The 41,947-nt window shown below is 45.1% G+C and carries 52 protein-coding genes and 1 tRNA gene (1 of these 53 only partly in view); 16 read left to right on the top strand and 37 right to left on the bottom strand.

Annotated features, from left to right (window positions below):
* Window positions 1-23: 23 nt before the first annotated feature.
* Entirely contained in the window at window positions 24-1,118 is a 1,095-nt protein-coding gene (gene ychF / locus B6A14_RS02620; RefSeq protein WP_087908872.1) for a redox-regulated ATPase YchF, read from the bottom strand.
* Window positions 1,119-1,158: 40 nt separating this feature from the next.
* Between ychF and B6A14_RS02615 the strand changes: the two genes are divergently transcribed.
* The 4 genes from B6A14_RS02615 to B6A14_RS02600 are packed head-to-tail and all read left to right on the top strand — an operon-like array spanning window position 1,159 to window position 5,706.
* Window positions 1,159-2,433 (top strand): UbiH/UbiF family hydroxylase, encoded by a 1,275-nt coding sequence (locus B6A14_RS02615; RefSeq protein ID WP_087908871.1) that lies wholly within the window; start codon window positions 1,159-1,161, stop codon window positions 2,431-2,433.
* Window positions 2,426-3,142, top strand: coding sequence for a DsbC family protein (locus B6A14_RS02610; protein WP_087908914.1), 717 nt, complete (start codon window positions 2,426-2,428; stop codon window positions 3,140-3,142). Before B6A14_RS02615 ends, B6A14_RS02610 begins: the two co-directional genes overlap by 8 nt.
* Window positions 3,143-3,147: 5 nt before the next feature.
* Complete coding sequence (locus B6A14_RS02605) at window positions 3,148-4,929, top strand: M61 family metallopeptidase (protein ID WP_087908870.1); 1,782 nt, start codon at window positions 3,148-3,150, stop codon at window positions 4,927-4,929.
* A 21-nt stretch (window positions 4,930-4,950) separates the two neighbouring features.
* Complete coding sequence (locus B6A14_RS02600; RefSeq protein WP_087908869.1) at window positions 4,951-5,706, top strand: uracil-DNA glycosylase; 756 nt, start codon at window positions 4,951-4,953, stop codon at window positions 5,704-5,706.
* Here the strand turns inward: B6A14_RS02600 and B6A14_RS02595 are convergent.
* Window positions 5,695-5,973 carry a GlsB/YeaQ/YmgE family stress response membrane protein gene (locus tag B6A14_RS02595; protein WP_236635622.1) on the bottom strand — a complete coding sequence of 93 codons (279 nt, stop codon included), beginning with the start codon at window positions 5,971-5,973 and terminating at the stop codon, window positions 5,695-5,697. The two genes, B6A14_RS02600 and B6A14_RS02595, sit on opposite strands and share 12 nt — an antisense overlap.
* 19 nt (window positions 5,974-5,992) lie before the next feature.
* Between B6A14_RS02595 and hemA the strand changes: the two genes are divergently transcribed.
* The 5 genes from hemA (at window position 5,993) to rmuC (ending at window position 10,942) form a co-directional block, all read left to right on the top strand.
* Complete coding sequence (gene hemA / locus B6A14_RS02590; protein WP_087908868.1) at window positions 5,993-7,309, top strand: glutamyl-tRNA reductase; 1,317 nt, start codon at window positions 5,993-5,995, stop codon at window positions 7,307-7,309.
* Window positions 7,310-8,389 carry a peptide chain release factor 1 gene (gene prfA / locus B6A14_RS02585; RefSeq protein WP_087908867.1) on the top strand — a complete coding sequence of 360 codons (1,080 nt, stop codon included), beginning with the start codon at window positions 7,310-7,312 and terminating at the stop codon, window positions 8,387-8,389. It abuts the gene before it with no gap.
* Between the two features lie 6 nt (window positions 8,390-8,395).
* Window positions 8,396-9,247: a peptide chain release factor N(5)-glutamine methyltransferase gene (gene prmC / locus B6A14_RS02580; RefSeq protein WP_087908866.1), complete on the top strand. Its 852-nt coding sequence runs from the start codon at window positions 8,396-8,398 to the stop codon at window positions 9,245-9,247.
* A gap of 97 nt (window positions 9,248-9,344) precedes the next feature.
* Window positions 9,345-9,653 (top strand): Grx4 family monothiol glutaredoxin, encoded by a 309-nt coding sequence (gene grxD, locus B6A14_RS02575; RefSeq protein ID WP_087908865.1) that lies wholly within the window; start codon window positions 9,345-9,347, stop codon window positions 9,651-9,653.
* A gap of 14 nt (window positions 9,654-9,667) precedes the next feature.
* A complete protein-coding gene (gene rmuC, locus B6A14_RS02570; protein WP_087908864.1) occupies window positions 9,668-10,942 on the top strand; it encodes a DNA recombination protein RmuC in 1,275 nt (424 codons plus the stop codon).
* A 79-nt stretch (window positions 10,943-11,021) separates the two neighbouring features.
* Here the strand turns inward: rmuC and B6A14_RS02565 are convergent, their stop codons facing one another.
* Complete coding sequence (locus tag B6A14_RS02565; RefSeq protein WP_087908863.1) at window positions 11,022-11,606, bottom strand: phasin family protein; 585 nt, start codon at window positions 11,604-11,606, stop codon at window positions 11,022-11,024.
* 174 nt (window positions 11,607-11,780) lie between these two features.
* On the opposite strand from B6A14_RS02565, the gene B6A14_RS02560 reads away from it, so the two are divergent.
* Window positions 11,781-13,130, top strand: coding sequence for an MFS transporter (locus B6A14_RS02560; protein ID WP_087908862.1), 1,350 nt, complete (start codon window positions 11,781-11,783; stop codon window positions 13,128-13,130).
* A 56-nt stretch (window positions 13,131-13,186) separates the two neighbouring features.
* Here the strand turns inward: B6A14_RS02560 and B6A14_RS02555 are convergent.
* From B6A14_RS02555 to petA, 6 genes are all read right to left on the bottom strand, one after another.
* Window positions 13,187-13,262 (bottom strand) — tRNA-Thr (locus B6A14_RS02555).
* Window positions 13,263-13,279: 17 nt separating this feature from the next.
* Window positions 13,280-13,687 (bottom strand): ClpXP protease specificity-enhancing factor, encoded by a 408-nt coding sequence (locus B6A14_RS02550; RefSeq protein ID WP_087908861.1) that lies wholly within the window; start codon window positions 13,685-13,687, stop codon window positions 13,280-13,282.
* 28 nt (window positions 13,688-13,715) lie between these two features.
* On the bottom strand, window positions 13,716-14,327 hold the full coding sequence (locus B6A14_RS02545; protein ID WP_028819209.1) for a glutathione S-transferase N-terminal domain-containing protein: 612 nt from the start codon (window positions 14,325-14,327) through the stop codon (window positions 13,716-13,718).
* A 97-nt stretch (window positions 14,328-14,424) separates the two neighbouring features.
* A complete protein-coding gene (locus B6A14_RS02540; RefSeq protein ID WP_087908860.1) occupies window positions 14,425-15,198 on the bottom strand; it encodes a cytochrome c1 in 774 nt (257 codons plus the stop codon).
* Between the two features lie 29 nt (window positions 15,199-15,227).
* The gene (locus B6A14_RS02535; RefSeq protein WP_087908859.1) at window positions 15,228-16,628 is read right to left on the bottom strand and encodes a cytochrome b; all 1,401 of its coding nucleotides are present in this window, start codon (window positions 16,626-16,628) and stop codon (window positions 15,228-15,230) included.
* 10 nt (window positions 16,629-16,638) lie between these two features.
* Window positions 16,639-17,241, bottom strand: a complete 603-nt coding sequence (gene petA, locus B6A14_RS02530; RefSeq protein ID WP_087908858.1) for a ubiquinol-cytochrome c reductase iron-sulfur subunit — start codon at window positions 17,239-17,241, stop codon at window positions 16,639-16,641.
* Between the two features lie 136 nt (window positions 17,242-17,377).
* On the opposite strand from petA, the gene mscL reads away from it, so the two are divergent.
* Window positions 17,378-17,797 (top strand): large conductance mechanosensitive channel protein MscL, encoded by a 420-nt coding sequence (gene mscL, locus B6A14_RS02525; RefSeq protein ID WP_087908857.1) that lies wholly within the window; start codon window positions 17,378-17,380, stop codon window positions 17,795-17,797.
* 21 nt (window positions 17,798-17,818) lie between these two features.
* A complete protein-coding gene (locus B6A14_RS02520) occupies window positions 17,819-18,997 on the top strand; it encodes a trypsin-like peptidase domain-containing protein (protein WP_087908856.1) in 1,179 nt (392 codons plus the stop codon).
* A gap of 18 nt (window positions 18,998-19,015) precedes the next feature.
* Here the strand turns inward: B6A14_RS02520 and B6A14_RS02515 are convergent, their stop codons facing one another.
* From B6A14_RS02515 to B6A14_RS02495, 5 genes are all read right to left on the bottom strand, one after another.
* Window positions 19,016-19,750, bottom strand: a complete 735-nt coding sequence (locus B6A14_RS02515) for an amino acid ABC transporter ATP-binding protein (RefSeq protein WP_087908855.1) — start codon at window positions 19,748-19,750, stop codon at window positions 19,016-19,018.
* A 35-nt stretch (window positions 19,751-19,785) separates the two neighbouring features.
* Entirely contained in the window at window positions 19,786-20,454 is a 669-nt protein-coding gene (locus B6A14_RS02510) for an amino acid ABC transporter permease (protein WP_087908854.1), read from the bottom strand.
* Window positions 20,455-20,465: 11 nt separating this feature from the next.
* Entirely contained in the window at window positions 20,466-21,257 is a 792-nt protein-coding gene (locus tag B6A14_RS02505; protein ID WP_087908853.1) for an amino acid ABC transporter permease, read from the bottom strand.
* 22 nt (window positions 21,258-21,279) lie between these two features.
* Window positions 21,280-22,191: an amino acid ABC transporter substrate-binding protein gene (locus B6A14_RS02500; RefSeq protein ID WP_087908912.1), complete on the bottom strand. Its 912-nt coding sequence runs from the start codon at window positions 22,189-22,191 to the stop codon at window positions 21,280-21,282.
* Window positions 22,192-22,384: 193 nt separating this feature from the next.
* Entirely contained in the window at window positions 22,385-23,677 is a 1,293-nt protein-coding gene (locus B6A14_RS02495) for a porin (protein ID WP_087908852.1), read from the bottom strand.
* A gap of 208 nt (window positions 23,678-23,885) precedes the next feature.
* Between B6A14_RS02495 and B6A14_RS02490 the strand changes: the two genes are divergently transcribed.
* Entirely contained in the window at window positions 23,886-25,346 is a 1,461-nt protein-coding gene (locus B6A14_RS02490; RefSeq protein ID WP_087908851.1) for a tetratricopeptide repeat protein, read from the top strand.
* Here the strand turns inward: B6A14_RS02490 and tatC are convergent.
* From tatC to hisI, 6 genes are read right to left on the bottom strand one after another with little or no spacing between them, the layout of a single operon-like run.
* Complete coding sequence (gene tatC, locus B6A14_RS02485; RefSeq protein ID WP_087908850.1) at window positions 25,322-26,116, bottom strand: twin-arginine translocase subunit TatC; 795 nt, start codon at window positions 26,114-26,116, stop codon at window positions 25,322-25,324. The two genes, B6A14_RS02490 and tatC, sit on opposite strands and share 25 nt — an antisense overlap.
* A gap of 27 nt (window positions 26,117-26,143) precedes the next feature.
* The gene (gene tatB / locus B6A14_RS02480; RefSeq protein WP_087908849.1) at window positions 26,144-26,620 is read right to left on the bottom strand and encodes a Sec-independent protein translocase protein TatB; all 477 of its coding nucleotides are present in this window, start codon (window positions 26,618-26,620) and stop codon (window positions 26,144-26,146) included.
* 49 nt (window positions 26,621-26,669) lie between these two features.
* Entirely contained in the window at window positions 26,670-26,891 is a 222-nt protein-coding gene (gene tatA, locus B6A14_RS02475; RefSeq protein WP_087908848.1) for a Sec-independent protein translocase subunit TatA, read from the bottom strand.
* Window positions 26,892-26,907: 16 nt separating this feature from the next.
* Window positions 26,908-27,264, bottom strand: a complete 357-nt coding sequence (locus B6A14_RS02470) for a histidine triad nucleotide-binding protein (RefSeq protein WP_087908847.1) — start codon at window positions 27,262-27,264, stop codon at window positions 26,908-26,910.
* 6 nt (window positions 27,265-27,270) lie between these two features.
* On the bottom strand, window positions 27,271-27,672 hold the full coding sequence (locus B6A14_RS02465) for a phosphoribosyl-ATP diphosphatase (RefSeq protein WP_087908846.1): 402 nt from the start codon (window positions 27,670-27,672) through the stop codon (window positions 27,271-27,273).
* 40 nt (window positions 27,673-27,712) lie between these two features.
* A complete protein-coding gene (gene hisI, locus B6A14_RS02460) occupies window positions 27,713-28,108 on the bottom strand; it encodes a phosphoribosyl-AMP cyclohydrolase (RefSeq protein ID WP_087908911.1) in 396 nt (131 codons plus the stop codon).
* A 133-nt stretch (window positions 28,109-28,241) separates the two neighbouring features.
* Between hisI and B6A14_RS02455 the strand changes: the two genes are divergently transcribed.
* Window positions 28,242-28,424, top strand: a complete 183-nt coding sequence (locus tag B6A14_RS02455; RefSeq protein WP_087908845.1) for a type II toxin-antitoxin system HicA family toxin — start codon at window positions 28,242-28,244, stop codon at window positions 28,422-28,424.
* Between the two features lie 10 nt (window positions 28,425-28,434).
* Window positions 28,435-28,827, top strand: coding sequence for a type II toxin-antitoxin system HicB family antitoxin (locus B6A14_RS02450; protein WP_087908844.1), 393 nt, complete (start codon window positions 28,435-28,437; stop codon window positions 28,825-28,827).
* 9 nt (window positions 28,828-28,836) lie between these two features.
* Here the strand turns inward: B6A14_RS02450 and hisF are convergent, their stop codons facing one another.
* The 4 genes from hisF to hisB are packed head-to-tail and all read right to left on the bottom strand — an operon-like array spanning window position 28,837 to window position 31,674.
* The gene (hisF, locus tag B6A14_RS02445; protein WP_087908843.1) at window positions 28,837-29,595 is read right to left on the bottom strand and encodes an imidazole glycerol phosphate synthase subunit HisF; all 759 of its coding nucleotides are present in this window, start codon (window positions 29,593-29,595) and stop codon (window positions 28,837-28,839) included.
* Window positions 29,595-30,356 (bottom strand): 1-(5-phosphoribosyl)-5-[(5-phosphoribosylamino)methylideneamino]imidazole-4-carboxamide isomerase, encoded by a 762-nt coding sequence (hisA, locus tag B6A14_RS02440; protein WP_087908842.1) that lies wholly within the window; start codon window positions 30,354-30,356, stop codon window positions 29,595-29,597. Before hisA ends, hisF begins: the two co-directional genes overlap by 1 nt.
* Before the next feature lie 18 nt (window positions 30,357-30,374).
* Entirely contained in the window at window positions 30,375-31,037 is a 663-nt protein-coding gene (hisH, locus tag B6A14_RS02435; RefSeq protein ID WP_087908841.1) for an imidazole glycerol phosphate synthase subunit HisH, read from the bottom strand.
* A gap of 49 nt (window positions 31,038-31,086) precedes the next feature.
* Window positions 31,087-31,674 carry an imidazoleglycerol-phosphate dehydratase HisB gene (hisB, locus tag B6A14_RS02430; RefSeq protein ID WP_087908840.1) on the bottom strand — a complete coding sequence of 196 codons (588 nt, stop codon included), beginning with the start codon at window positions 31,672-31,674 and terminating at the stop codon, window positions 31,087-31,089.
* A gap of 116 nt (window positions 31,675-31,790) precedes the next feature.
* Between hisB and hisC the strand changes: the two genes are divergently transcribed.
* Window positions 31,791-32,858, top strand: a complete 1,068-nt coding sequence (gene hisC / locus B6A14_RS02425) for a histidinol-phosphate transaminase (protein ID WP_087908839.1) — start codon at window positions 31,791-31,793, stop codon at window positions 32,856-32,858.
* Between the two features lie 23 nt (window positions 32,859-32,881).
* On the opposite strand, the gene hisD is transcribed toward hisC, so the two are convergent.
* The 13 genes from hisD to B6A14_RS02360 all read right to left on the bottom strand — a co-directional run.
* The gene (gene hisD, locus B6A14_RS02420; protein ID WP_087908838.1) at window positions 32,882-34,204 is read right to left on the bottom strand and encodes a histidinol dehydrogenase; all 1,323 of its coding nucleotides are present in this window, start codon (window positions 34,202-34,204) and stop codon (window positions 32,882-32,884) included.
* 21 nt (window positions 34,205-34,225) lie between these two features.
* Window positions 34,226-34,852: an ATP phosphoribosyltransferase gene (hisG, locus tag B6A14_RS02415; RefSeq protein ID WP_087908837.1), complete on the bottom strand. Its 627-nt coding sequence runs from the start codon at window positions 34,850-34,852 to the stop codon at window positions 34,226-34,228.
* Between the two features lie 20 nt (window positions 34,853-34,872).
* The gene (gene murA / locus B6A14_RS02410; RefSeq protein ID WP_087908836.1) at window positions 34,873-36,147 is read right to left on the bottom strand and encodes a UDP-N-acetylglucosamine 1-carboxyvinyltransferase; all 1,275 of its coding nucleotides are present in this window, start codon (window positions 36,145-36,147) and stop codon (window positions 34,873-34,875) included.
* 43 nt (window positions 36,148-36,190) lie between these two features.
* Entirely contained in the window at window positions 36,191-36,439 is a 249-nt protein-coding gene (locus B6A14_RS02405; protein ID WP_087908835.1) for a BolA family protein, read from the bottom strand.
* A gap of 35 nt (window positions 36,440-36,474) precedes the next feature.
* Window positions 36,475-37,263 carry an ABC transporter permease gene (locus tag B6A14_RS02400; protein WP_087908834.1) on the bottom strand — a complete coding sequence of 263 codons (789 nt, stop codon included), beginning with the start codon at window positions 37,261-37,263 and terminating at the stop codon, window positions 36,475-36,477.
* A complete protein-coding gene (locus B6A14_RS02395; RefSeq protein ID WP_087908833.1) occupies window positions 37,260-38,012 on the bottom strand; it encodes an ABC transporter ATP-binding protein in 753 nt (250 codons plus the stop codon). The genes B6A14_RS02400 and B6A14_RS02395 overlap by 4 nt, the downstream gene beginning before the upstream one ends.
* Before the next feature lie 4 nt (window positions 38,013-38,016).
* Complete coding sequence (locus B6A14_RS02390; RefSeq protein ID WP_087908832.1) at window positions 38,017-38,274, bottom strand: STAS domain-containing protein; 258 nt, start codon at window positions 38,272-38,274, stop codon at window positions 38,017-38,019.
* 27 nt (window positions 38,275-38,301) lie between these two features.
* On the bottom strand, window positions 38,302-38,943 hold the full coding sequence (locus B6A14_RS02385) for an MlaC/ttg2D family ABC transporter substrate-binding protein (RefSeq protein ID WP_087908831.1): 642 nt from the start codon (window positions 38,941-38,943) through the stop codon (window positions 38,302-38,304).
* Between the two features lie 62 nt (window positions 38,944-39,005).
* Window positions 39,006-39,764 carry an MlaA family lipoprotein gene (locus tag B6A14_RS02380; protein ID WP_087908830.1) on the bottom strand — a complete coding sequence of 253 codons (759 nt, stop codon included), beginning with the start codon at window positions 39,762-39,764 and terminating at the stop codon, window positions 39,006-39,008.
* Complete coding sequence (mlaD, locus tag B6A14_RS02375; protein ID WP_087908829.1) at window positions 39,764-40,246, bottom strand: outer membrane lipid asymmetry maintenance protein MlaD; 483 nt, start codon at window positions 40,244-40,246, stop codon at window positions 39,764-39,766. The genes B6A14_RS02380 and mlaD overlap by 1 nt, the downstream gene beginning before the upstream one ends.
* A gap of 21 nt (window positions 40,247-40,267) precedes the next feature.
* Complete coding sequence (mlaE, locus tag B6A14_RS02370) at window positions 40,268-40,975, bottom strand: lipid asymmetry maintenance ABC transporter permease subunit MlaE (protein WP_236635635.1); 708 nt, start codon at window positions 40,973-40,975, stop codon at window positions 40,268-40,270.
* 90 nt (window positions 40,976-41,065) lie between these two features.
* Window positions 41,066-41,917, bottom strand: coding sequence for an ABC transporter ATP-binding protein (locus tag B6A14_RS02365; RefSeq protein ID WP_087908827.1), 852 nt, complete (start codon window positions 41,915-41,917; stop codon window positions 41,066-41,068).
* A 10-nt stretch (window positions 41,918-41,927) separates the two neighbouring features.
* On the bottom strand, window positions 41,928-41,947 hold the final stretch of the coding sequence (locus B6A14_RS02360; protein ID WP_087908826.1) for a glutamate synthase subunit beta. It continues 1,444 nt past the right edge of the window; 20 of the gene's 1,464 nt are visible here — the last part of the coding sequence; its start codon lies off the right edge, out of view; it ends in the stop codon at window positions 41,928-41,930.

Genomic DNA, 41,947 nt, shown 5'->3' with positions numbered 1-41,947 from the left:
TTACTCAAAAGATGCATTAGTCCTTACACGTTGAATAAGAAGTTCAACACGTCTCCATCCTTAACAACGTATTCCTTGCCTTCAGCCCGCATCTTGCCAGCTTCCTTAGCGCCTGCCTCACCCTTAAATTGAATGAAGTCATCATAAGCAATGGTTTGTGCACGAATGAAGCCGCGCTCAAAATCCGTATGAATAACACCTGCAGCCTGTGGTGCAGTATCGCCCTGATGAATAGTCCAGGCACGCACTTCCTTAACGCCAGCAGTAAAGTAAGTTTGTAAACCAAGGAGAGAATACCCCGCACGAATAACGCGATCTAAGCCAGGCTCTTCCATGCCCAAGTCGGCCAAGAATTCTGTTTTATCAGCATCGTCAAGATCGGCAATCTCGGCTTCAATGGCTGCGCAAACGGCAACTACTGGAGCCTTTTCTTTTGCGGCATGCTGCTTTACTGCCTCAAGATGAGGATTGTTTGTAAAACCGTCCTCTTTGACGTTTGCCACATACATTGCGGGTTTAGCAGTAATTAAACACAGGGGTTTAATTAAGAGCAATTCTTCTTCGCTTAAATTGAGGCTGCGCACAGGAAGGGCAGAATCAAGGTGCGATTGCACTTTAGTGAGAACCGCTACCAAAGCGGCTGCCTCTTTATCGTTGCCGGATTTAGCAGCCTTCGTGGAACGATTGAGGGTTTTTTCAACAGTGGCTAAATCAGATAACGCCAACTCGGTATCGATCACACCAATATCGGCAATCGGGTCAATCTTGCCTGCAACGTGAATCACGTTTGGATCCTCAAAGCAGCGGACCACATGAGTAATTGCATCCGTTTCTCGGATATTGGCTAAGAATTGATTCCCCAAACCCTCACCTTTGGAGGCACCAGCAACCAAACCAGCAATATCGACAAACTCGACGGCAGCAGGCAGGATGCGCTCAGGCTTCACAATCTCAGCCAGGGCAGCTAGACGGGGGTCAGGAACCTCGACCACACCTACATTGGGCTCAATCGTGCAGAAAGGATAGTTTTCCGCCGCGATCCCAGCCTTGGTAAGCGCGTTAAAGAGGGTAGATTTGCCGACGTTAGGCAGGCCGACGATGCCACATTTCAAAGACATAGGCATATTGTAAAGGGGCTGGATTCGATATCATCGAGTTATGTCAGAAGTTCACCAAAATCACCTGTCCAAAAGCGCTGTGCAATCTGCCAAAATCCGCTCCGTCGACGTTGTCATTGTCGGGGGAGGTATTGCTGGCAAGGCTTGTGCGCTTGGTCTAGCGCAACTTGGTCTACAGACTATTGAGATCGCACCAGATTTAGGGCAGGCAGTAGCTGCGCCCCAAGGATCCCAGTGGGGCCAAAGAATCTATGCATTTTCCCCGAGCACCCAAAAACTTTTGGCTCATTTGCAAATTTGGGATGCCCTAGATCACAGTCGCATGCAGCCAGTACGCGATATGCGTATTTATGGCGACCGTGGTGAAAAAAATGATCAACTCCATCTCTCTGCGTTTGAAGCAGGCACACCTCAACTAGCCTGGATTGGCGAATCCAATCTCATTGAGCACACTCTTGATCAAGCATCTCGCTTTCAAAATAAATTGGAGCGTATTAATGATGTCATTGAAAAGATTGAGGTCGATGCAGATGGGGGCAAGCTACATTTAAAAAATGGTGGAGCGATTCGTGCACAACTGATTGTTGCTGCTGATGGTGCCAACTCTCCTATTCGATCTGAACTTGGCATTACCACCAGCGAAGAGAGTTACTCACAAAGCGCAGTCGTTGCTAACTGGACTTGCACTTATCCCCATCTTGAAACAGCTTTTCAATGGTTCTTGCCTGGTGGCGATATTGTGGCAATTCTACCCTTGCCAGGCAAGCAAGTATCAATGGTATGGTCAACCTCATCCGAGCATGCTGCTGATTTATTAAAGCTCAATCAAGCCGAATGGCAAGAGCAATTTTCAGCTATTGCAAATGGCGCAATTGGGAAACAATTGGGCGAACTCATACTCAACTCAACCCCCGCAGCCTTTCCATTAAGAAAAATTCGGGCCAAACGATTTATTGGTCCAGAAACAGCGCCCAAGGTTGTCCTCATTGGCGATGCAGCCCATGTAATGCACCCCTTGGCTGGGCAAGGCTTGAACCTCGGCCTACGTGATGTTGCTGTCTTACTCAACATCATTGGTAAGCGTGAGTCGTTCCGCAAACCCAGTGATGCTGTATTGCTACGGCGTTACGAGCGTCAACGCCAAGGCGATACCAGTGCGCTTTTATGGGTCACAGATAAGCTCAAGAAATTATTTTCCGCAAGTAGCAATACAGAGCGACAACTACGTAACTGGGGGCTTGGCCTAGTGAACAAAAGCCACTTTATTAAACAGCGCCTCATTGAACGCGCTTTAGGAGATATTGATTTTGATTAAATTGTTATCGGCATTAGCTTTTATTTTCTCCACTTTTTTCTTTTCTAGTTTTGCTCATGCGCAAGCTGAACAGCAAATCAAAACAGAGATACAAAAAAAACTGGGGGCAAATGTTAAAGTGAGAGGTGTATCAGCAGCACCAGTCCCAGGCCTATACGAAGTATTGGTTGGCAACGAGGTTTTTTATACAGATGCCTCTGGAAAATATTTAATTCAGGGTGAGATCATTGAATTAGCGAGCGGCAAAAATATTACTGAGCAAAGGCAAGCTGATTTAAATCGCATTAAGTGGACAGACTTAAACCAAGCTAATGCTATCAAAACGGTACGTGGTAATGGCAGTCGTCAGCTAGCGGTATTTTCAGACCCTAATTGCGGCTACTGTAAGCGTTTGGAAAAATCTTTGCAGCAATTGGATAACGTCACTGTTTATACCTATCTTGTCCCTATTTTGGGGGCAGACTCAGTCCAAAAATCAAAACTAATCTCGTGTGCCTCAGATCCCTATAAGGCCTATATGGATTGGATGATTAATGGAATTGCGCCCAGCGGAAAAAGTGATTGCAGCACGCCTCTTGATAAAAATGTCACGTTTGCTAAAACCTACGGCATCACAGGAACGCCTACTCTTTTCTTTATAGATGGCAGTCGCTTCCCTGGCGCAGTTCAGATCAGCGATATTGAAAAGAAATTTAGCTCCCTGAAATAAACATCATGAATACAGTAGATCTTCCAGCAATTCAGTACACCGTATGGCCGGCCGACCTCCATGGCCATCGCTATCAAGTGAAATTGCACATTGCCAATCCAAACCCTGAGGGGCAGGTATTGCAGATGCCAGCATGGATACCGGGAAGCTATTTGATTCGAGACTTTAGCAAGCAGATTGAATCAATTGAGGCTTATTCAGTTAGCCCAAAGAAAAAGCTGCCTCTGGAGAGAATCAATAACGATCAGTGGCGCTTACCAAAGACAACTGGTGCAATTGAAGTAATCACAACGGTATATGCCTATGATTCCTCTGTGCGCGCAGCCTACCTTGATACTGAACGTGGGTTCTTTAATGCAAGTAGCCTATGTTTTGAAGTCATAGGTCAGCATGAGTTGCCTTGTTCGCTTGCCCTTGCAGCGCCTGAGGCCAGTTTTGCCGATCACTGGTCAGTGCAAACTGGTTTGAGAGCAGTCAAAACGGATGAGCGTGGTTTTGGTTTCTATCTTGCTCAAAATTATGACGATCTGCTCGATCATCCGGTTGCTATGGGCGAGTTTCAGATCGTTCATTGGAAGTCAAATAATGTCCGTCACAGTATGGCAATTCAGGGATGCATCAATCCCGTTGATACAAAACGTCTTGCGCATGATTTAGAGGCGATTTGCACCTCTACGATCAACCTCTTTGAACCAAAGACGAAGCAAGCCCCTTTTAGGGACTATCTCTTTTTAGTCAATGCCGTACTCAATGGCTATGGTGGTCTTGAACATCGCAACAGCACAGCATTGCTCTGCCGTCGCGAGCAAATTCCACAACAAGATGCCCCGTTAGATGAGGCTGCGTATCGAGAGTTCTTAGGCTTATGTAGTCATGAGTATTTTCATGCATGGTTAGTCAAACGCATTCAGCCTAAGGCTTTTCAGCCCTATGACTTAAGTAAGCGCAACCATACTCGTTTGCTTTGGCTATTCGAGGGATTTACTAGCTACTACGACGATCTTCAACTGTTTCGTAGCAAACGCATCGACCTCAAAACTTACTTAGATCTAGTCTCTACTAATTGGAATGGCATCCTCCGTGGACCAGGAAAAAACAAGCAAAGCTTGGCAGATAGCTCATTTGATGCCTGGACCAAGTACTACCAAGCTGATGAAAACACTCCCAATGCAGTTGTGAGCTACTACGGTAAGGGCGCCCTACTGGCTCTAGCTTTAGATTTACAAATTCGGGCATTCTCAAAAAATCAGAAATCATTAGATGACCTCATGCGCCTCATCTGGCAAAGACATGGTGTCACGCATGATGGTATTGCCGAAGATGGACTAGATGAACTTGTGCTTGAGTTGCTTGGATCTGGCTTTTCGAAAATTTGGACCGATATGAAAGCGCGTTACATTTTTGGCGCTGAAGATCTTCCAATTCAGAAGTGGATCGCCTCTAAATTGATTTCAGTGAAACCCAAATCACACTCGAAATTAGAGAAGATTAAGCTACAGTTGGGTATGCGACATGCCGATGCCAATGGGTGGTTAAAAATTACGCATGTTCTAGATGGTGGTGCAGCACAGCTGGCAGGGCTTGCGCCTGGTGACCTACTGGCCAGCATCAATGGCCAACGCATTGCTAGCGCTCGTCTAGATAAGGTTCTAGCCAGCCTTACCGAAGGGCAGCATATTCACTTTTGCTTCTATCGCGATGACTTAGAACATGAGCGCATGGCAAATTTAGAGATGAGTCATCTACCAATGCAGTTTGAGCTAATCGCTCATTCCGCGAAATCGTAATAAACAAACTCTCTTCAATAGATGCCAGCTTTTTCTAAAGAGGATGTTCCCGCTGATTGGCGCAATCTACTGGGTGACTATTTCGATTCTTCCGCTTGGCAAGATTTAGAGCAGAATTTACAAGCCGCCCATGACATTGATACAAATCATATTCAGCCAGAGCCAAGTAATTTCTTTAAGGCGCTGAAGTTAACCCCGGTTAAAGCGGTTAAGGTTGTCATTCTGGGGCAAGACCCTTATCACTCTCCGGGTCTTGCGCAAGGTTTAGCGTTTTCTATTCCAGCAACCATTCCCACCAACTCTCGAGCATTTCCGAGCTCTCTGCGCAACATTAGCAAAGCCCTTGCTCTTGAAGGGTTTGGCCAATTACCCAACGGTGATCTGGATGCTTGGGCCGAGCAAGGAGTTCTGCTTCTCAATACAGCCTTAAGCGTCAAATTAGGCGAGGCAGGAAGTCACGCTAACCTTGGCTGGAAGAGTTTGATTGATCGACTCATTTCTACTTTGGCTGCACAAAGACCCCAGTTAGTTTGGATGCTCTGGGGTGGTCATGCACAATCTAAATTACCTTTAATTGAGTCCGGCAAGGATCAATTGATTTTGCAATCCTCCCATCCCTCCGGTTTAGGTGTGTACAAAACAGACAGGCCTTTTTTAGAGCCAGGGGCAAAAGCTAGTTGTGGGCATTTCAGCAAAGCCAATGAGTGGCTGAAAAAACTGGGCCAGAAAGAGATTGTCTGGGTAGACAAAACACACCAAACGGAACTATTTAGCTAGGGAAGTAAAAATACAGCCTACTAAGCAAGCGGTAAAAATAGCGCTCATCCACTCCAGCATCTGGCCAGACTGAAAAAATCCCAAGTACTGACCCAGATAGGAAGTAATAAAGGCGGTTATAAAGCCTAAAAACGCCGCTAGCAGCAGTTTTACCAACTTTGGTCCTCTGGATTGGCCGGGGTAAAAAATCCAGGCTGAAGCCCCGGAAATACCTCCAATCACCAGAAAAGCTAAAAACCCCATTGATACCCCCATTAATGCTGTCATCAAATCTATAATCGCCATTATGAAGTTGTTGACACTCGGCATCAATCATCACACAGCGCCGGTCGCCATTCGGGAAAAGGTCGCCTTCGATCCTGAATTTCTTCAAGAAGCGTTGCATGATTTACGCCAACATTTGCTTGGCGCGAATCAGGCTGGGCTGCCCGAAGCTACGATTTTGTCAACTTGCAACCGTACTGAGGTGTACTGCGCTGCAAACGATGCCAGCGCTGCTGGTCTATTGCATGAAGCCACTTTTGATTGGTTAGCCAAAACGCAACAGCTTGCTCCAAGCAGTCTTCAACCCCATATTTATTCTTTACCCCAATCTGATGCAGTACGTCATGCTTTTCGAGTGGCCTGTGGACTCGATTCCATGGTGATTGGTGAGACCCAGATTTTGGGACAAATGAAAGATGCGGTTCGTACTGCAAATGATGCAGGTGTTTTAGGAACCTACCTTAATCAACTCTTTCAGAAAACATTTGCAGTTGCCAAAGAAGTACGCGGCTCTACTGAAATTGGTGCGCATTCTATTTCTATGGCAGCTGCATCGGTTCGCCTTGCAGAACGTATCTTTGAAAAGATTTCTGATCAGCGTATTTTGTTTATTGGTGCTGGCGACATGATTTCCTTATGTGCTACACACTTTGTAGCCCGCAAACCTAAAAATGTTGCAATTGCTAATCGCACGATTGAACGCGGTCAAGAATTAGCAGATTCTATTTCTATGCAAGACCTTGAGGCAGAGTCATTCAAGCTTTCAGAGCTTCCTGGGCGCCTGTATGAATTCGACATTATTGTTTCTAGTACCGCCTCATCCTTACCCATCATTGGTTTAGGCATGGTTGAGAGTGCCCTCAAACAACGCCGCCACAAGCCGATGGTAATGATTGATCTTGCCGTACCCCGTGACTTTGAGCCAGAGATCTCGCGACTTGATGATGTGTACCTCTACACCGTAGATGATCTCGGCGTGATGATTAAGACTGGAGCTAATTTACGCCAAGCAGCAGTAAGTCAAGCGGAGGCCATCATTGAAGATCGTGTTGGCAATTTTATGCACTGGATGCACGGACGTAACGCTGTGCCTATCATTCAAGATATTCAGACTCAAGGCGAACGTTTAAGACAGCTTGAATTAGAGCGTGCGATGAAGCGCTTAATGCGTGGCGATGATCCACAAGAAGTTCTCAATGCAATGGCGCAAGGATTAACAAATAAATTTTTACATGGCTCCCTGCATGCATTACAGCACTCGAATGGGGCTGAGCGTGACGCCCTCATTAAACTCCTACCAAAACTATTCGCCTCCCACACTAAGCCAGAAGACCATTAGATGAAGCCCAGCATGCGGGCTAAGCTAGAGCATCTAGACACGCGCTTAGCCGAACTCAATTCTCTATTAACCTCCGAAGAGGCAACCAAAGATATGGATGCCTATCGGAAGCTCACGCGTGAACATTCTGATATTGCTACCGTTGTTGAGCAATTTGGACTTTACAAACAGGCTGAAGCAGACGCACAAGCTGCTGAAGAGATGCGCAAAGATCCAGAGATGAAGGACTTTGCCGATGAAGAGCAAAAGCAGGCTTTAGCCACCATGGAAGAACTTGCAGGAACTCTGCAAAAGCTCTTACTACCTAGAGATGAGAACGATGAGCGCAATGTCTTCCTAGAAATCAGAGCGGGTACCGGCGGCGATGAAAGCGCTCTCTTTGCAGGTGACCTATTGCGCATGTATACCCGCTTTGCAGAAAGACAAGGCTGGAAGGTGGAAGTAGTCAGCTCTGCTGAATCCGATTTAGGTGGCTACAAAGAGGTTGTGCTTCGCTTGGTTGGTCAGGCCGTGTACTCACGCCTGAAATTCGAGTCGGGTGGTCACCGCGTACAACGTGTTCCTCAAACAGAAACTCAAGGACGTATTCATACATCAGCGTGTACGGTAGCAGTGATGCCGGAGGCAGATGAATTAGAGGCTGTCAAAATCAACCCTGCTGAGCTGCGCATCGATACCTTCCGCGCCTCTGGTGCTGGTGGTCAACACATTAATAAAACCGACTCTGCCGTGCGGATTACCCACTTACCAACTGGCACCGTTGTTGAGTGCCAAGACGATCGCAGCCAACACCGTAATCGTGAGCAGGCCATGAAAGTTCTGGTTTCACGCATCATGGATGCACGTGAACGTGAGAAACATCAGCTTGAAGCGCAAACTCGTAAATCTTTAATTGGCTCCGGCGATCGTAGCGACCGCATTCGGACCTACAACTTCCCGCAAGGGCGAATTACAGATCACCGCATTAATCTCACGCTTTATAAGATTGATGCGATGATGGATGGAGACATTGATGACCTGTGCAATGCTCTAGCCTCCGAGCATCAAGCCGAACTGCTCGCCGCCCTAGGTGATAACTAAAACTGAATGAACCCAGATTTAAGTCTGCGCTCTTTATTGAGTGGCTCAACACTTCCTGCCAGCGAAGCACGCGTATTAATGGCACATGTTCTGGATAAATACTATCAACTGCCGCGCTCAGCATTGCTATCACGCGATGATATGACGCTCAGCTTGGAAGCAAACTTAGCATGGCAAGAATTACAATCCAAAAGGATGGCTGGAGAGCCCATTGCATACCTGATTGGTAAAAGAGGCTTTCACAATATTGAGTTATTTGTTGCGCCAGGTGTGCTAATACCACGCCCAGAAACCGAGCTCTTGGTTGAAATAGGGCTTCGAGAAATTCAGCGGCTTGAAACAGAAGCGATATCTGCTAATGTCCTCGACCTAGGTACCGGCTCTGGAGCCATTGCTCTGGCTATTGCACATGAGACCCCAAGCGTCATGATCACGGCAACTGACCAATCTTCAGAAGCCTTAGCAATCGCTGCAACTAACGCTAAACACTTAGGTCTTGAAGCTCGCGTCCAATTTGCGCAAGGTAGTTGGTACGAAGCCTTGGTTAATCAAGTCCTTTTTGATGTCATCTTAAGTAACCCTCCGTATATCGCCAATCAAGATACCCATCTCACACAGGGTGATCTACGCTTTGAGCCCATCTCTGCGCTCACCGATCATGCCAATGGACTGAGTTGTCTTGAGGTAATAATTCAGGGGGCTAAGTCCCACTTAAAACCCATGGGTCTTTTTGCAGTTGAGCATGGATTTGATCAGTCAGAGGCCGTGGTTAGCCTTATGAAAGCCGCAGGATTAAGCGATATTCAAACCCATGAGGATTTGGCTGGGCATAAGCGGGTAGCATCTGCCCGAAAATAAGATCTGGAATCACCCTTTTTTGCATTAAGTCTTAAAATCGATGCAATAGCATTTCCAAGCTTTTTTTACCGCTTTATTGTTTTTCTAGAAAGAATTTATGGATACACAAGCTCAAATCAAAGAAATCGTTACCAGCCACCCTGTTGTCCTGTTCATGAAAGGAACAGCGCAATTTCCTCAGTGCGGCTTCTCTGGCAATGCAATCAATATTTTGCGTGCTAGCGGTGTTGAAAAACTGCACACTGTTAACGTATTAGAAAGTGCAGATATTCGTCAGGGCATCAAAGAATTTGCGAATTGGCCAACGATTCCTCAGCTCTATATCAACGGTGAGTTCATCGGTGGCTCAGACATCATGACTGCCATGTTTGAGTCTGGTGAGCTCCAAAAACTAGTCAAAGCCTAATTCAATTTAGCTCTGTGACTTTTGATCTCAGCTCACTGCTGCTATTTGGCCTGCCATTTGCTCTATGTGCAGGCCTTTTAGTTTATGTGCTGAACTTACGCTCCGCACTATCACGCACCGAGCAAGAAGCACAAATACAAGCCGCACTTGCAGTCAGTCTTTGCGAAGAGCGAGATCATGCGCTGCAAACTGCTATTCGTCTTGAAGCAGAGCTAGATTCTGAGCGCAAACAAGGCCTAGGAAGAATTGAATCTCTCAATGAAGCCAAAGAGGCCTTAACAAACCAGTTTAAGAATTTAGCCAATGAGATTTTGGAAGATAAATCTAAGCGCTTTACCGAACAAAATGCTGCAAGCTTAGATGCACTCCTCAAACCACTACAAACTAAGCTGACTGAATTTAAAGAGCAGGTCAGCACCTCTTATGGCAATGAAGCACGCGAACGCTTTGCTCTTAAAAGTGAGATCGAGCGTTTGGCTAATCTCAATCTACGCATGTCTGATGAGACACGCTCCTTAACTCAAGCTCTTAAAGGTGACTCTAAGGTACAAGGTAATTGGGGAGAGCTTGTTCTTGAGTCAATTCTTGAATCTTCCGGTTTACGCAAAGGCGAAGAGTATGTGGTGCAAGATAGCCATACTCAATCGGATGGATCGCGCCTACAGCCCGACGTTGTGATTAAGTTGCCTGAAGGTAGAAGTCTAGTCGTAGATAGTAAGGTGTCAATTACGGCCTATGCAAGACATGCGGAAACAACCGATCCAACCGTTGCAGAACAAGAGCTGGCAGCCCATATCCAATCTTTGCGCCAACATATACAAGGCTTATCTGGAAAGAACTATAGCTCCCTATATGGCGTTGGCTCTGTTGATTTTGTCTTGATGTTTGTGCCAATTGAGCCAGCATTCTTATTGGCATTAAAGACCGCGCCTAATCTGTATCAAGAAGCTTTAGCCAAAAATATTGTTCTAGTTTGCCCAAGTACTTTGATGGCAACTTTACGAACTGTGGCTCATCTGTGGAGACAGGATCAGCAAAACCGGAATGCACTTGAGATTGCTAAACAATGTGGCAGCTTGTATGACAAGTTCGTAGGTTTTGTAGAAGATCTAGAAAAGCTAGGACAACGCTTAGATCAAGCCCAAACAAGCTACCACGATGCCTTTAATAAACTGAAGTCTGGCAAAGGCAATCTCATTCGTACTGCTGAAAAAGTTCGTGAGCTTGGCGTCAAGCCTAGTAAAAACTTATCTACGCCATTAATTGAATCTTCTACAGATTCAGAATAAAACGCCATAAAACAAAACCCCGCCTAGCTCATGCCAGGCGGGGTTTTTTAAGACTGACTTCTAAATCTAATTCGACTGATTAAGCAGATTTGCGTGCACGTGATGCAGGTGTAGCAGCTTTCTTAGCTTGAACCATTTGACCTTGAATAGCATCGATTGCTTGATCCGCAGTTTTTTCTGCAGTAGCAAAAGCTTCTTTGCTAGCGGCACGAAACTGCTCAAAACCTTGCAATGCGCTACCGTATACAGTCTTGAACGAAGACAAAAATGCGTCGGAGCCTGCAGGTGCGTTAGCGGCAACAGTATTAATCCAATCTTGGAAACCATCTTGCAACTGATCGATGCTTGCATCTACAACGTTTACAAATTCTTTATTACCATCACGCAATACTTTGCTTACTTTCTTTTGATATGCAACTGCCTGGCTACCAGCAGCTTGAAATGTTTCAGCATTGAGAAGTTCAGTAACTTGCTTTGGATCTTTTGCTGTCAAAACTTGTTGAATGCCATCTTGAGTATTTACTAAAACATCCTTAGAAGCAGCGTAGTTCAACTCAGCCAATTTCTGAGCATTTTCCAAAGCAGCTTCGCTCAAAGAAAATGAAGCCTCGAGGCCTTTGCTATTAATTTGGGACAATTTAGCGGTGATTTGATCTTGGTTCATGTATTTCTCCAGAAATTAAGTGGTACAACTAATCAATTAAGCGCACGATTTAAGTGTTGGAAAACTTGGTATACCTTAAATATTGCACTGCACCATCAAACTGTAACTGAACAAATATGACAAATCAAGAACTTTTTGCTGCTTTGCAACAAATACTTTATAAAAAGAATTAAGTTGAATAAAATCAATAATATAGAAAAAATAAAAGGCCCCCACTCCTACCGAAAAGTAGCGATTGCGGCCTGTTTTGGGACTTTTTTAGAGTGGTATGACTTTCTCACCTTTGCCACTTTAGCAGTTGTTTTTGCCCCCCTCTTCTTCCCCTCAAGTGACCCAAGCACTGGTCTATTAGCCAGCCTGGCGACTTTTGGCGTTGGAATGGTAGTGCGCCCTATTGGAGCTGCCATATTTGGCTCTATGGGCGATCGCATTGGCCGAAAGCCAGTATTTATGATCACCATTGCCCTCATGGGGATAGCCACCTTTTGTGTAGGCTTTTTGCCTACCTATGCCCAAATCGGTATTTGGGCTCCAATTTGCTTGGTTAGCTTACGCTTGCTGCAAGGCTTGTCCGCTGGCGGTGAAATTGGCGGTAGTGCCGTATACCTGGCCGAACACGCAGGTAATGAATATAGAGGGCTTAAAACTAGTTTTCTACAACTGATGGGGCCGCTTGGAATTTTGTTTTCCACCTTGCAAATAGCGCTACTCAGAATTTATCTTTCCCCAGAGCAATTTGAAGCATGGGGCTGGCGAGTGCCATTTTGGATCTCGATCGTCTTGTTAATCATTGCATTTAAAGCTCGCATGGCTTTGGAAGAAACGCCTGTGTTTTTAGAGCTTAATAAAAGTAGCCAAAAAACTGATCATCCACTGCTCAGTAATTTTCGAGACCCTCAAACACGCAAGCGCATGTTTTTACTTTTCTTCTGCATTTCTGCTGGTGGAGCAGTACTCTTTTTCTGTGTGCAGGTTTATACCTCGATTTTTTTGAAAGCTTCTCTCAAACTGCCGCCGGCAGTTGTGGATCAACTCAGTGTTTATGCGACCTTAGCCCTATTTCCGCTCACTGTATTTGCTGGCTGGCTATCAGACAAAGTTGGGCGCAAGCCTGTTGTGATTAGCGGTCTTTTGTTGGGATCCATTTTTATACAGCCCGCATTCCAAATACTTCAAAACTTGGGACAGCAGTACCTACAGGCACCAAATGCCAATAGCGCATTAATATTAATAGGGCTGCTTTTAACTGGACTATCCCTATCTCTTGCCTTAGTGGTTGGCCCTCAAACAGCGCTCTTGGCAGAGTTATTTCCTGCCAAGACTCGCAATAGCGCAGCAACCCTTCCACATAACCTAGCAGCGGGATGGATAGGTGGACTTTTACCACTTATCGTGACTTGGCTAAATCAACAATGGGGAAATGATCTTGCCGGACTTTGGTACCCAACAATCTTTTTGGCTAGCGCCGCAGTGATTGCGGTTTTATATTTGCCAGAGACAAATAAGGTCAATCTCAATCTTTAGCTGAGCAATAAAAGAAAAAGCTTCTAAGACGTTTAACTTAGAAGCTTTGGAATATTTGGTGCCCCTTGTCCGACTCGAACAGACCACCTACTGATTACAAATCAGTTGCTCTACCAGATGAGCTAAAGGGGCAACGGAGATATTTTAGCCTATTTCACAATCTTCAAGGAAGGTCTGCTCGTTTTAGGCTTTTCAGCTACCCCATCTGAGGCATCTGCAATATGCAAGTCCCGGGCCTGCTTTGGATCAAACGGAAAAGACATTCCCTGGCCATTCTCTCTGGCGTAAATAGCCAAGACATGCGTTACGGGAACCATAATTTTTCTCGGAATACCGCCAAACCTCGCCTGAAAGCTGATCCAATCATTTTCCATCTGTAACTGATGGCAAGCCTCCAAGGAGAGGTTTAAAACGATTTCATCGTTCTTCACAAACTCCATTGGGACTTCCACTCTAGAGTCCACAAAGACGGCTATGAAGGGCGTAAAACCAAAATCCGTGCACCACTGATGTAGAGCACGGATTAGGTAGGGTTTATTACTTGGAACGTCAGACATGCCGACAGATATGAACCGCTAGTAAAGCTTAGCGGCGCATTACCTTTTCTGAAGGAGTCAAAGCTTCGATATAAGCAGGTCTACTAAAGATGCGCTCAGCATATTTCAAGAGAGCTGCAGCATTACGAGAAAGATCGATGCCGTAATGCTCAAGACGCCATAACAACGGCGCGATAGCAACATCCAACATTGAGAATTCATCGCCGAGCATGTACTTATTCTTCACAAAAATGGGTGCCAACTGTGTCAAGCGATCACGAATTGCCAAGCGGGCTTTCTCATGGGTCTTTTCAGCGGCCTTGCCTTTTTCGTTCTCTAAAGCAGCAACGTGAACGAAGAGCTCTTTCTCAAAATTAAACAAGAAAAGGCGTGCACGTGCACGAGCTACTGGATCAGGCGGCATCAATTGTGGATGAGGAAAACGCTCATCAATATATTCATTAATGATGTTTGATTCATACAGAATCAAGTCACGCTCAACCAAAATAGGAACTTGGCCATAAGGATTCATTACTGAGATGTCTTCTGGCTTGTTAAACAAGTCAACATCACGGATTTCAAAATCCATGCCTTTTTCAAAAAGCACCAAGCGGCAGCGTTGCGAGAATGGGCAGTTAGTACCCGAGTACAACACCATCATAAATTGATTTCCTTAAATTTCTACTTCAATACAACAAACGCACAACAGCGTTAAATCTTTTCAATCATGAGCCCTAATAACAGGGCTCATCAAATGATTAGTGGACGTCTTTCCAGTACGCTTTATTCAAGCGCCATGCCAAGAGAGTAAAGAGCGCCAAAAATAGGAGCACTACTACGCCAAGACGCTTACGCTCCAACTGAACTGGCTCAGCCATCCAAGACATGAAAGCCACTAAGTCAGCAATGTTGTCGTCATACTCTTGAGATTGCATGGTGCCGGGAGTTAACTGCTCGAAGCCAACAAATACCTTTTCCATTCTGCTTGGATCATGTGGATCTTTGCGTTCCTCAAAGTTCGCAGCACGCTCACCCTGTAACTGCCAGAGCACATGTGGCATGCCAACGTTTGGATATACCAAGTTGTTCCAACCAGTTTGAGTTGCATCATCTTTGTAGAAAGTACGGAAATAGGTATAAAGCCAATCCGTTCCACGAGCACGAGCCTCTACAGATAAATCTGGAGGAGTCTTACCAAACCATGCCTTGCCTTCTTTTGGAGTCATGGAGATAGTCATCAAATCACCCACTTTGGCATCGGTGAAAATGAGATTGTCTTTAATTTGCTGGTCAGTTAAACCAATATCGCGCAAACGGTTGTAGCGCATGCTTGTGGCCGAATGGCAGTTCAAGCAATAGTTCACAAATATTTTGGCGCCATTTTGTAAGGAGGCATTGCTACTAACGCGGTCTGGTGCCTTATCCAAAGGAAAGCCACCTTCACTTGCATTCGCAGTAGCACCAAAGCCGAGAGCAGCGACCAATACTATTGCTTGGCAGACGCCCATCAAAGTTTGCAGAATTCGTTTCATACTATTTCCTAATTTCTCTGGTGTCTGAATTAATGGGATTCAAAAGTAACGCGGTCTGGAACTGGCTTGAATGTTCCAAGCTTGCTCCAGAAAGGCATTGCCAAGAAAAAGCCCAGATAATAAATCGTACAAATCTGAGAAATCTTTTCAAATACTGGTGATGGTGGCTCGATACCCAAGTAACCCAAGATTACAAAAGTAACAATAAATACACCATAGATGTATTTATGGAACTGAGGACGGTAACGAATCGATTTCACTGGGGAATAGTCAAGCCAAGGCAAGAAGAACAGAATGACTACTGAGCCACCCATAATGACAACGCCCCAGAATTTCGCATCAAATGCATAGAAGCCAGCAGCCAAAGCGAGTGCAATTGCTACGCACGCACCCTTCACTCTTTTATCGCTTGAAGTCCTCGCAAACATGCCCAGAATAACTGCCAAGAAGATCCACAAAGGCAATAAGAAGTTAGAGGTAGTTGCACGCAACATTGAGTAGAACGGTGTGAAGTACCACACTGGCGCAATGTGCGTTGGCGTTACAAACGGATTAGCAGGGATGAAGTTATTTGCCTCTAAGAAATATCCACCCATCTCTGGAGCAAAGAAAACAATACTCGCAAAAATAATGAGGAAACCGCCCAAGTACATCACATCATGCACGCTGTAATAAGGATGGAATGGGATGCCGTCAACTGGATGGCCATTTGCATCTAAATTATTTTTAATTTCAACGCCATCAGGATTATTGGAGCCTACTTCATGCAAAGCCAAAATGTGGGCTGCTACCAAACCAATTAACACTAGTGGAATAGCGATCACATGGAATGCAAAGAAGCGGTTCAGAGTCGCGTCGCCAACCACATAGTCGCCACGCAACCATAAAGACAGGTCTGGACCAATAAAAGGAATTGCAGAAAATAAGTTCACAATCACTTGAGCGCCCCAGTAAGACATCTGACCCCAAGGGAGCAAGTATCCAAAGAAGGCTTCGCCCATTAAACACAAGAAAATTGCGCAACCAAAAATCCAGATGAGTTCACGAGGCTTACGATAAGAACCATAAATCAAGCCACGGAACATATGCAGATAGACCACCACAAAGAACATTGAGGCGCCAGTCGAATGCATGTAGCGAATTAACCAACCCCATGGCACTTCGCGCATGATGTATTCAACAGATTCAAAAGCTTTAGCAGCATCAGGCTTGTAGTTCATCACCAAGAAAATTCCGGTAATGATCTGAATTGCTAAAACAACAATTGCTAATGCACCAAAGATGTAGAAAAAATTCAGGTTCTTCGGAGCATAGTACTCACTCATATGCCGCTTAAATGCATCAGTAACTGGAAGACGTGAGTCAACCCATGCCATTAGCTTTACGGCTGCGGAGGCGTCTGCAGGAACTTCTTTTTCGTGAAATGCCATTTATCTCTCCTTAGGCCTTCTTATCTTCGCCAACCAGAATCTTGGTATCGCTCAAATACATATGTGGCGGTACTTCCATATTGTCTGGTGCTGGTTTGTTCTTAAATACACGGCCGGCCATATCAAATGTCGAACCATGACATGGACAAAGGAAACCTCCTGGCCAGTTATTTGGTAAGGAAGGTTGAGCTCCTGATTCAAATTTGGCTGTAGGAGAGCATCCTAAGTGTGTGCAAATACCTACAACTACAAGGTACTCAGGCTTGATAGAGCGCCATTGGTTTTGAGCATAAGCAGGTGTAAATTGGGCTGGATCGCGCAATGAATCTGGATCAGCCAATTCGCCATCAATCTTAGACAGCTCAGCAACCTGCTCAGGGGTGCGACGAACCACCCAAACAGGTTTTCCGCGCCACTCAACCATTCTCATTTCATCTGGCTGCATGCCACTAATATCAATCTCAACAGCGGCACCGGCGGCCTTAGCACGCTCAGAAGGCTCAAAACTGTCTACAAAAGGGTAAAGGGCTGCGGCTGCACCTACGCCTCCAACTGCCGAAGTGGCGATCAGCCAATTACGGCGATCCTTGTCCATACAGGGCTTGTCACTCATTTACAAAATTCCTAAAAGGGTATCTATGGGTGGAAATTGCTTAAACCTAGCATTTTAAAGTAAAAAGTGGGGTAAGTAGGAAAGTTATGGGGTTAATCTTGGGTTAATTGGTATTTGGAGAAAAAAGGAGGCTGAAATGAGCGTTTTAAAGGAATTTCGGGACTTTGCTGTCAAGGGCAACGTCATAGATTTAGCGGTTGGCGTGATTATTGGCGGGGCTTTCGGGAAAATCGTCGATTCCCTAGTAAACGACATTGTTATGCCGGTCATTTCAACCCTTTTAGGGGGTCATATCGACTTTACAAACCTTTTTGTTGTCCTGGGCAATATTCCAGAGGGGGTGCCCAGAACCTTTGATGCCCTCAAAAAGGCTGGGGTGCCCATTTTTGCCTATGGCAACTTCATCACCATTTCGATTAATTTCATTTTGTTGGCCTTTGTGATTTTTCAAATGGTCAAAGTAGTCAATAGGATTCGCCTCATGGATACACCTCCTCCACCAGTTCCGGAAGATGTAGTTTTGCTGCGCGAGATTCGCGACAGTCTCAAGAAATAAATTAGCAAAGCGCATTAGGAAATGTTTAATCGCCTATGGTTACTGTTTGCACAAACGGTAACCATTCTTCTGGCAGCAATGTTCATTATTGCTACTCTGAAACCAAGCTGGATATCTGGCGAAGGTGTGAGTTCTATTGTTGAAAACGTGACGTTTAAAGAAGGTATGTACGACGGCACTGCTGTTAGTCCGGGCTCTTACCATGATGCTGTGAAAAAATCGATGCCCGCGGTTGTCAATATTTTCACTAGCAAGATTTCTGCAAAACCAAAAACACGCATAGGAAGCAAACAAAATCCTACCGATCCTTTATTCAAATTCTTTTTTGGTGACCAGCCACCCGACGAGGAACCTATATCCAGCCTAGGCTCTGGGGTTTTAGTAAGTCCCGAAGGAATTATTCTGACCAATCATCACGTTATCAGTGATGCAGATGAAATTGATGTTGCACTATCAGACGGTAGAAAAGTTAAAGCAAAAATTATTGGGAGCGATCCAGAAACAGATATCGCTGTTTTAAAAATTGAGCCCAAGCAATTACCAACTCCCATTACTCTAGGAAAAATTGAATCTGTTCATGTGGGTGATGTAGTGCTGGCTATTGGAAATCCATTTGGAGTTGGTCAAACCGTAACATCCGGAATTGTTTCTGCAATGGGTCGTGACCATGTGGGTATCAATACTTTTGAAAACTTCATTCAAACTGACGCGGCGATTAATCCTGGAAATTCAGGGGGCGCTCTAGTGGATACGCGAGGTAATTTGATTGGCATCAATACCGCCATTTATTCAAACAACGGCGGGTCCATGGGAATTGGATTTGCTATTCCTGTAAATCTAGCCAAACAAGTAATGGAATCCATTCTTAAAAATGGGGGCGTCACTAGGGGGTGGATTGGGGTTGAGCCTCAAAACCTCTCGAGAGAGCTCTCAGAATCGCTTGGTTTGCCTAGCAACACCGTCGGAGTCCTGATTTCTGGGGTGCTGGAGGGTGGGCCTGCGGCAAGGGGTGGGGTTAAGCCTGGGGATGTGCTCGTCTCTGTTGATGGCAATGGAACAAAAGACGTAAGGCAACTCTTAAATCAAATCGCGCAGATAGGGCCAGGAAATGAAGCAAGTCTTAAAATTTTGCGCAAAGAAAAAATGTTGGAACTGAAGGTCCAAACTGGCAAGCGGCCTAGACCAAAAACGCTGAATTAATTAAGGGCTTGTTGTCTTTTATCCAGGAAGTATTTTGGATAAAAAATCTTTGGCTCTTGGAGAACGCGCTTCAGGATTCCCAAAAAATTCATCCTTGCTGCAATCTTCAATAATTCGACCTTGATCCATAAAAATCACTCGATTACTCACCTTGCGTGCAAAACCCATTTCATGGGTAACGCAGCACATAGTCATGCCCTCGTTAGCAAGTTTGACCATCACATCCAATACCTCGCCAACCATCTCTGGATCTAAAGCAGAAGTAGGCTCATCAAAGAGCATGACAATGGGGTCCATGCTTAAAGCACGCGCAATCGCGACACGCTGCTGTTGACCGCCAGATAACTGTCCGGGGAATTTATCTTTTTGCACACTCAGGCCAACTCGCTCAAGGTATTTCAGCCCATGAGCCTTTGCATCATCGGCTGAGCGGCCCAGCACCTTGATCTGAGCTAATGTCAGATTCTCAGTAATACTTAAGTGTGGGAAAAGTTCGAAGTGTTGGAACACCATTCCTACGCGAGCTCGTAGCTTAGGTAGATTCGTCTTTGAATCATGCAAATTAATTCCATCTACAGAAATTTGACCAGCCTGAAATGGCTCTAATGCATTAATTGTTTTAATTAGGGTTGACTTGCCCGAACCAGACGGACCGCAAATAACCACTACCTCACCTTTTTTGATTGACGTAGTGCAGTCAGTCAAAACCTGAAAGGAGCCATACCATTTAGAAACGTTTTGGAGTTCAATCATGATGGTCTATGTAGTGTGTAGCGATCAAAAAATAATTAACGAATAATGGCAACTTTTGCCTGAATAGCGCGCACTGCTTTAGACAGTGAAAAACAAATAATGAAGTACGTAGCGGCGGCCAAAATATAAGTCTCGATTGGACGGCCATAATTTTTACCGGCGATCTCAAAACCTTTCAATAAATCGTAGGCACCAATTGCATAAACCAAGGAGGTATCTTGGAACAAAATAATGGTCTGCGTCATGAAGACGGGAATCATATTCCTAAAAGCTTGAGGCAAAACTATCAAACGCATATTTTGGCCATAGGTCATCCCTAAGGCTTCCCCTGCGTAAACCTGGCCCCTGGGTACCGACTGGATACCCGCTCGAACAATCTCCGAAAAGAAGGCGGCCTCAAATGCAATAAAGGTAATGGTGGCAGATAAATCTGCACCAATGGGCCTGCCAATGAGCATTGGTATTAATAAGAAGAACCAGAGGATCACCATTACCAATGGAATGGAGCGCATGGTATTGATATAAAACGTTGCGGGATATACCAAGGCTGGCTTGCCAGATAGTCTCATCAAGGCCAGGAAGGTACCAACCACAATGCCCCCAACTGTCGCAATGACAGTGAGCTGCACACTAAATAGAAGCCCCTTCAGAATGTAATTTGTGAAGAGTTCCCAATTATAAAAACCAATGTCTAGGCTCAACATATCGCCACCATTTAATGAGCCAGACTTGCATCATTCGATGCAGCAATAAAACCAGGGATACGACTTCTTTTCTCGATCAAAGCCATTACTCGATTGACGGCAAAAGCTGATAATGCATAAAGCAAGGTCACCGCTAAGTAAATCTCCACACCTCGGGAAGTTTCTTCTTGAGCCTGCATTGCAAATAATGTGAGCTCAGGGACTGAGACTGCAAAAGCAACTGAAGAGTTTTTAATCACATTCATGCTTTCAGAAGTCAGCGGTGGAATCACAATACGCAAAGCCATGGGTAATATGACATAACGATACGTCTGCGGAGTTGTTAAGCCGAGAGCGGTAGCAGCCGCTCTTTGACCGCTAGGTAAAGACTGAATACCTGCGCGCACTTGCTCTGCTATACGAGCTGAAGTAAAAAAGCCCAATGCAATGCTAACTAACCAGTAGGATGGAAGTGCCTTTAAAGGTAAAACAAAGGCGGGAATAACGTGATACCAAAGAAATACCTGCACCAAGACGGGAATATTTCTAAATAACTCTACCCAAGCTGTTGAAAGTCGAACAAGCCACCTACTGAGTTTTCCGTTATCCGGTAAGGTCCTGAGGGTGCCCATAATTGCACCCACAATCAAAGCAATAGCCAAGCCTAAGCCCGCAACGGCAAGGGTCCACCCCCAAGCTTTCAGAAGCCAATCTAGGTAACTAGGATCTGCATTTTGCCCAAGACCAAAAATTGAGGAGAAGCAGTATTCAACTGCTTCTCCGTCTAAGGTGCTTTTACAAAAAACACCTAAATCTAACGCCATATTAACAACTCAATTGATTAGATTACTTCTTGTTGTAGTCTTCTGCAGGCTTGTCATTCAAATTAGCCCAAGCATTTTTAGTTGCTGGAGACAACTCAAGACCAACTACAGCATTCTTTGGTGGAATTGGTGACAAGAACCACTTGTTCCACAATCCAGGCATTTTGCCATTTGCAACAATCTTCGCAATCGCGGCATTCACGGCAGCCTTGAACTCAGGATCATTCTTTGGAACCATAATGGCGATTGGCTCGGTAGCAAGGACTTCACCAACAATTTTGAAATCTTTTGGATTCTTAGAGCTAGCAATGTTGCCAGCCAAAATCGAACCATCCATCACAAATGCGTCAGCACGGCCGGACTCTAACAATAAGAAGCTATCGGCATGATCTTTACCAAACACTTCATCAAAGTTAACGCCATTGGCTTTTTCATGTTTACGCAGCAATTGAACAGAGGTTGTGCCAGTGGTTGTAGCAACTTTTTTACCTGCTAATTGCGAAATGGAATTAATCCCAGAGTTTGCTTTAACTGCAATACGCACTTCCTCAACGTACAAAGTATTGGCAAAACCAACATCCTTAGCGCGAGTACTATTATTAGTTGTTGTACCGCACTCAATATCAACGGTACCGTTTTGTACTAAAGGTACGCGGTTTTGGGATGTCACAGGCTGGTAATTGATGCGCAATGTGCTCAAGCCCAACTTGTCTTTAATATCGCCCAGAATCATGCGGCAAACTTCAACATGGTAACCATCAAAGCGGCTATCGCCAGTGGTATAGGACATTGGAATGGATGACTCGCGCACGCCCATGGTGACGGCACCAGAAGATTTAATTTTGTCTAAAGTAGGGCTCGCGGCAAACGCACTAACAGATAATCCGGTAAAGAAAACGGCAGCAACAAACTGACTTAATTGACTCTTTTTCATGGGGCTCACTTTCAGTAAATAAGTAGGTAAGGCAAATGACTTTATATCACCTTGCAATATAAAGCATTATGAGGCGATTTTACATCCAATCTTTAGGGGTAAACCTTGGCTCTAAATGAAAAAACCCGCTGTGTTCCCACAGCGGGTTTTGTACTTCTTTTCTAAACTCAAACTAGCTTACGCTAGCGTTAAATTAGAAAGTGTGACGTGCGCCAATAGAATATTGGTTCAAGTTGTAAGAACCATTAGTTGTGCTTGATGTGCCATTTTGGCCATAAATAGCATACAAGTTTGTACGCTTGCTCATCCAATAGTTGCTACCAACTTGGTAACCAGTGATGTTAGCTGTAGGTTGACCAGTACCAAATGAAGAGTATCGGCCGTTACCAACAGAAGCCCAACCCTCAATAGTAGGTGTAATAAAGCTACGAACACCAATTTCTTGTGCGCTACGCTTCAAGAATGCATTGCTATTCAAAGTAGATTCAACTTTACGATTTGTCCAACCTGCATAGGCCTTCAAAATACCAAAGTCATAGCTACCAGTAATCAAAGTTTGAGTATCTTTAACATTATTACCTTGTGTACCACTACCCCAAGCTGTGTTATTGGTAGCGCTCGGTGTAGCTGCGGCTACAGTGTATGGGTTCTCAGATGTAAACGCTGCATAAGAAGCTTGAATGTTGGCTTTTTGGAAAACATAATCCGCTGCAAACTGATAGCCGCTTTGGTTATTATTGCCGCCTGTTTGACCACCAGCAGCAACACCCGCTACTGCGTTACTTGTAGGGCCTGCAGATGTGTTAGTTGTGCCTTCAGTAGCGGCATTAACACCCTGGGTACGGTTAAGGTTGCTTTGTGTGTATGAGAATTTACCAATCAAACCAGCCATGCGCTCTGTAGCAAAACGAATGGTGTTGGTTGTTCTAGCAGTATAAGCAGCAGATTGTGAACCAGCGTTTACTCCACCAGAAGCGGAAGTAAAGAAAGCACCGTCAGTTGACGGGGCTAACATACTTCCGTAAGTCTGGCTCAATTGACCAGTAGTATTTGAGCCAGCTTGTTCCCAGAACAAGGTGTTTTGTGTACCAATACGAGCATCACCAAGGCCTTTTTTCGCCAAACCAACAAATGCTTGACGTACGTTTGGAGACCAAGTACCAGCACCAGCTGCATCTGCACTCAAACCAGTTGAGTTTGAACCAGCATTACCTGCTGGCTGAATACCTACCTCAAATGTGAAAATGGCAGAAGTACCGCCGCCTAAATCTTCATTGCCGCGGAAACCGATACGGCTACCAGATTCCATGCTGTTGCTGATACGGTTAACAGTTTCTTTAACAGTAACACCAGCACCAGAAGTTGCACGTGCGTTACCGCCTGTGTAACCAGCATCAACGATACCGTAAACAGTCACTGAGGACTGAGCTTGAGCTGCGCCAGCAAAAGCTGTCATAGCTGCAACTGCTAATAGTGATTTTTTCATTCTTTAAATCTCCAAAAATTAAAAGTAATGCCCAAATAAAACCGGGACTTATGAATTTTGCCTCCCTTGCCCTACTAGACTGGGGGTAAGGGTATTTAGGAGCTCTTTTTGCTTGTCAAAAGGTAGTTTTTTGGCTTTCTTCGTTGTATCTCGGCAACAAGGCCTTTGTTTTCTGTCTTTTAAGGCCCTTAGATGACAAAATTGTCATATGGCAAGTCGCGAATTCCTAAAAATCCTCAGCTCAGCCCGCTTAGGTGATGTATTAGCGCAACAAAAATTGGCACAGGCCTACATGACCGGGTCATTTAAAACCCCAATTCAACCCACTAATGCCTTGATTTGGCTTGAAAAGTCCTATTTTTCCATTTCAAATCAAGGACTTGAGGAAAAAGACTTAATCCAACAGCAAATTTCCAATCTTTTAGAGCAAGTGGCCAGCATTCCTCTAGTGGAGACCTTCAATTCCCCTGCTTTTAGCTTTGGCTGGGGGTCATTCTGGGAGGTAGCCGAAAAAGCTGTTCAAGACGCCTCTAGCCTGGCCGCCAAATGGCAGCTAGCTAATTTTCTGATTAACCCTGCATATCAAGAGACACAGTCTCAGCTTGTTGATTGGCTAGGCAAAGCAACAACTACACCCTCGATTGAAAAAATTGCTGGGCTTGATTTTGCTGGGCTTCAAAAACTTGCTAAAGAATATCTTCAAGAGCTTTCTGAAATCGATTCGCCATTCACAAGCCCTGCCAAAGAACTGCTGATTAAACTTCAACCTAAAAATGAGGCTCTATCCTCATTATGGGGCGCTTGGCTTGAAGAGAAAAAAGAAGATGCTCTTTTGCAAGCGGCAGAACTTGGTCTCACCATTGCAAAACTGACTTTAGGATTGCGTCTCGCTCAATTAGATGGCAGTGATACCAAATCCAACGCTGCGCTTAAAAAAGCAGCGTACTGGTTAGAGCTCGCAGCCAAAGATGGTGATCGAGATGCTTGGTATGCGTTAGGTGAAATTTATCGTCGCCCTCAATTCTCAGGATATAACGCCACAGAAAGTGATCGCTGCTTTGATCGCGCTGCTGACTTAGGCCATGCAGAAGCACAATTGCGTAAAGGTGCCAACCTGTGGCGTAAGCGAGAAAAGTCTGAAGAAAAGGTGCGTGGCTTGCAAGCATCGTATTGGGTCTGGCAAGCCCATCAGCAAGGCGTAGCAGAAGCCAAAGATTTGCTCAGTAAAATTTTAGAAAGCTGTCCGGATCCCAAAGCAAATGAATGGTTTGAGTTGGCTCAATATGCAGAGCGAGCCATTAATCATCATGCTGAACATAAATTAGATGAAGATTGGCTATTACTATTTCATCGCATCATCATTGCTAATCAATTTAACTTTAGCAAAGCAGAGTTATTACTATGTGAAGTAGGGCAGTTACAACATGAGCATTGTGTAGCCGTTGATATTCGCTGGGAATTGCCTAAGATTTTGCCGAGACTGATTCAGATTGATACGATTCAACAACGTCGCACTCTTTTGGCTGCAGGCAAAGCATTTGCTGGTGCCGAACTGGATATTGAAGGCAACCTCCGACAAAGACGCTATCGCTTTGATCGCGTTACTAATTGGCTAACAGGTACTTTTTCTAAGAAATCTAAAAATCAGACTGACGCTGAACTTGCTTGATCTTCTTTAGCCGTCTCATCATCTGCAGGCTTAGGCGTATAGAAGCGCGCAATAAATAAGCCCAGCTCATATAGCAAAGTCATTGGAATCGCCAGGAGCAATTGGGATAGAACATCGGGTGGAGTCACAACTGCAGAAATCACAAAGGCACCCACAATCACGTAAGGACGAATTTCTTTGAGCTTAGCCAAAGGCACAATGCCCATACGAACAAGAACAACCACCACTACTGGCACCTCAAAAGTAATACCGAAAGCTAAAAAAGTATTCATGGCGAAGCTCAGGTATTTATCGATATCCGTAGACATCTCAGCGCCCAATGGTGCGTTATAGCTAGCCATGAAATTAAACACGGTTGGAAATACCAAGAAGTAGGCAAAGGCCATACCAAAGATAAATAAGCTATAGCTACTCACCACCAATGGAACGACCAACTTACGCTCATGTTGATATAAGCCTGGCGCAATAAAAGCCCATAGTTGATAAATCACCACGGGTAATGCAATCAGAAATGCCACTAGCATGGTGACTTTCATCGGAACAAAGAATGAACCGGTGACATCCGTCACAATCATCTTGCCGCCTGCTGGTAATGAATCTAGCAAAGGCTGTGAAAACAAATGAAAAATATCGGGCGCCCAATAGACCAGGCATACAAAGACAACAATAATTGCTAAAGCTGCTTTGATAACGCGATCACGTAATTCAAATAAATGCGAGAGAAAAGATTCTTGTAAACCTGACTCTTCAGTGGAATGATTTTCTGACATGCGAAAGTATTTTTATTCTTGTTTTATTTATTTGATAGCGCTGTGATGAAAGCGTTTCATTCTGGCAGCGCCCGATTGAACTCGTGTGCGCACACCGGCAGAGCGTTTAAACCATAACGGTCTAGCTGTACGTCTAACACCCCAGCTATTGCGGCCTTGACGCTTGGTCTTATCCCACACCGCTCTCTCATCAAGCGGTAGCTTCTCAAAACTGGTTTCGAAAATATCGGCCTGATCGCTCAGGTTGGTATTGGCTTCTTGAACAGTGGAGTTGATGCTGTTCTCAACTTCTTTGAAGGCGGAAGCACTCTCTTCCCGGAACTTTTTAAATTCCTCTACTTCCATCTGGCGATTAACTTCAGATTTAATGTCGGCCATGTAGCGCTGTGCACGACCAAATAAATTACCCGCCATACGAGCAATTTTTGGTAGGCGCTCTGGACCCACTACGATTAAAGCAACTACTGCAATAAGCGCAAGTTTTGAAACTCCAAGATCAATCATTGAAGCAGTCTTCTAAAAACCACATGGATTTCTATTGCGCTAACAAGAATCACTTGTTGATGTCTTTAGCGTGCACATCAACAGTTTTTTCTGTTGTTGCAGCAGCTTGCTGGATTTGCTCTTTAGGTTCATCGCCTGGCTTCATGCCATCTTTAAAACCTTTTACAGCACCACCCAAATCTTGGCCGATATTGCGTAATTTCTTGGTACCAAATACCAACATCACGATGACCAAAACAATTAACCAATGCCAAATGCTAAATGAGCCCATTTTGAATCTCCTTGGATTATTTTTTCCAGGGGCGCGGACCGCCCATCACATGCAAATGCAAGTGATAAACCTCCTGCCCTCCATCTGCACCATTATTCACCATCAAACGAAAGCCGCCATCCTTGCCGGGACGACAGCCTTGCTCTTTAGCAAGACGCGGCGCTAATTCCATCATTCTACCCAGCAATGGGGCATCAATGCTTTCTGCTGACTCCAACATGGGTATATGTTTCTTAGGAATCACCAAAAAATGCACTGGTGCCGCTGGATTGATATCTTTAAAAGCGTAGATTTCCTCATCCTCGTAGACCTTCTGAGATGGGATCAAACCTTGTGAAATCTTGCAAAACAGGCAATTTGGATCATGCGACATGGGTATTTATTCCTTACCAGCGGCTTTTCTGGCTGCCTTTTCTTCGATTCCAGAGGTGCCCAAGCGGCGATCTAGCTCAGCAATCACATCTTCAGGGCGCAAGTTAAATTGTGACAAGGCAATCAAGCAGTGGAACCAAAGGTCTGCCATTTCAGCTACCAGCAATTTTTGCTGCTCTGGAGCCAAGTTCGCACTACGAGCATCTTTAGCAGCCATGACTGCCTCGGTTGCTTCTTCACCAATCTTCTTCAAAATTCCATCATCACCCTTTGAAAAGAGCAAAGCGGTATAAGAAGTCTTGGGATCGGCTTGTCCTGCCTTAAAAGCATCACGACGTTGATCCACGACATCGGCTAAATGCGCGAATGCAGAATCCAAATTAGAAGGTTTATTCGTAGAACTAGTCATTCGATTATTTTATGTCTTTTAGCTAAGCTTTTTAGCTTGTTTATTTTTTAGAAATTGACTGATCAACCCAAGCGGCCTTGCTTGAATCCCACTGCTTAAAGAAGCAACTATGTTCACCTGTATGACAGGCAATGCCATCTTTTTGCTCAACCATCAGCAAAATAGTATCGCCATCACAATCAAGTCTAATTTCTTTCACTTTTTGAGTGTGGCCAGACTCTTCGCCCTTATGCCAAAGTTTTTGTCTTGAACGAGTCCAGTAGACAGCCTCACCCAAACGCATGGTTTCTAAAAGAGCTTCGCGATTCATCCAAGCCATCATCAATATATCGCCACTACTTACTTCCTGAGCAATCACAGGTACAAGACCCTGATCATTCCAAGTCACGGCATCTAATAGGCTTTGGTCTTGAGGGTTTTTATTCATATCTGACATTTGCCCAATTTTGACAGAATTGTTAAGGCCAAACCAAATAAGCACTTATTAGAGCTTGCTGTAATGACCTGCCCAGCCTCATAGACACCTTTTATATTTGTGTGTATGATGTGTATAAATTTATAATGTGGGAATGAATAGCAAAGAACTCATTAAGGTATTAGAAAAAGATGGATGGGTATTGCGGGGCTCAAAAGGCTCTCATCATGTTTTTAATCACCCCTATAAAGGTGGGCACATCACCATTCCTCACCCCAAAAAGGATTTAGGAATTGGTTTGGTTCAAAAGCTACTAAAACAAGCAGGAATGAAATAGAGGAATCATCATGAAATATCCAATTGCGATTGAACCGGGTGGAGATAAGTTAGCGTGGAGCGTGGTCGTTCCCGATTTACCTGGCTGCTTCTCAGCCGCTGATAGCGGAGTTGATGAGGCAATTGAAAATACCAAAGAAGCTATTGAACTTTGGATTGAGGCAGCGTTAGATGCCGGCGAAGATGTACCAAAGCCCAGCTCCATCACCAACCTACAGAAGAAGAAAGAGTTCAAAGGATGTATTTGGGCAATTGCTGAGATTGACCCAGCTTTACTATCAGACGATATCGAAAGGGTAAATATCTCTTTACCAAAAAGAGTATTGGCAAGGCTGGACGCCAAGGCTAAATCGGCTGGAGAAAATCGCTCAGCCTTTATCGCTCATATGGCGATCAGCGCTTAAAAGCTCTTTCTAAATCCGAACCGGAATTCCTTGGGCGGCCATATATTCTTTTGCCTGCCCTACAGTGAACTCACCATAGTGAAAAATACTAGCCGCTAATACGGCATCCGCATGGCCTTTGGTAATCCCATCAACCAAATGCTGCAAATTACCAACCCCACCAGATGCAATTACTGGTACAGAGACTGCATCGCTCACGGCCGCCGTTAAAGCCAAATCAAAGCCATCTTTGCTGCCATCGCGATTCATACTGGTCAGCAAAATTTCGCCCGCGCCACGTTTAGTTACCTCACTCGCCCACTCCACTACATCAATACCGGTAGGTGTTCTACCACCATGGGTAAATACCTCCCAATTGCCGGCAGTAGTTTGCTTGGCATCAATCGCAACCACAATGCATTGTGAGCCGTAGTAAGCGGCAGCATCAGAAACTAAATCAGGATTCGCTACTGCAGAAGAGTTCATGCTCACCTTATCTGCACCGGCATTGAGTAAGCGGCGTACATCAGCAACAGCGCGCACACCACCGCCAACTGTTAGAGGAATAAATACTTGTGAGGCAACATCTTCAATGATGTGTAGAATCAGATCGCGGCCATCAGATGTAGCAGTGATATCTAAGAATGTAAGCTCGTCTGCGCCTTGGGTGTCATAGCGTTTAGCGATTTCGACAGGATCACCTGCATCGCGCAAGCCAACGAAATTCACCCCCTTAACAACGCGCCCTGCAGTGACATCAAGACAAGGAATAATGCGTTTTGTTAACACTAGATAATTTTCTTCATGTACTTCAGAGTTAATTCATCTGCATACTTTTGAGCTGCTGCAAGATCAAGATCTCCAGCATAGATAGAGCGGCCAGCAATAACGCCCATCACACCCTCTTCCTCCGCTTTACAGAGAGCCTCAATATCTTTGTTGTTCGAGAGGCCACCGCTAGCAATTACCGGAATACGAATAGCCTGCGCCAGCTTAATAGTGGCATCAATATTGACGCCCTTGAGCATGCCATCACGCCCAATATCGGTATAGATAATGGCTTCAACACCCCAGTCTTCAAACTTCTTGGCAAGATCAATTACTTCGTGGCCGGTAATCTTGCTCCAACCATCTGTAGCCACCTTGCCATCGCGGGCATCCAAGCCAACCATCACATGACCAGGAAATGCAGTACAAGCATCTTGCACAAAGCCTGGATTCTTCACTGCAGCGGTGCCAATAATTACAGTGCTAATACCATCATCTAATAAACGCTCAATGGTTTCAAGATCACGAATGCCTCCACCCAATTGAACAGGTATCTCATCTCCAACTGCTTTGAGAATCGATTTGATGGCAGATTCATTTTTGAGTTTGCCTGCAAATGCACCATTGAGATCGACTAGGTGCAAGCGACGCGCACCCTTACTAATCCAGTGTGCTGCCATCGCGCCAGGATCTTCAGAGAAAACTGTGGCTTTATCCATATCACCTTGTTCAAGTCGAACACAGTGGCCATCTTTGAGATCAATTGCAGGAATCAGCAGCATATCTAAAGGTTAAAAGTATTAAGGTTGCCAAGAAACAAAATTTTGATAAAGCTTTAATCCGTATTCTGCACTTTTTTCTGGATGAAATTGTGTAGCGAAAATATTATCTCGCGCCACGGCAGAAGTAAACCAATCCCCGTACTCTGTAGAGCCTGCAATATCTTCTTTGCGCTGCGGCACAACATAGTAGCTGTGGACAAAATAAAAGCTGCTTAAGTCAGGAATACCGCTCCATAAGGGGTGTTTAGAGTCTTGGCGGACCTGGTTCCACCCCATATGCGGGACTTTATATGCTGAGCCATCAGCCTGTTTCTTACCTGCTAACTCAAAACGGCGCACTTCACCGGGAATTAAACCTAAACACGGGGTCCATTGACCTTTTTCCGCTGCTCGCACTTCAGCGCTACGATCAAATAGCATCTGCTCACCTACACACACTCCAAGTAGGGGCTTGTTTTTCGATGCTTCTATCAGAGCCTGTAATAAACCCGACTCCTCAAGATGCTTCATGCAATCGGGCATTGCACCTTGACCAGGCAAGACAACACGATTTGCAGAGAGAATTTCTTCGGGCTTGTGCGCAATCAACACATTGTCATCGGGCGCTACATGATGAAATGCTTGATATACGGAACGGAGATTGCCCATTCCATAATCAACGATCGCAATAGTTTGCGCCAATTTAGCTTATCTTTCGCTGTTTTCTACAGGGCAACTATGGGTGTCTAAATTAGAGACTGCCTTTAGTTGAAGGAACGGTGCCAGATGCCCGTGGGTCAATAGCCAAAGCCATACGTAAAGCGCGGCCAAAAGCCTTGAACACGGTTTCAATCTGATGGTGAGCGTTAATACCGCGTAAATTATCGATATGCAAAGTTACTCCGGCGTGATTCACAAAACCACGGAAGAACTCAATACTGAGATCAACATCAAAGTCGCCAACTCGAGCGCGAGTAAACGGTACATTGAACTCCAAGCCTGGACGACCAGAAAAATCGATCACAACACGAGAGAGGGTTTCATCTAAAGGAACATAGGAGTGGCCATAACGGGTAATGCCCGCTTTATCGCCAACTGCCTTAGCAAAAGCCTGGCCCAAGGTAATTCCCACATCTTCAACAGTGTGGTGATCATCAATATGGGTATCGCCATTGGCAACTACTTTGAGATCAATCATGCCGTGACGGGCGATCTGATCGAGCATATGATCCAGAAAAGGGACACCGGAGGCCAGCTCAGCCTTACCAGTACCATCTAAATTGATGGAAATTTGAATTTTGGTTTCCGAAGTGTTTCGGGTAACGTCGGCTTGCCGCATGCTTCATTGCGCCGCGAGGCGAAGTGTTGATTGAAGCCTCATAATATCATTCCTAGAACATTTATAAATGCAGATATTGCTTCACTTTCTTTCTGATTTTTGAGCCGAGTACCCTAATGAGCCGTTTTTGGAGCCCTGTTGTTCAAACCTTAACCCCTTATGTCCCTGGGGAGCAGCCGCAAATGCAGCGGCTGGTAAAGCTCAATACCAACGAAAGCCCTTATGGACCCTCGCCCAAAGCTCTGGCTGCAATTGATGACCAAAACAACGAAGATTTACGCCTTTACCCCGATCCAGAAGGCGCCGCACTGAAACAAGCTATTGCAAAATTGCATGGTCTAAACGCCAATCAAGTGTTTTTGGGAAATGGTTCAGATGAAGTTCTAGCCCATGTTTTTGCCGGTCTACTCAAACACAGCAAACCAGTTCACTTTCCGGATATCACCTATAGCTTCTATCCGGTCTACTGCAAACTATTTGGAATTGACTACAAGATGGTGCCACTTGGAAAAGACTTTGATATCAATTTAGCGGACTACAAAGTTGCCAACGGTGGAATTATTTTCCCGAATCCAAATGCGCCCACTGGCAGATCCATAGCACGCTCTGAAATCGAATCTTTACTTTCTCAAAATAAAGATTCAGTGGTGGTCATTGATGAAGCCTATGTTGATTACGGCACGGAGTCTTGTATTCCCTTATTGCGTGGTGCCTCCTGTCCAGATAACCTTCTCGTAGTACACACGCTCTCAAAATCAAGAGCGCTTGCTGGCTTGCGTGTTGGTTTCGCAGTGGGTCACCCAGCCTTGATTGAAGGCTTAGAGCGGGTAAAGAATAGTTTTAATTCCTACCCTCTCGGTCGTCTTGCACAGGCAGGCGCCATCGCTGCAATCGAAGATCAAGCGCATCTTGAAAAGACCTCTGCAAAAGTCATGCAAACTCGCAGTAAATTACTCAGCGATTTAAAAGCCCTAGGCTTTGAAACACTTCCGTCAACTGCAAACTTTATCTTCACTCGCCACCCACAGCATGCCGGGGAAAAGCTCTACCAAGCTTTGCGAGATCGCGGCATCATCGTGCGCCACTTTAAATTGCCACGGATAGAAAATTTCTTACGCATTACGATTGGTACAGATGAACAAAGCGGCGAACTCGTCGTCGCTTTAAAAGAAATCCTCGCTTAATTTAAAGCGAATTGATTTTCGAGTTACTTTTTAAGCCGCATCTCAGCGGCACGTGCATGGGCTTGCAAGCCCTCGCCATGAGCCAGAGTGCTAGCAACTGAACCCAAGGTCTGAGCACCAGCTTCGCTTACTTCAATCATGCTGGAGCGCTTAATAAAATCATACACACCCAACGGTGATGAGAAACGTGCTGTGCGTGCAGTTGGCAGGACGTGATTTGGTCCAGCACAGTAATCTCCAAGAGACTCACTGGTGTAATTGCCCATAAAGATCGCCCCAGCATGACGAATCTTTTCTGCCCACTTACGTGGATCTGCTGCACAAATTTCTAAGTGCTCTGCAGCGATCGCATTAGCAATCTCGCAAGCTTCGCTCATATCTTTTACCTGAATCAATAAGGCACGATTCGTTAACGATGCTTCAATGACTTTAGCTCTTGGCATCTCTGGTAGCAGCTTATTAATACTGGCTTGTACTTGCTCGATAAATGCAGCATCAGGACAAAGCAAAATCGATTGGGCCTGCTCATCATGCTCCGCCTGAGAAAACAGATCCATCGCAATCCAATCGGGATTGCTTGAGCCATCGCAAAGCACTAGAATTTCCGAGGGGCCAGCAATCATATCGATGCCGACAATTCCAAATACCCTACGCTTAGCAGCCGCAACATAAGCATTACCCGGACCAACAATCTTATCTACCGATGGAATAGTCTTCGTTCCATAAGCCAAAGCGCCAACAGCTTGTGCTCCGCCAATAGTAAAAACACGATCAACGCCGGCTAAGTAGGCGGCAGCTAATACCAATGGATTACGAGCACCATCAGGCGTTGGCACAACCATGATGACTTGCTCAACACCAGCTACTTTTGCAGGGATGGCATTCATGAGTACAGAAGATGGGTAAGCAGCTTTGCCACCGGGAACATAAATTCCGACACGATCTAATGGTGTTACTTTTTGACCTAAGCGTGTGCCATCTGCTTCTTCATATTCCCAGGAATGGCAACCGGCTTCTATCTTTTGCTTTTCGTGATATGCGCGCACTCTTTGTGCGGCAACATCTAAAGCATTTTTTTGCTCTGCAGATAAAGACTTGTAAGCTTGCTCTAAATCTTTTTTCGGGATTTCTAATTCAGAAACGCTGGTGACATTTAAACGATCAAATTGTTTCGTGAAATCTAAAACTGCTGAATCGCCATTCTCCTTAACTGCCAAAAGAATCTTGGCGACAGCGGCCTCAATGGCCTCATCGTCAGCCATGGGCAAGGAAAGGCTAGAGAGGAGAGTTTCTTTGAAACCCGCATCTTGGCTATTGAGGCGCTTGACTTTAATTTGTGCAGACATTTGAGCGAAAAGAAATATGCCTTACTTCAGCAACTCAAAAATAGGTTGCAATTGTGCACGCTTACGCTTGTATGAAGCTTGGTTTACTACCAGACGTGCACTGATATCAGCGATTGGCTCAACTTCAACTAAACCGTTGGCTTTAAGTGTATTACCTGTCGAGACTAAGTCCACAATTGCATCTGCCAAACCCACAAGCGGGGCTAGCTCCATAGACCCATAGAGCTGAATCGTATCGATGTGTACACCTTTATTAGCAAAGTGCTCACGTGCGCAATTCACGTATTTGGTGGCCACCTTTAAACGAGAGCCTTGTTTAACCGCTGCTGCGTAATCAAAGCCTTCACGCACTGCGACCGACATGCGGCACTTGGCAATATTGAGATCGTATGGCACATAAAGGCCGTCTGTGCCTTTTTCCATGAGCACATCTAAACCTGCTACACCGAAATCAGCGCCACCAAATTGCACATAAGTTGGCACATCTGAGGCGCGCACGATAATCAAGCGAATATCTGGATTTGAAGTCTCGATAATGAGCTTGCGTGACTTTTCGGGATCTTCCTGCGGCACAATACCGACCTTGGATAAGATCTCTGCAGTCTCTTCGAAGATGCGCCCTTTGGAGAGGGCTAAAGTCAATTTCATGGACTAATTATCCATCAGCCTTACTTTATGCGCTCAATCTTTGCACCCAACAGCGTCAATTTATGCTCCATGCGGTCATAGCCACGATCTAAATGGTAGATCCGGTCAACCTGAGTTTCACCTTGAGCCGCCAAGCCAGCAATTACCAAACTAGCAGAGGCACGTAAGTCGGTAGCCATCACAATCGCGCCCGAGAGCTTTTCAACACCCTGCGCAATCGCCGTATTTCCCTCGATTGCAATATCTGCACCTAAGCGATTTAACTCTTGAACGTGCATAAAACGATTCTCGAAAATGGTTTCGGTAATCATTGAGCTACCATTGGCCACTGCATTCACAGCCATCAATTGCGCCTGCATATCGGTTGGGAAAGCTGGGTATTCTGAAGTACGAAAACTCACTGCCTTGGGGCGACCTTGCATAGAAGCTTTAATCCAATCAGGGCCCACTTCCATTTGTAAACCAGCTTCTTTAAGCTTGACCATCACCGCATCTAAAGTATCGGGGCGGCAATGTTTCACCACTACCTCGCCGCCTGCAGCAGCAACTGCACAGAGGAATGTGCCTGCTTCAATGCGATCTGGAATCACAGAATGTTCAGCGCCATGAAGTTTTTCAACCCCCTCGATGACCAAGCGATCACTACCAATGCCAGAAATCTTTGCGCCCATCTTGACTAGCAATTCAGCAAGATCGCCAACCTCTGGTTCACGTGCAGCATTTTCTAAAATGGTAATGCCCGAGGCCAAGGTAGCAGCCATCAATAAATTCTCTGTACCCGTTACCGTAATCATGTCGGTCAAAATCGATGCGCCCTTGAGGCGATCAGTTGGTGGCTTTGTCTCTGCCTGGATATAACCGCTCTTAATCTTGATGCTTGCACCCATGGCTTTGAGGCCCTTAATGTGCTGATCCACAGGCCGAGCACCAATGGCGCAACCACCTGGCAAAGAAACCTTGGCGCTATGCATTCTGGCTAATAACGGGCCTAAAACCAAAATGGAGGCACGCATGGTTTTTACCATCTCATAGGTCGCTTCTGAACTCTTAATTACCGCAGCACTCAGCACTAAATGGCTACGATCACTAGCATTCGGAAAATTGACTGTGACACCAATTTCTTGCAAGAGCTTGAGCATCGTGCGCACATCCTGTAAATCTGGGACGTTGCGCAATACGACTGGTTGATCAGTAAGTAGGCAGGCACAAAGAATTGGCAGAGCTGCATTTTTGGCTCCTGCGATCACCACCTCACCTTTGAGAGGGGTACCGCCAACCATTCTTAATTTATCCATGAAACGATTCCAATAAAAACTGCTGTAGGTCTGTGATTAATATTTAGGCTGCAGGGTTTTGGGCAAACTCTTCTGGTGTAAAAGCCTTAATTGATAAAGCATGTACTTCTGCTTTCATACGATCGCCCATTGCGCCATATACTAATTGGTGGCGTTGCACTAAACGCTTACCCTCAAACTCTGGGCTCACAATCGTTGCAAAAAAATGCTGGCCATCACCCTCCACCTGAATGTGAGTACAGGTAATGCCCTGCTTGATATAGCCCTCAATTTGCTCTGGGGTTGGAAACATCCATTTCTCCTAATAAAACGTAATCATGTGAATACTTAATGGCGGAGCTTATAGCCCTTTTGCAACAAGCGTAAAGCAATCACTGAAACCACAATAAAGAAACAGGCCACGATTGCCAAACTATTCCATGGAGAAATGTCAGAAACCCCAAAGAAGCCGTAACGGAAGCCATCAATCATGTAAAAAAATGGGTTGAAATGCGAAACTACTTGCCATGCTGGTGGTAACGAATGAATCGAGTAGAAAACGCCTGACAACATAGTGGCAGGCATGATGACAAAGTTCTGAAAGGCTGCCAGTTGATCATATTTATCTGCCCAGATACCAGCAATCAAACCTAAGCTACCCAAGATTGCAGCGCCCAAAAATGCAAAAGTCAGAATCCACAATGGATGCTCTATTGCTGGCAAGCCATACCAAGCGGTAATGATTAATACACCCAAGCCCACCACGACACCACGAAAAACAGCCGCCAAAATATAGGCTGCATAGAATTCAAAATGACTCAAAGGGGCAAGCAAAACAAATACTAGATTGCCAGTGACTTTTGACTGTATTAAAGATGAGGAGGTATTAGCAAATGCATTTTGCAAAACACTCATCATGACCAAACCTGGTATCAAGAAGGCCGTGTAACTCAAACGGCCATAGACTTCTCTACCTTCAAGAACATGGCCAAAAATCATGAGATACAAAACGGCTGTTAATACTGGTGCAGCTACAGTCTGAAATCCGACCTTGTAAAAGCGCAGTATTTCTTTGCGGAGCAATGTGGGGAATCCGCTGCCATACTCTAAGGGGGGCCTACTGAGTCCATGCTTCATAAAGCACCCCCAGACATGATGTTGACAAAAACCTCTTCTAGATCTGTCTTACCTTCACCATCTTTTTTGACTGAACCATAACGAGCCAACAAATTGGCGGTAGTATCTAGCGCAACAATCTTGCCTTGCTTAAGCATGGCGATGCGCTGACACAAGGCTTCAGCCTCTTCTAAGTAATGTGTCGTCAACACAATCGTATGCCCATCTTGATTGAGTCTGCTAATGAACTGCCATAAAGACTGGCGCAACTCTACATCCACCCCAGCAGTTGGCTCATCCAAAATAATCACTGGTGGTCTGTGAACTAATGCCTGGGCAACCAATACACGGCGCTTCATGCCGCCCGACAAAGAACGCATATTACTATCAGCCTTTGCTGTGAGATCAAGATTGGCGATGATCTCATCAATCCACGCATCGTTATTACGAATACCAAAGTAACCAGATTGAAAACGCAAGGTTTCGCGAACGGTGAAGAAAGGATCAAATACCAATTCTTGTGGAACAACACCCAGCATGCGGCGCGCCTCACGAAAAGTCTTTTGTACGTCTGCGCCCATAATGGCTGCATGACCCGCACTTGGAGTTACCAAGCCTGCCAAGATAGAGATCAGCGTAGTTTTACCAGCGCCATTAGGGCCCAGGAGGCCAAAAAATTCACCGGGCTCAATGGTCAAAGAAACATGATCTAGAGCCTGTAGTGCCCCGTAATGCTTGGATATATTTTGAATTGAAATTGCAGGATGCATGCTATTACAAGCCAAGCAATGCAGATACGCCATATACATTGGCCAAGACTTTCAGCTTCTCCGGAGCATGCTCTATAGACAGCGACTGACCATTAGCCTGGAGCTTCTTTTGCCATGCCAGCAGAACAGTTAGCACCGTGGAATCAAAATCTTTTAGAGCAGAACAATCAATGGCTCTTAAGTTCGCTAAATTCAATAAGCCTTCTTTTTCTAACTGCAGAACATTTTCCTGCGTAACAGTTGTCGGTAAAAAAAAGGTCATCGAAAAATGTCTAAATGAATGTTGTGATTAATTTGCTGGCTTAGCGCTGGCTAACTGCTTATTGCGATCTTGCAAAAACTTCACAAGGCCATCAATTCCATTTTGACTAATCTGATTTGAGAACTGATTGCGGTAAGCCTCAATCAACCAAACACCCATGATGTTCATATCGTAGACCTTCCAACCTTTGTCGGTTTTCTCGAGGCGGTAATCCAAGGGAACCGGATCTCCACGACCAAGGACAACAGTTTTGACAACCACTTCCTTATCGTCTGGTGCGGCACGCAGCGCCTTAAATTGCACCGTCTGATCGCGCAGTTGACTCAAGGCACCAGAGTAAGTGCGGATTAATAAGTTTTTGAATTCCATAACTAATTGATTTTGCTGCTCAGGGGTAGCTTTCTTCCAATTAGGGCCCATCGCCATTTCAGTGGTGCGACGCATATCGGTATAGGGAACAATTTTCTTTTCAACTAACTCGACAATCTTTGGAATATTGCCCTTCTGAATATCTGGGTCTGCCTTTACGGAGGCCATAACATCAGACACCACCATCTTGATAAGCGCATCAGGAGCAGTAGTTTGATCAGGCGTTTGTGCAAAGACGGCGCCAGAGATTAGGAGCAAACCCGCTGCCAAAAACTTGGTCAATTTTTTAAAGCTTTTCATATCCAATTATCTCGCTATTTCCGTCTAGATTGAGGCTAATTCTATCCTCTCCAGCAAATCGCTTACTCGTAAGGATTTTGGTAAACCGGCATCGTAGGCTCTTGATCATCACGGCCCTCATTAATTTGATACTGACGACGCTGAATATATGCATCTCGCATAAAGCTGTACTTATCAATCGCAGCCCCATCCAACAAATCACCTGCTTCGTAATAGGTATTGCGAGCATTCACAACCCGCAAAGCTGTAAGACTATTACGTAGTGCAACATCTGGGAGAAGTCTAAATAAATAATCGGACTCTAAATCAGCAACCGTACCGAAGGTATCGCGTACATTGCTTGGTCCAAAGAAAGGTAACACCACGTATGGACCAGCTGGCACCCCCCAAACACCAAAAGTTTGACCCCAGTCTTCCTTGTGCTTTTCTAAACCACCAGGGGTGGCCATGTCAATTAATCCACCCAAGCCAAAAGTAGTATTGACAACTACACGCATCAAATCATTGAATGCAAAGTCAGGCTTACCCTGCAACATATTCTGCAAAGCAGTATAGATATCGTTGTAGTTACTAAAAAAGTTATAAATACCCTCACGAACAAATTCAGGCAAAACAAAACGATAACCAGCAACGACTGGCTTCAATAAATAGGCATCAAGGCCTTCGTTGAACTCAAAGACTGAACGATTGAATGACTCCCAGGGATCTTGTGGTGAAGGCTGAACTCCGGCAGGGATTGAGGCACAGCCCACTAAGACGGAAACGATACACAACAAGACACATTGTCTAGTCCTGCTGATGAACTTGACTACGGACGGCATTACTTTGCTGCGCCCTTCTCTTGCCCGCTATCTGCTGCCTTGTTATAGAGAAACTGACTAATCAGATTTTCTAAAACGATTGCCGATTGGGTCTGAGTAATTTTTTCGCCATTGGCCAGAAAGTCATCTGAGCCGCCAGCTTCAAGACCAATATATTGCTCACCCAATAAGCCTGAAGTCAAAATCTTTGCTGATGAATCTTTTGGAAACTTATAAGAATCTTCAATCGTCATCACAACAGTTGCTTGATAAGTTTTGTCATCAAAAGAAATATTTGCAATACGTCCAACTACCACTCCAGCACTCTTTACTGGTGCACGAGGTTTTAATCCGCCAATATTATCAAAGCGTGCAGAAATTTTATAAGTGGGTGCAAATGACACTGCATTCATATTGCCAACCTTTAAAGCCAGAAATAAAGCTGCCAACAAACCAATGGCAACAAAGATTCCTACCCAAATATCAATTGCGCTTTTTCTCATAAGAGCCCCAGTTTATTCTTTCTAGTTTGAGAACATCATTGCGGTTAGCAGAAAATCCAATGCTAAAACCGATAAAGAAGAGATCACCACTGTCCGAGTGGTAGCCTGCGATACGCCCTCAGGCGTAGGTTTGGCTTCATAACCTTGATAAAGGGCAATAAACGTCACTGCCACACCAAAGACCATGCTTTTAATTAAGCCATTTCCGATATCTGAAAAGAGATCTACACCACCCTGCATTTGAGACCAAAAAGCCCCAGAATCAACGCCAATCAGGGGGACGCCTACAAAATAGCCACCCATCACGCCTACAGCAGTAAAGATGGTTGCCAAAATTGGCATAGCAATAATGCCAGCCCACAGTCTTGGAGCAATCACCCTGCCTAAGGGATCCACAGCCATCATCTCCATTGCACTTAATTGCTCACCAGCCTTCATCAAGCCAATTTCTGCAGTCAATGAAGTACCCGCACGACCAGCAAACAGCAGAGCAGTAATAACTGGGCCTAATTCACGAGTCAAAGAAAGTGCTACCAATAAACCTAAGGCCTGCTCTGAGCCATAGCGATTTAAGGTGTAGTAGCCCTGCAACCCTAATACAAATCCTACGAATAAACCAGACACTGCAATGATCACAAAAGAATGATTACCAACAAAGAGGATTTGATCAATGACGAGGCGAGGTCTTTTGAGCAAAAACCCTGAACGCAAAATGACTGCTACAAACATTCTTGCCGCGAGTCCAAGACTACTCAAATTACGACGAACAAAAAACCCCAAGGTCTCCAAATAAGTCTAGAAATTTTTGAAAAGCAGTCATTACGCGCCCACTCCAAAATCTTCAGCCAAGCTTTGACCTGGGTAATGGAAAGGTACTGGACCATCAGGTGCAGCATCCAAAAACTGTCTAACAAATGGATCAGTGGAGCGACTTAATTCATCGGGCGTGCCTTGTGCACCAATACGACCATTAGCAATGAAGTAAACGTAATCAGCAATTTCAAAAGTCTCTTCAACATCGTGCGTAACCAATAAACTCGTGGCTCCGAGGGCATTATTGAGATCGCGTATCAAGCGTGCGGTGATACCTAAAGAGATTGGATCTAGGCCTGCAAAAGGCTCGTCATACATGATGAGCGGAGGATCTAAAGCAATTGCTCTAGCAAGAGCAACACGCCTTGCCATGCCACCAGAAATTTGCGATGGCATTAAATCACGAGCACCACGCAAGCCTACTGCGTTTAGCTTCATTAATACTAAGGAGCGTAAAAGCTCTTCGCTTAAATCAGTATGTTCGCGCAATGGGAATGCAACGTTTTCAAAGACGCTGAGGTCGGTAAATAAAGCGCCAAACTGAAATAACATACCCATGCGACGACGAGCATTCATTAATTGATCACCGGTCATCTTGCCGATGTCTCGACCTTCAAATAAAACTTGGCCAGATTGAGCAGTAAATTGACCGCCAATTAAACGCAGGATGGTGGTTTTACCGCAGCCTGACCCACCCATCACTGCGACCACTTGGCCGCGACGAAACTCCATATTGAGGCCTGACAAAATCTGTCGCTCACCTGGAGCATAGGAAAAGTCGACGTCCTTAATAGAAACGACTACTTCTCCTACAGATTGCGCGCTTGCATCCAAAGAGTTTGGGTGGACAGTGTTCATATCCCCGATATTATCGGGGTAAAACAGATG

It is taken from the genome of Polynucleobacter hirudinilacicola, assembly GCF_002192535.1.
Lineage (GTDB): Bacteria > Pseudomonadota > Gammaproteobacteria > Burkholderiales > Burkholderiaceae > Polynucleobacter > Polynucleobacter hirudinilacicola.
The sequence above is the reverse complement of the archived record's forward strand: the minus strand, read 5'-3'. Positions and strand labels throughout refer to the sequence as shown.

Coding starts and splice junctions, on each gene's coding strand:
- B6A14_RS02380 (WP_087908830.1), bottom strand. CDS start 39,764: ATGCCGTCCGTAGTCAAGTTCATCAGCAGGACTAGACAATGTGTCTTG.
- hisB (WP_087908840.1), bottom strand. CDS start 31,674: ATGCGGCAAGCCGACGTTACCCGAAACACTTCGGAAACCAAAATTCAA.
- B6A14_RS02390 (WP_087908832.1), bottom strand. CDS start 38,274: ATGACCTTTTTTTTACCGACAACTGTTACGCAGGAAAATGTTCTGCAG.
- B6A14_RS02470 (WP_087908847.1), bottom strand. CDS start 27,264: ATGTCGCATGATCCAAATTGCCTGTTTTGCAAGATTTCACAAGGTTTG.
- tatA (WP_087908848.1), bottom strand. CDS start 26,891: ATGGGCTCATTTAGCATTTGGCATTGGTTAATTGTTTTGGTCATCGTG.
- B6A14_RS02465 (WP_087908846.1), bottom strand. CDS start 27,672: ATGACTAGTTCTACGAATAAACCTTCTAATTTGGATTCTGCATTCGCG.
- B6A14_RS02395 (WP_087908833.1), bottom strand. CDS start 38,012: ATGCATCCTGCAATTTCAATTCAAAATATATCCAAGCATTACGGGGCA.
- mscL (WP_087908857.1), top strand. CDS start 17,378: ATGAGCGTTTTAAAGGAATTTCGGGACTTTGCTGTCAAGGGCAACGTC.
- mlaE (WP_236635635.1), bottom strand. CDS start 40,975: ATGTTTGTAGCAGTCATTTTGCGTTCAGGGTTTTTGCTCAAAAGACCT.
- B6A14_RS02505 (WP_087908853.1), bottom strand. CDS start 21,257: ATGGCGTTAGATTTAGGTGTTTTTTGTAAAAGCACCTTAGACGGAGAA.
- B6A14_RS02455 (WP_087908845.1), top strand. CDS start 28,242: ATGAATAGCAAAGAACTCATTAAGGTATTAGAAAAAGATGGATGGGTA.
- murA (WP_087908836.1), bottom strand. CDS start 36,147: ATGGATAAATTAAGAATGGTTGGCGGTACCCCTCTCAAAGGTGAGGTG.
- B6A14_RS02515 (WP_087908855.1), bottom strand. CDS start 19,750: ATGATTGAACTCCAAAACGTTTCTAAATGGTATGGCTCCTTTCAGGTT.
- B6A14_RS02545 (WP_028819209.1), bottom strand. CDS start 14,327: ATGATGGTGTTGTACTCGGGTACTAACTGCCCATTCTCGCAACGCTGC.
- B6A14_RS02615 (WP_087908871.1), top strand. CDS start 1,159: ATGTCAGAAGTTCACCAAAATCACCTGTCCAAAAGCGCTGTGCAATCT.
- B6A14_RS02400 (WP_087908834.1), bottom strand. CDS start 37,263: ATGAAGCATGGACTCAGTAGGCCCCCCTTAGAGTATGGCAGCGGATTC.
- B6A14_RS02495 (WP_087908852.1), bottom strand. CDS start 23,677: ATGAAAAAATCACTATTAGCAGTTGCAGCTATGACAGCTTTTGCTGGC.
- B6A14_RS02540 (WP_087908860.1), bottom strand. CDS start 15,198: ATGAAACGAATTCTGCAAACTTTGATGGGCGTCTGCCAAGCAATAGTA.
- B6A14_RS02595 (WP_236635622.1), bottom strand. CDS start 5,973: ATGACAGCATTAATGGGGGTATCAATGGGGTTTTTAGCTTTTCTGGTG.
- hisC (WP_087908839.1), top strand. CDS start 31,791: ATGAGCCGTTTTTGGAGCCCTGTTGTTCAAACCTTAACCCCTTATGTC.
- B6A14_RS02385 (WP_087908831.1), bottom strand. CDS start 38,943: ATGAAAAGCTTTAAAAAATTGACCAAGTTTTTGGCAGCGGGTTTGCTC.
- prfA (WP_087908867.1), top strand. CDS start 7,310: ATGAAGCCCAGCATGCGGGCTAAGCTAGAGCATCTAGACACGCGCTTA.
- B6A14_RS02450 (WP_087908844.1), top strand. CDS start 28,435: ATGAAATATCCAATTGCGATTGAACCGGGTGGAGATAAGTTAGCGTGG.
- mlaD (WP_087908829.1), bottom strand. CDS start 40,246: ATGAGAAAAAGCGCAATTGATATTTGGGTAGGAATCTTTGTTGCCATT.
- B6A14_RS02510 (WP_087908854.1), bottom strand. CDS start 20,454: ATGTTGAGCCTAGACATTGGTTTTTATAATTGGGAACTCTTCACAAAT.
- petA (WP_087908858.1), bottom strand. CDS start 17,241: ATGAGTGACAAGCCCTGTATGGACAAGGATCGCCGTAATTGGCTGATC.
- tatB (WP_087908849.1), bottom strand. CDS start 26,620: ATGATTGATCTTGGAGTTTCAAAACTTGCGCTTATTGCAGTAGTTGCT.
- hisA (WP_087908842.1), bottom strand. CDS start 30,356: ATGCTGCTGATTCCTGCAATTGATCTCAAAGATGGCCACTGTGTTCGA.
- hisI (WP_087908911.1), bottom strand. CDS start 28,108: ATGTCAGATATGAATAAAAACCCTCAAGACCAAAGCCTATTAGATGCC.
- B6A14_RS02500 (WP_087908912.1), bottom strand. CDS start 22,191: ATGAAAAAGAGTCAATTAAGTCAGTTTGTTGCTGCCGTTTTCTTTACC.
- tatC (WP_087908850.1), bottom strand. CDS start 26,116: ATGTCAGAAAATCATTCCACTGAAGAGTCAGGTTTACAAGAATCTTTT.
- B6A14_RS02405 (WP_087908835.1), bottom strand. CDS start 36,439: ATGTTTCCAACCCCAGAGCAAATTGAGGGCTATATCAAGCAGGGCATT.
- B6A14_RS02535 (WP_087908859.1), bottom strand. CDS start 16,628: ATGGCATTTCACGAAAAAGAAGTTCCTGCAGACGCCTCCGCAGCCGTA.
- B6A14_RS02520 (WP_087908856.1), top strand. CDS start 17,819: ATGTTTAATCGCCTATGGTTACTGTTTGCACAAACGGTAACCATTCTT.
- hisD (WP_087908838.1), bottom strand. CDS start 34,204: ATGTCTGCACAAATTAAAGTCAAGCGCCTCAATAGCCAAGATGCGGGT.
- B6A14_RS02490 (WP_087908851.1), top strand. CDS start 23,886: ATGGCAAGTCGCGAATTCCTAAAAATCCTCAGCTCAGCCCGCTTAGGT.
- B6A14_RS02365 (WP_087908827.1), bottom strand. CDS start 41,917: ATGAACACTGTCCACCCAAACTCTTTGGATGCAAGCGCGCAATCTGTA.
- grxD (WP_087908865.1), top strand. CDS start 9,345: ATGGATACACAAGCTCAAATCAAAGAAATCGTTACCAGCCACCCTGTT.
- B6A14_RS02565 (WP_087908863.1), bottom strand. CDS start 11,606: ATGAACCAAGATCAAATCACCGCTAAATTGTCCCAAATTAATAGCAAA.
- B6A14_RS02605 (WP_087908870.1), top strand. CDS start 3,148: ATGAATACAGTAGATCTTCCAGCAATTCAGTACACCGTATGGCCGGCC.
- hemA (WP_087908868.1), top strand. CDS start 5,993: ATGAAGTTGTTGACACTCGGCATCAATCATCACACAGCGCCGGTCGCC.
- hisG (WP_087908837.1), bottom strand. CDS start 34,852: ATGAAATTGACTTTAGCCCTCTCCAAAGGGCGCATCTTCGAAGAGACT.
- B6A14_RS02600 (WP_087908869.1), top strand. CDS start 4,951: ATGCCAGCTTTTTCTAAAGAGGATGTTCCCGCTGATTGGCGCAATCTA.
- B6A14_RS02550 (WP_087908861.1), bottom strand. CDS start 13,687: ATGTCTGACGTTCCAAGTAATAAACCCTACCTAATCCGTGCTCTACAT.
- prmC (WP_087908866.1), top strand. CDS start 8,396: ATGAACCCAGATTTAAGTCTGCGCTCTTTATTGAGTGGCTCAACACTT.
- ychF (WP_087908872.1), bottom strand. CDS start 1,118: ATGTCTTTGAAATGTGGCATCGTCGGCCTGCCTAACGTCGGCAAATCT.